Source organism: Hyalangium gracile (genome assembly GCF_020103725.1).
Classification (GTDB): Bacteria; Myxococcota; Myxococcia; order Myxococcales; family Myxococcaceae; genus Hyalangium; species Hyalangium gracile.
In genome coordinates, this window is sequence record NZ_JAHXBG010000036.1 from 57,027 (window position 1) to 108,137 (window position 51,111).

General features: G+C 69.2%; 42 protein-coding genes (1 of these 42 cut by a window edge). 33 read left to right on the forward strand and 9 right to left on the reverse strand.

The genetic code is table 11. The annotated features are described in order from the left end of the window. The 3 genes in view from leuS to lptE are tightly spaced (at most 31 nt apart) and all read left to right on the forward strand, a layout consistent with a single transcriptional unit that may run on beyond the window. On the forward strand, nt 1–11 hold the 3' portion of the coding sequence (gene leuS, locus KY572_RS42570; protein WP_224249500.1) for a leucine--tRNA ligase. Its footprint begins 2,488 nt before the window's first position; the window shows 11 of its 2,499 coding nt (coding positions 2,489–2,499); its start codon lies off the left edge, out of view; the stop codon is at nt 9–11. Between the two features lie 12 nt (nt 12–23). Next, on the forward strand, nt 24–590 hold the full coding sequence (locus KY572_RS42575) for a hypothetical protein (protein ID WP_224249501.1): 567 nt from the start codon (nt 24–26) through the stop codon (nt 588–590). 31 nt (nt 591–621) lie between these two features. After that, a complete protein-coding gene (gene lptE, locus KY572_RS42580) occupies nt 622–1,155 on the forward strand; it encodes an LPS assembly lipoprotein LptE (protein ID WP_224249502.1) in 534 nt (177 codons plus the stop codon). Between the two features lie 30 nt (nt 1,156–1,185). Here lptE and rpsT read toward each other — a convergent pair whose 3' ends face one another. Next, nucleotides 1,186–1,461: a 30S ribosomal protein S20 gene (rpsT, locus tag KY572_RS42585; RefSeq protein WP_224249503.1), complete on the reverse strand. Its 276-nt coding sequence runs from the start codon at nt 1,459–1,461 to the stop codon at nt 1,186–1,188. Between the two features lie 78 nt (nt 1,462–1,539). Further along, the gene (mazG, locus tag KY572_RS42590; protein ID WP_224249504.1) at nt 1,540–2,706 is read right to left on the reverse strand and encodes a nucleoside triphosphate pyrophosphohydrolase; all 1,167 of its coding nucleotides are present in this window, start codon (nt 2,704–2,706) and stop codon (nt 1,540–1,542) included. Nucleotides 2,707–2,856: 150 nt separating this feature from the next. Between mazG and KY572_RS42595 the strand changes: the two genes are divergently transcribed. The 7 genes from KY572_RS42595 (at nt 2,857) to prfB (ending at nt 13,495) form a co-directional block, all read left to right on the forward strand. Beyond that, a complete protein-coding gene (locus tag KY572_RS42595; RefSeq protein ID WP_224249505.1) occupies nt 2,857–5,088 on the forward strand; it encodes a hypothetical protein in 2,232 nt (743 codons plus the stop codon). A gap of 11 nt (nt 5,089–5,099) precedes the next feature. Further along, nucleotides 5,100–6,272: a DUF4388 domain-containing protein gene (locus tag KY572_RS42600; RefSeq protein ID WP_224249506.1), complete on the forward strand. Its 1,173-nt coding sequence runs from the start codon at nt 5,100–5,102 to the stop codon at nt 6,270–6,272. Nucleotides 6,273–6,354: 82 nt separating this feature from the next. Then, complete coding sequence (locus tag KY572_RS42605) at nt 6,355–7,437, forward strand: PhoH family protein (protein ID WP_224249507.1); 1,083 nt, start codon at nt 6,355–6,357, stop codon at nt 7,435–7,437. Nucleotides 7,438–7,544: 107 nt separating this feature from the next. Beyond that, nucleotides 7,545–10,073: an HD family phosphohydrolase gene (locus KY572_RS42610; RefSeq protein ID WP_224249508.1), complete on the forward strand. Its 2,529-nt coding sequence runs from the start codon at nt 7,545–7,547 to the stop codon at nt 10,071–10,073. Between the two features lie 24 nt (nt 10,074–10,097). Further along, nucleotides 10,098–10,949 (forward strand): rRNA maturation RNase YbeY, encoded by an 852-nt coding sequence (ybeY, locus tag KY572_RS42615; protein WP_224249509.1) that lies wholly within the window; start codon nt 10,098–10,100, stop codon nt 10,947–10,949. 76 nt (nt 10,950–11,025) lie between these two features. After that, complete coding sequence (locus tag KY572_RS42620) at nt 11,026–12,339, forward strand: Lnb N-terminal periplasmic domain-containing protein (protein ID WP_224249510.1); 1,314 nt, start codon at nt 11,026–11,028, stop codon at nt 12,337–12,339. Between the two features lie 33 nt (nt 12,340–12,372). Beyond that, nucleotides 12,373–13,495 (forward strand): peptide chain release factor 2 gene (gene prfB / locus KY572_RS42625; protein WP_224249511.1). Its coding sequence is split into 2 segments (ribosomal slippage): nt 12,373–12,441 and nt 12,443–13,495, totalling 1,122 coding nucleotides; the frame shifts between segments, so codons are not numbered across the junction. Nucleotides 13,496–13,598: 103 nt separating this feature from the next. On the opposite strand, the gene KY572_RS42630 is transcribed toward prfB, so the two are convergent. Then, a complete protein-coding gene (locus KY572_RS42630; RefSeq protein ID WP_224249512.1) occupies nt 13,599–19,703 on the reverse strand; it encodes an Ig-like domain-containing protein in 6,105 nt (2,034 codons plus the stop codon). Between the two features lie 187 nt (nt 19,704–19,890). Between KY572_RS42630 and KY572_RS42635 the strand changes: the two genes are divergently transcribed. Together KY572_RS42635 and KY572_RS42640 are read left to right on the forward strand one after the other, a co-directional pair. Continuing rightward, nucleotides 19,891–20,520 (forward strand): RNA polymerase sigma factor, encoded by a 630-nt coding sequence (locus tag KY572_RS42635; protein WP_224249513.1) that lies wholly within the window; start codon nt 19,891–19,893, stop codon nt 20,518–20,520. Then, entirely contained in the window at nt 20,517–20,900 is a 384-nt protein-coding gene (locus tag KY572_RS42640) for an anti-sigma factor family protein (RefSeq protein WP_224249514.1), read from the forward strand. Before KY572_RS42635 ends, KY572_RS42640 begins: the two co-directional genes overlap by 4 nt. A gap of 87 nt (nt 20,901–20,987) precedes the next feature. Here KY572_RS42640 and KY572_RS42645 read toward each other — a convergent pair whose 3' ends face one another. Further along, nucleotides 20,988–21,671 carry a hypothetical protein gene (locus tag KY572_RS42645; RefSeq protein ID WP_224249515.1) on the reverse strand — a complete coding sequence of 228 codons (684 nt, stop codon included), beginning with the start codon at nt 21,669–21,671 and terminating at the stop codon, nt 20,988–20,990. A gap of 257 nt (nt 21,672–21,928) precedes the next feature. Here KY572_RS42645 and lysS point away from each other — a divergent pair, with 257 nt between their 5' ends. The 11 genes from lysS (at nt 21,929) to KY572_RS42700 (ending at nt 34,654) form a co-directional block, all read left to right on the forward strand. Beyond that, on the forward strand, nt 21,929–23,482 hold the full coding sequence (gene lysS, locus KY572_RS42650; protein WP_224249516.1) for a lysine--tRNA ligase: 1,554 nt from the start codon (nt 21,929–21,931) through the stop codon (nt 23,480–23,482). Between the two features lie 12 nt (nt 23,483–23,494). After that, a complete protein-coding gene (locus KY572_RS42655; RefSeq protein ID WP_224249517.1) occupies nt 23,495–25,918 on the forward strand; it encodes an FtsX-like permease family protein in 2,424 nt (807 codons plus the stop codon). Between the two features lie 3 nt (nt 25,919–25,921). Beyond that, nucleotides 25,922–26,596 carry an ABC transporter ATP-binding protein gene (locus KY572_RS42660; protein ID WP_224249518.1) on the forward strand — a complete coding sequence of 225 codons (675 nt, stop codon included), beginning with the start codon at nt 25,922–25,924 and terminating at the stop codon, nt 26,594–26,596. A gap of 79 nt (nt 26,597–26,675) precedes the next feature. Next, entirely contained in the window at nt 26,676–29,114 is a 2,439-nt protein-coding gene (bamA, locus tag KY572_RS42665; RefSeq protein ID WP_224249519.1) for an outer membrane protein assembly factor BamA, read from the forward strand. 114 nt (nt 29,115–29,228) lie between these two features. Continuing rightward, nucleotides 29,229–29,822 (forward strand): OmpH family outer membrane protein, encoded by a 594-nt coding sequence (locus tag KY572_RS42670; RefSeq protein ID WP_224249520.1) that lies wholly within the window; start codon nt 29,229–29,231, stop codon nt 29,820–29,822. Between the two features lie 14 nt (nt 29,823–29,836). Then, a complete protein-coding gene (gene lpxD, locus KY572_RS42675) occupies nt 29,837–30,901 on the forward strand; it encodes a UDP-3-O-(3-hydroxymyristoyl)glucosamine N-acyltransferase (RefSeq protein ID WP_224249521.1) in 1,065 nt (354 codons plus the stop codon). After that, entirely contained in the window at nt 30,901–31,362 is a 462-nt protein-coding gene (gene fabZ, locus KY572_RS42680) for a 3-hydroxyacyl-ACP dehydratase FabZ (RefSeq protein WP_224249545.1), read from the forward strand. The genes lpxD and fabZ overlap by 1 nt, the downstream gene beginning before the upstream one ends. Nucleotides 31,363–31,388: 26 nt before the next feature. After that, a complete protein-coding gene (gene lpxA, locus KY572_RS42685) occupies nt 31,389–32,165 on the forward strand; it encodes an acyl-ACP--UDP-N-acetylglucosamine O-acyltransferase (protein ID WP_224249522.1) in 777 nt (258 codons plus the stop codon). Between the two features lie 9 nt (nt 32,166–32,174). Further along, nucleotides 32,175–32,978, forward strand: coding sequence for an LpxI family protein (locus KY572_RS42690; RefSeq protein ID WP_224249523.1), 804 nt, complete (start codon nt 32,175–32,177; stop codon nt 32,976–32,978). A 174-nt stretch (nt 32,979–33,152) separates the two neighbouring features. Then, the gene (locus KY572_RS42695) at nt 33,153–34,181 is read left to right on the forward strand and encodes an OmpA family protein (protein WP_224249524.1); all 1,029 of its coding nucleotides are present in this window, start codon (nt 33,153–33,155) and stop codon (nt 34,179–34,181) included. Between the two features lie 23 nt (nt 34,182–34,204). Continuing rightward, nucleotides 34,205–34,654: a hypothetical protein gene (locus KY572_RS42700; protein WP_224249525.1), complete on the forward strand. Its 450-nt coding sequence runs from the start codon at nt 34,205–34,207 to the stop codon at nt 34,652–34,654. Between the two features lie 3 nt (nt 34,655–34,657). Here KY572_RS42700 and KY572_RS42705 read toward each other — a convergent pair whose 3' ends face one another. From KY572_RS42705 to lpxB, 4 genes are all read right to left on the reverse strand, one after another. Beyond that, a complete protein-coding gene (locus KY572_RS42705) occupies nt 34,658–36,319 on the reverse strand; it encodes a hypothetical protein (RefSeq protein ID WP_224249526.1) in 1,662 nt (553 codons plus the stop codon). 100 nt (nt 36,320–36,419) lie between these two features. After that, complete coding sequence (locus tag KY572_RS42710) at nt 36,420–37,049, reverse strand: MarC family protein (RefSeq protein ID WP_224249527.1); 630 nt, start codon at nt 37,047–37,049, stop codon at nt 36,420–36,422. A gap of 5 nt (nt 37,050–37,054) precedes the next feature. After that, complete coding sequence (locus KY572_RS42715) at nt 37,055–37,759, reverse strand: polyprenol monophosphomannose synthase (RefSeq protein ID WP_224249528.1); 705 nt, start codon at nt 37,757–37,759, stop codon at nt 37,055–37,057. Nucleotides 37,760–37,798: 39 nt separating this feature from the next. Beyond that, the gene (gene lpxB, locus KY572_RS42720; protein ID WP_224249529.1) at nt 37,799–38,953 is read right to left on the reverse strand and encodes a lipid-A-disaccharide synthase; all 1,155 of its coding nucleotides are present in this window, start codon (nt 38,951–38,953) and stop codon (nt 37,799–37,801) included. A 36-nt stretch (nt 38,954–38,989) separates the two neighbouring features. On the opposite strand from lpxB, the gene KY572_RS42725 reads away from it, so the two are divergent. From KY572_RS42725 to KY572_RS47975, 8 genes are all read left to right on the forward strand, one after another. Then, nucleotides 38,990–40,894: a DUF4388 domain-containing protein gene (locus tag KY572_RS42725; RefSeq protein ID WP_224249530.1), complete on the forward strand. Its 1,905-nt coding sequence runs from the start codon at nt 38,990–38,992 to the stop codon at nt 40,892–40,894. Nucleotides 40,895–40,899: 5 nt separating this feature from the next. Then, on the forward strand, nt 40,900–42,681 hold the full coding sequence (locus KY572_RS42730) for an ABC transporter ATP-binding protein (RefSeq protein ID WP_224249546.1): 1,782 nt from the start codon (nt 40,900–40,902) through the stop codon (nt 42,679–42,681). Continuing rightward, nucleotides 42,678–43,832 (forward strand): PHP domain-containing protein, encoded by a 1,155-nt coding sequence (locus KY572_RS42735; RefSeq protein WP_224249531.1) that lies wholly within the window; start codon nt 42,678–42,680, stop codon nt 43,830–43,832. The genes KY572_RS42730 and KY572_RS42735 overlap by 4 nt, the downstream gene beginning before the upstream one ends. A gap of 19 nt (nt 43,833–43,851) precedes the next feature. After that, nucleotides 43,852–45,135 carry a 3-deoxy-D-manno-octulosonic acid transferase gene (locus KY572_RS42740; protein WP_224249532.1) on the forward strand — a complete coding sequence of 428 codons (1,284 nt, stop codon included), beginning with the start codon at nt 43,852–43,854 and terminating at the stop codon, nt 45,133–45,135. Continuing rightward, a complete protein-coding gene (gene lpxK / locus KY572_RS42745; protein WP_224249533.1) occupies nt 45,132–46,211 on the forward strand; it encodes a tetraacyldisaccharide 4'-kinase in 1,080 nt (359 codons plus the stop codon). Before KY572_RS42740 ends, lpxK begins: the two co-directional genes overlap by 4 nt. Nucleotides 46,212–46,272: 61 nt before the next feature. Further along, complete coding sequence (locus tag KY572_RS42750; RefSeq protein WP_224249534.1) at nt 46,273–47,286, forward strand: bifunctional heptose 7-phosphate kinase/heptose 1-phosphate adenyltransferase; 1,014 nt, start codon at nt 46,273–46,275, stop codon at nt 47,284–47,286. Further along, nucleotides 47,283–47,774: an adenylyltransferase/cytidyltransferase family protein gene (locus tag KY572_RS42755; protein ID WP_224249535.1), complete on the forward strand. Its 492-nt coding sequence runs from the start codon at nt 47,283–47,285 to the stop codon at nt 47,772–47,774. Before KY572_RS42750 ends, KY572_RS42755 begins: the two co-directional genes overlap by 4 nt. 34 nt (nt 47,775–47,808) lie before the next feature. Next, a complete protein-coding gene (locus tag KY572_RS47975) occupies nt 47,809–47,955 on the forward strand; it encodes a Trm112 family protein (RefSeq protein ID WP_317987975.1) in 147 nt (48 codons plus the stop codon). On the opposite strand, the gene KY572_RS42765 is transcribed toward KY572_RS47975, so the two are convergent. Continuing rightward, the gene (locus KY572_RS42765; RefSeq protein ID WP_224249536.1) at nt 47,935–49,047 is read right to left on the reverse strand and encodes a glycosyltransferase family 9 protein; all 1,113 of its coding nucleotides are present in this window, start codon (nt 49,045–49,047) and stop codon (nt 47,935–47,937) included. The two genes, KY572_RS47975 and KY572_RS42765, sit on opposite strands and share 21 nt — an antisense overlap. 76 nt (nt 49,048–49,123) lie before the next feature. On the opposite strand from KY572_RS42765, the gene KY572_RS42770 reads away from it, so the two are divergent. Beyond that, nucleotides 49,124–50,002, forward strand: coding sequence for a YicC/YloC family endoribonuclease (locus tag KY572_RS42770; protein WP_224249537.1), 879 nt, complete (start codon nt 49,124–49,126; stop codon nt 50,000–50,002). Beyond that, complete coding sequence (gene gmk / locus KY572_RS42775) at nt 49,999–50,640, forward strand: guanylate kinase (RefSeq protein WP_224249538.1); 642 nt, start codon at nt 49,999–50,001, stop codon at nt 50,638–50,640. Before KY572_RS42770 ends, gmk begins: the two co-directional genes overlap by 4 nt. The last annotated feature ends 471 nt before the right edge of the window (nt 50,641–51,111 follow it).

Consider the following 51,111-nt stretch of genomic DNA (forward strand, 5'->3'; position numbering starts at 1 on the left):
TCGTCGGCTGATCGGAGGCCCGGGTGCCGACCGAAGTCCTCGTCATGTGTACGAGGTGCGGACGGCCGCAGCCGGCCCGCCCCGGCAACTGCATGGCGTGCGGCGAGGTGCTGCCGGACGCCCCGCGGCCCTCGGCGTCCCAGGCGCCGTTCCTCCAGCTCGAGGGCACGCGCGGCCGGAGCATCACGGGCGTGGATGGAAAGCTGACGTACCGCGCGGGCGCCTCCGCGCCTCCGTACGGGGTCGAGCTGGGACGGATCCGAGGCGCGGTGCTCGTGCGCCATCCTCCCCTGGAGGGCGTGTTGATCGTGCTGGTGGCCGTGTTCCTCGGGGTCTCCGTGTCTTCGCTCCTGATGGTGGCGGCGGGGCTCGCGGCCGTCGGAGTGCTCGTGGCCCTGCTGTGGCGGCGCTACTCCCTGGGAGTGGTGACGCTCGATGGCGCTCGCTCCCTATGGCCGCTGGGCTGGCTCTGGCTCGGCTCCCGGCGGGTCCATGCGCTCGAGCAGGCCTGGTCCGCGGGCGCCCAGGCCCTGGCCTCGCGCGGCGTCTCCGTCCAGGACTCCTCGGGGGCCTCGGGGCCCGGCGCTTGACCCGGGGGCGGCCCCCGATACTGTGAGCGCCATGGCTCGGCTCTGTGCGGTGGTGGTGGCGGTGCTCGTGGCGGGAGCGGGGTGCGGCTACCGCTTCGTGGCGCGCGACGGGACGCTGCCGGAAGGGGTCCGCGCCGTCTGCGCTCCCATCTTCTTCAACGAGACGTCCGAGCCGGGGCTGGAGACCCTCTTCACCCGCGCCATGCGCCAGGAGATGGTGCGCTCGGGGACGCTGGGAGACGGCGCGGCGTGCGAGGCGCGGCTCGAGGGCGTCGTCACCAACGTGAGCAGCTACCCGACGATCGTCACCGAGCCCATCACCGATGAGAACGGGGTGGTGGTCGTCGGGCCGCAGCTGGCCAGCTACCGTGCCTTCGCGGAGGCACGGCTGCGGCTGCTGAAGGACGAGCGGGTCCTGGCGGAGACGAGCGTCTCCGGCACGGAGGACTACCTGCCCGGCAGCGGTGATGTCCTGGAAGCGGAGGCCAACCGTCAAGCCGCGCTCCACCGTCTCTCGGAGACGCTGATGCGCGAGGGCTACGAGCGGCTGGCCCGCAACTGGTGAGGCGCCGCGAGGGCGCTCCCGCCAGGTGGACTACTTCGCGGCCGTGGTGGCCTTGCGCGCGGCCTTGGTCAGGCGGGCGATGCGGCGCGAGGCGGTGCGCTTGTGGAGCACGCCCTTGGAGGCGGCCTTGGCCAGCGTGCGGACGGCGTCCTTCAGGGCGTCCCCGGTCTTCGTCGCGTCCTTGGTCGCGATGGTCTCGCGCGCCTTCTTCACCGCGGTCTTCACGGTGGTGCGGACATTGGTGTTGCGCGCGCGGCGCTTCTGGGCCTGACGGTTACGCTTCTCTGCGGACTTGGTGTTCGCCAAGGTAATCTCCAACTGACGGCTATGGAAAAAGAGGGGCCGTACCTACAGCGGCCTCTCCCGAGCGTCAAGGCGCTCGTGTCACGCGGTGTATTCCCAGAGCAGTCCGGCCGGATCCCGGAAGCGGATCCGCTGGGGCTCTGTCGCCTGTACGGCCCCGGGGTGCGCGCCTTCCAGCGCGGCTCGGAGTCGCTCCACCGCTCGGGAGGACGGAGCCCCCAGGGAGATCACCGCGCCCGAGGCCCCCGAGGAGCTTCCCTCGGTGAACACCAGGCGCAGGGCTCCATCTCCATAGGAGGCCTCGTCCGGGGCTCCCCGCTCGGCCTGCCAGCCGATCAGCGGCACCAGGGTGTTCCAGAACGCGCGCTGTGCTGGGAGATCCGCCACCGTGAAGCGCAGCGAGGTGAGCGGCGCCCGGGGCAGGGAAGCGGGAGGGGGCAGGGCCTTCTCCGCTGCCTTGGCCGTCTGCCAGTGTCGCTCCATGTGCTCCAATGTAGCCTCTCCGAAGGGGATGCCCTCGGCGCGGAGCGCGGACTCGATGTGCTGGAAGCGGGTGATGAAGCGGCGGATGGCCATGCGCAGCGCATCCTCGGGCGGGGTGTGCAGGAAGCGCCCGAGGTTGGCCAGGGAGAAGAGGACGTCGCCGAACTCGTGCTCGATGGCGTCCCGGTCCTTGGAGGCGATGGCCTCGTCCAGCTCCGCCAGCTCCTCGTAGAGCTTGCCGCGCACGCCGGCCACGTCCGGCCAGTCGAACCCGATGCGGCTGGCCTTCTCGGTGAGGCGCTCGGCGCGCAGCAGGGCGGGGGCGGCGGTGGGCACTCCATCGAGCACCGAGCCCTCTCGGCCCGTCTTGCGCTTCTTCTCCTCGGCCTTGAGCTTCGCCCAGTTGAAGAGCACCTCCTCGGAGCCCTTCACCTGGCGCTCGCCGAAGACGTGGGGGTGGCGGCTGGTGATCTTGTCGCTGATGGCCCGGCACACATCGGCCATGGTGAACTCGCCCTTCTCGGCGGCCAGCTGGGCGTGGAAGACGATCTGGAAGAGCAGATCCCCCAGCTCCTCGCACAGGGCGCGCCAGGGGCCGCCGTAGGCCACCCGGTCCATCTCGTCGAGCACCTCGAAGGTCTCCTCGACGAGGTAGGGGCGCAGCGAGCGCAGGTCCTGCTCCCGGTCCCAGGGGCAGCCATTCTCCGCGCGCAGACGCTCCATGATTCCCACCAGCCGCTCCAGCTGCTCCCCGGTTGCGCTCATGTGTGACCAACCTCCTGTTCGTCGGGTCCGCGCCACGGAGGACCCGCCCGCCGGACCCCTGGAAATGGCCGCCTACCCTGTAAGCCAGGGAGCGGAAGGGGGGCGATTGCTTTCACCGTGAGGGTCCCTCGCCTATCATCGAAGGTCCGGATGCCTCACTCCTTTTGTTCGCGACTGCTCCCGGTGATCTTCTGCCTCGCGCTGTTCCCGGCGATGAAGGCGAACGCCCAGATCGATGCGCCCACTCCCATCCAGGAGGTGGACCCCGACTCTGAGCCGGCGGACGACTCGTCCGACGACTCCGCCTATGAGGACGAGGAGCCCACGCCGAAGCGTGGGGCCAAGAACAAGAAGGGCAAGGGCCGCGTCCAGGAGGACGAGGAGGAGCCCGAGGAGGAGGTGCCGGCGGCGAAGAACCCGAAGACGCCCGAGCCGCCCGCTCCGCCCACCGGTACGCCCGCCACTCCGCCCACCGGCACGCCGGGGACGACACCGACCGCGGCTCCCAAGGCCGAGGCTCCCAAGGCGGATGCCGCCAGCCGTCCACCGCCGCCGCTGCTGGCCCCGCGCGTCTCCGACGCGGACCTGCTCGCCGTGTGGGAGCGCTGGACGGAGGCCCGGAAGAAGGGGGACATGGAGGCGGCGTCGCAGGGACAGAAGGATCTGCTGAAGCTGCGCGACGAGGTGTCCGCGACGGACTTCGATGCCTTCAGCGTGAGCCTGCTGCGCGAGTCCCGGGCGAAGCTCGAGAAGAAGGACCTGTCCGGCGCGGTGCAGGTGGCCGAGGCCGCGGTGGCGCTCTCGCCCAACCTGCCGTATGCGCACTTCGCGCTGGCGGATGCCTACGCGCGCAAGGACCTGGGCTCGGTGGGCAGGTACGCCGGGGAGATCCAGGCCGGCATCGGGGCGCTGGCGAAGGATCCGCGCTTCTGGCGGCCGGCGCTCGCGAACCTGGGGGCCATGGCGCTGCTGGCCCTGCTGGCCACGGCCGTGGCGGTGGTGGGCGTGCTCTTCGCGCGGCGGCTGCGCTACATCCTGCATGACTTCCACCACGTCTTCCCGCGAGGCATGGGCCGCTGGCAGTCCATCGCGGTGGCCGCGGCGATCCTGCTGATGCCCATCCTGCTGAGGATGGGCGTGGTGCCGGTGCTGCTCGTCATGTTCGGCGCGATGGCGCTCTACCTCTCGCTGGCGGAGCGGGCCGTGGCGGGAGTGCTGCTGGCGCTGGCGGGGGTGATTCCGCTGGCCGGCGGGCTGATCGCCCAGTCCACGGTCTTCGCCGGGACGGTGGCGGAGGATGTGTATGTCCTGGAGCGCGGTGGGTTCACCGGAGACGATGCCGCGGCCCGGGTGCTCGCGCGCCAGGCGGCGAAGGAGGCCACCTTCGCGGAGCTCTTCGCCCTGGGGCGCTACCAGTCCCGTCGCGGGCAGCTCGAGGATGCCGCCAACGCCTACAAGGCGGCCGCGGCCCTGAAGCAGCGCAACGCCCTGCTGCTCACCAACTACGGCAACGTGCTGCTGGCCTCCGGGGACACCGACGCCGCCACGCGGCTCTACCAGGAGGCGCAGCAGGCGGATGGCTCGCTCGCGGCCGCGCCCTACAACCTGGCCCAGGTCTACCGGCGCCAGGCCAAGGCGATGGATGACGCCCAGCTGAGCGCCCAGCTCCAGCGCGCCGCCGAGACCATGAACGTGGCGCAAGGCCTGGACGGCAGCCTCGTGGGGCGGGACGTGCCACCGGACGATCGGCTCCTGGTGAACCTGCTGCTGCTGTCGCCGCAGCTGCCCTGGAACGAGATCATCGCCCTGGCCGACGGGAAGGCCGCGGGCACGCGCGTGGAGAACCAGCTCGACCGCCTGCTGATGGGCACCGCGGGCATGGCGGCGCGCATCTACCCGGCGGTGCTGGCGCTGCTCTTCTTCCTGCTGGGCTACGGGCGCGATCAGCTCCGCGCCTCCAAGTCCTGCGACAAGTGCGGCCGCCCGGTGTGCCGCCGGTGCGATCCGGACCTGGGCATGGGCGCCTTCATGTGCAGCCAGTGCACCAACGTCTTCGCCCGCAAGGGCGTGGTGCCCGAGCCGCTGCGCGCGCGCAAGCAGGCCGAGGTGCAGCGCCACCAGACGTGGATGGGGCGGCTGGCGCTGGCGCTCGGGGCGCTGGTGTCCGGGGCGGGCCACATCTTCTGGGGCCGGCCCGTGCGCGGCGCCATCTATAGCTTCCTGTTCCTCCTGTCCCTGACCGCCATCCTGCTGCGCGATGGCGTGCTCCGGGCTCCCTACGGCGAGGCGCCGCTGTATCTGAAGATGATACCGGTCGGCTTGCTACTCCTTCCCCTCTACCTCCTGTCGCTGCGCGGTCTGCGCAAGCAGCAGACCGAGTAGGCCCGAAGACCATGGCTCTCCAGGGAACCCTCAAGGACTTCGGCATCGCCGACATCCTTCAGCTCATTGGCCAGCAGCAGAAGACCGGTCAGCTCTGCCTGGCCAACAAGGAGCAGGAGGTCAACGTCTTCTTCCGGGACGGCAACATCGCCCGGGTGGAGAGCGTCACGCGCAAGAAGAAGGACCTCATCGGCAACATGCTGGTGCGCGCGGAGATCATCACCGACGCCCAGCTCGACGAGGCGCTGGAGACGCAGCGGCGCACGCTCAAGCGGCTGGGGGACGTGCTCGTCTCCACCGGCGCCATCACCGCCGACCGCTTCAAGAAGATGATGCAGCTGCAGGCCACGGAGACCATCTACCGGCTCTTCAGCTGGGACGCGGGCACCTACGAGTTCAAGGCCGAGCCCGTCGAGTCCGACACCGAGGCCATCACTCCGCTCCGAGCCGAGTCGGTGCTGATGGAAGGCTTCCGGATGGTCGACGAGTGGCCCGTCATCCGGAAGAAGATCAACCGGCTGGACATGGTCTTCGAGCAGCTCAAGCCGCTGCCGCCGCCCGTCAACAAGGAGGAGGATCTCGACGCCGCGTTCGACGACGCCTTCTCCGAGAAGAAGAAGGACGAGAACAAGGGCGACTTCAAGTCGGTGGGCGACTCGGAGCGCATCGTCTACGACAAGATCGGCCCCGGCCGGGACGTGCGCAAGCTCATCGACGTGTCCTGTCTGGGCGAGTTCGAGACCTGCAAGGCGCTGCTGAACCTGGTCAACCTGGAGTACATCCGCCCCGTCTACAAGGACGGCAAGTCTCCTTCTGGCGACCGCGACGGCATCCTCCAGAAGGTGGGGCGCGGCATCGGGGCGCTGGGCGCCAGCATGGCCGCCCTGGCCGCCATCTTGTTCCTGGTGGCCCAGTTCACCGGCAAGCTCTCGCTGGCCAGCTCGCCTGCCTCCCGGTTCTCGGACCCTGCCGCCCAGCGCTTCATCTCTCGGACGCAGGTCAAGCGGATAGAGGCGGCGCTGGAGATCTTCCGCTTGGAGAAGGGCGAGCTGCCCGACAAGTTGGATGCGCTGGTGGAGGCCGGGCTGTTAAAGCCAGAAGAGCTGCGCTACCCGTGGCGGGAGCAGTACTATTACAGGCGCCTGGCTGCTCGTGAGTTCGTCCTGCTACCGCCCTTGCAATAGCCAGCGACGCCTGGTTCCCTTTCCCGGTCAGGGACTCGACGTTACGTTCATCCGGGAAGGTTGAATGGAGGAACGGACCTCATTGAGAAACCCTGCCACGTTGGAAGCTCCTGCTGTCCGCCCCACCTCTGCCAAGGTCGATGTCCGGGACAACGAGACCGCCCTGGCCCTGTGCGGTAACCAGAACGAAAACCTGAAGCTCATCGAGCGGCGCCTGGGCGTGCGCGTGGGTCAGCGCGGCACGGAGCTGCTCCTGTCCGGCCCCGCCGACGCGGTGGCCTTCGCGGTGCGGCTCGTGGAGAACCTCGAGGAGATGATTCGGGCCGGCCGGCCCGTCTACCGGGAAGACGTGGAGCAGGGCATCAAGGTCCTGGGCCGCGGCGGCGCGGAGTCTCTCGGCGAGGTGATGTTGGGGCCCGTCCTCAAGAGCTCGGGCAACCGCCAGATTGCTCCCAAGAGCATTGCCCAGAAGCGCTACGTGGAGGCCATCCGCGCCCACGACATCGTCTTCGGCATCGGCCCTGCGGGTACGGGGAAGACGTACCTGGCCATGGCCATGGCGGTGGCCTTCCTGCAGGAGCGCAAGGTCAAGCGCATCATCCTGGCGCGGCCCGCCGTGGAGGCGGGTGAGAAGCTCGGCTTCCTGCCGGGCGACCTGGCGGAGAAGGTGAACCCGTACCTGCGGCCGCTCTATGACGCGCTGCACGACATGATGGCGGGCGAGCGCGCCGCGCAGCTGGTGGAGCAGGGCGTCATCGAGGTGGCTCCGCTGGCCTTCATGCGTGGCCGCACGCTCAATGACGCATTCGTCATCCTCGACGAGGCGCAGAACACCACCGTCGAGCAGATGAAGATGTTCCTCACGCGCCTGGGCTACAACAGCAAGGCCGTGGTGACGGGCGACGTGACGCAGGTGGACCTGCCCATCGGGAAGATGTCCGGTCTGCACCACGCTCGGTCCATCCTCAAGAACATCGAAGGCATCAACTTCTCCGAGTTCACGGAGGTGGATGTGGTACGCCACCCCCTGGTTCAGGAGGTCATCCGGGCGTACGACAAGTTCGAGACCGCCAAGGCCGAGGCCGCCAAGGAGCAGGAGGCGCGCGAGGCGCAGGATCCGGTGGAGCCCGAGACGGCGGAGGTCGAGGAGCCCATCGCCACGTGATTCCAGGGGGTTGGCCGTCTGGCCAGCCCCTGAGCGTGCGAACGGGTAAGGCATGACGGCCTGCATCCTTGATAGGGCGGTCCTGCCTTGCATAGGGTCGGGGTTCCATGGCTGAACCGGAACCCTCTCCCCCAAGGCCGAGTCCGCTGGACGCGCTTACGCGCCGTCTCGGCCTGGGCGACAAGTCCTGGGGTCGCCGCCTGACGCTCCTGGCCCTGCTGCTGGCGGTATCGGTGGCGGCCGGCTTCGTCATCTCCCCCGGCCTCTACAGCCAGCAGATTCCGGCCCTTACGGAGGAGCACCTCGGCAAGCCGTTCCGGGCCAACTCGCCCGCGGGCTTCAAGGCCGGGCGGGACTACGAGATTGTCTACAGCGCGATGACGGAGCAGCGGCGCCAGGAGGCCCGCAACGCCGTCCGCCCCGTCTACGACTTGAACCCGGACGTCGTGGAGCAGGTGCGCGGCGCGGTGAAGCTGGCCTTCGGGCAGATGCGAGCGCGCCTGGCCGAGAAGGCCGCCCAGGAGAGCGCCGCGAGTGGGGAAGGGGAGGGAGAGGTACGCAAGGACGGGGAGGCGCGCAAGGCCGCGGAGGCGCGCAAGCCGAAGAAGCCCGCCCCGGCGCCGACGCCGGAGGAACTCGAGAGCCAGCGCAAGGAGCGCGAGGCGCTGCAGGGGGATTTTCAGGAGGCGCTGTTTGGCCAGCGGGACACGGCGCTCGAGGCGGATGACTTCCAGGCGCTGCTGACCAACGGCTTCTCGGAGGAGGCCGAGGCGGCCACGCTGGTGCTGCTGGAGCGAGCGTACGGCTCGGAGCGGGGGCCGCTCTTCATCGCGGGCTCGCGCGAGGAGCTGACGCGAGAGGGGCCCCAGGGCATTACGGTCCGGGACGTGCGCCACAGCGGCGAGCAGACGCTGCCGGGCAACGCGCCGAACGTGATGGACACGCGCGAGGCCTACGCGGAGATGGACCGGTTCGCCTCCATTCCGGGCAACCTGTTGCCGGACGCGCCGGGCGTGCAGCGCCGGGCGGTGCTGCGGCTGGCCAAGCGGATGGTGCGGCCGGATCTGACGATCAACATCGCGGAGACGAACGCGCGGCGGGTGAAGGCGGCGGACGCGGTGAAGGACGCCGTCATCGCCCTGAAGAAGGGGCAGCGCGTCATCGGCGACGGCGAGCTGGTGAACGAGACGCACCTGGTCATCCTCCAGGGCATGCGGGCGCAGACGGACCGGCTGGATCTGATCCAGCTGCAGGTGGGCGGCACGGGGCTGGTGGCGCTGCTGGTGGCCGCGTCCTTCGTCTTCTGCCGCACGGCGTTCCGGCGCTTCCGGCCCACGCGCAAGGACGGGGTGCTGCTGGGGCTGCTGCTGGTGCTGATGCTGGGGCTGATGCAGCTGTGGGTGTCCATCGCTGACGCGGTGCAGGACCGGTACACGGCGCTGCCCATCGAGGCGCTGTACTACGCCTTCCCGGTGGCGGCCGGCGCGATGCTGGTGCGCTTCATCCTCTCCGAGGAGCTGGCGCTCTTCTTCGCCGTGGTGCTGGCGTCCCTGGCGGGGGTGATGCTGGGCAACTCGCTGTCGTTCGGCATCTACGCGCTGCTGGGCTCGCTGGTGGCGGCCGACCGCATCACCCGGGCGCGCGATCGCGTGGGCATCTTCAAGGCGGGCCTGATCGCCGGCGCGGTGAACCTGGTGGCCGTGCTCTTCCTCTTCATGGTGGAGGGCAAGGGGCTGACGGGGGACACGGCGCTCACGGCGGTGTTCGCCTGCGTGGGCACGGCGCTGGCGGTGCCGGTGATGGTGATGGCGCTCACCCCGCTCATCGAGGCGCTGTTCGGCTACGCCTCGGACATCAAGCTCCTGGAGCTGGCCAACCTGAACCACCCGGCGCTCAAGGAGCTCATCGTCCAGGCGCCGGGCACCTACCACCACTCCATCATCATCGGGACGCTGGTGGAGAACGCGGCGGAGGCCATCGGCGCCAACCCGCTGCTGGCGCGCTCGTGCGCCTACTACCACGACATCGGAAAGGGCCGGAACCCGCTCTACTTCGGTGAGAACCAGAAGGGGGAGAACCGGCACGACTCGCTGGCCCCGGCGATGAGCGCCGTCATCATCAAGCGCCACGTCACCGAGGGGCTGGAGATGGCGCGGCAGTACCGCCTGCCCAAGCTGGTGGCGGACGCGATCCCCCAGCACCACGGCACGCGGGCGGTGGGCTACTTCCTGCACAAGGCCATCAAGGAGCAGGAGGGCAAGGAGAACCCGCAGCCCATCGACGAGAGCATCTACCGCTATCCGGGGCCCAAGCCCCAGTTCCGCGAGGCGGCGCTGGTGATGATCGCCGACGCGGTGGAGGCCTCCACGCGCGCCATGCCCGAGCCGACCAAGGCCAAGCTGCAGGCGCAGGTGCAGAAGATGATCAACATCATCTTCTCCGAGGGGCAGCTCGACGAGTGTGACCTGACGCTGAAGGACCTGAACCTGATCGCCAGCTCCTTCCTGCACACGCTCGAGGGCATCTACCACGCGCGGCCGGAGTACCCGGCGGGAGCGGTGGGCGGGGGCACGAAGGGGCCCCCGCTCATGGTGGCGTCCGGAGCCAAGCAGGACGGCAAGGCCAAGACGGCCTGAGCCGCCCTCCAGAGGAGTTCACGAGTGAGACTGCGCAAGGGAAAGCTCATCCCTCGAGAGGATGGCAAGCGCATCGAGGAGTTCATCGGCGCGGCCAGCACGGGGAGCGCCTCGGTGTCCGTGGCGCGGATGCTGGCGCCGCCGGGCTGGTCCGAGCCTCCGCAGAAGCCCGAGTTCGACGAGGCGGTGCTGGTGCTGCGCGGCGAGCTGACGCTGGTCATCGACGGCAAGCGCGAGCGCATCGGCCCGGGCGAGGTGGGGTGGGTGCCCAAGGGCCGGCACGTCACCTACCGCAACGACGGGCAGGGGGCGTGTGACTACTGGTCCATCTGCGCGCCGGCGTTCCGGCCGGAGCTGGCCCACGTCGAGCTCCCCAAGAAGGAGGAGACGCCCGCCAACCACGTCACCGTGCAGGTGGCGCACGCGCAGGGAGAGGCGTTCGCCCGGCCGCTCGCCTCGCTGGGGCGCACCTTCCTGGAGCGGCTGGATCTGCACGGGTGCGAGCTGTCGCTCTCGCTGGTGGGAGACCGGGCCATCCGTCGGCTGAACCGGACGTGGCGCAAGAAGGACAAGGCCACGGACGTGCTGAGCTTCCCGGCGGGCGACCTGCCGCGCGGCACGCCGGGGCCGAGGCAGCTCGGGGACGTGGTCATCTCGCTGGACACGGCGAAGCGGCAGGCCAAGGAGTACGGCCGGACGCTGGAGGCGGAGATGTCCCGCTACCTGGCGCATGGCCTGCTGCACCTGCTGGGGCATGACCACGAGCGCTCCACCCACGAGGCCCGGAAGATGGCGGCCCTGGAGGAGAAGCTGCTCGGGGAGTCCGGGATGGTGGCGGACGCGGTGAAGGCGGGGCGTGCTCGGCGGCTCGTCTGACACTCGGCCGAAGCTCTTCGTTGTGTCGCGCGGCGTGCGTGATAGGTAGTCAGGCCTCTAGCGTGTTGGACGGAACATGCCCCGCTCTGCGCCATTGATTGCCTGCCTTCTCGGCCTGCTGCTCGTCGCGGCTCCGGCCCATGCGGCCTCCCCTCCGCCCTGGGGCACGGGGGAGAGCCAGGGGCAGGATCTGGCCATCTCCCTGGTGACGTTCAGCCCGGGGGATGACGTGGCCTCCTGGTGGGGGCACGGCTCGCTGGTGGTGGAGGACCGGCGGCTGGGCGCGGCGCGCCTCTACAACTACGGGATGTTCTCCTTCGACTCGACCATGCTCGGCCGCTACGCGATGGGCCGGCTCGAGTTCTGGGTGGCCGAGGCGAGCCCGTCGGCGACCTATCGCTTCTACCGTTCGCAGAACCGCGACGTGCGCATCCAGGAGCTCAACCTCACGCCGGAGCAGCGCGTGGAGGTGGGCCGCCTGCTCGCGACCAACGTCCTTCCGGAGAACCGGGACTACCTCTACCACCACTACAACGACAACTGCGTCACCCGGCTCCGGGACATGATCGACCGGGCGGTGGGAGGTCAGCTCCAGCTGGCGGACAGGGCCGTCGGGCGCATGACGCTGCGCGAGCACACGCGGCGCTACACCGCGGTCAGCCCGCCCATGAGCGTGCTGCTCGACTTCCTGATGAACGACGAGATCGACCGGCCCATCACCCGCTGGCAGGAGGCGTTCCTGCCGGACGAGCTGGAGCGGCAGGTGGCCGCGCAGCAGGTGAAGATGGCGGACGGGCAGATGGCGCCGCTCGTCGCGAAGCAGTGGGACTACTACAAGTCGGACCGGACGCCGCCGCCGGAGCAGCCGCCGCGCTATGCGCCGTGGATGCTGCTGCTGGGGCTGGCGGTGGGCGGCAGCGCGCTGGGGCTCGCGTACTGGGGGCGGCGCGGAGGCCGGCTGCCCCGGGTGCTGCTGGGCCTGGAGCACGTGGTGCTGGGCCTGGGCCTGGGCTTTCCGGGCACGGCGCTGTTCGTCATGTGGCTGTTCACCGACCACACGGTGACCTACCGCAACGAGAACCTCTTCCTTGCCAACCCGCTGACGCTGCTGGCGGTGCCGCTGGGCCTGATGCTCGTCTTCGGCTCGGTCAGGGCGCGGCGGTGGCTGCGCGTCCTCTGGCTGGCGCTGGCGGGGCTCGGGGTGCTCGGCGTGGTGCTGAAGGTCATCCCGATGTTCGATCAGGACAACTGGCGCCTCATCGCGTTCATCCTGCCCATCTCGCTGGGCTTCGCGGGCGCGTTCCACCTGGACCGGGTGCTGGCCCGGGCCCCGGGGGCGGGCCGCGAGCCCGAGCGGCAGCCGCTTCCTTCTTCCCTGAAGACTCCCTAGCGCGCGGGTTTGCGCGCATCCGAGGACCAAGTCATGGCGAACGATACGATGGAGAAGATCGGTGCACTTCGCGAGCGCCTCCTGGCGCTCCGGGGGCATCTTTGACCTCGACCGCAAGCGGTCTCGCATCTCGCTGATCGAGCGTGACTCCACGCAGCCCAACTTCTGGGACGACAACACCAAGGCGCAGGCGCTGCTGAAGGAGAAGTCCACGCTCGAGGCGAGCGTGGGGGCCTTCGACAAGGCGCTGCGCGGCCTGGATGACGCGCAGACGCTGCTGGAGCTGGCCAAGGAGATGAGCGACGAGGCCAGCGCCCAGGAGGCCGAGGCCACGCTGCCGGCGCTGGAGGCGGAGGTGGCCAAGCTGGAACTGGCGCGGATGCTCTCCGGCGAGAACGACCGCAGCAACTGCTTCATGGACATCAACGCGGGCGCGGGCGGCACGGACAGCATGGACTGGGCCGCCATGCTGATGCGCATGTACACCCGCTTCTGCGAGCAGCGCGGCTGGGAGGTGGAAGTCACCGACATGGTCGCGGGCGAGGAGGCGGGCTTCAAGAACGTCTCCCTGCACATCAAGGGCGAGAACGCCTACGGCTACCTGAAGGCCGAGGTGGGGGTGCACCGGCTGGTGCGCATCAGCCCGTTCGACGCGAACGCGCGGCGGCAGACGGCGTTTGCCTCGGTGGACGTGCACCCGGAGGTGGATGACTCGATCAAGATCGACATCCCCGAGAAGGACTACGAGCTGAAGTTCATCCGAGGCGGCGGCGCGGGCGGCCAGAAGGTGAACAAGACGTCGTCCACGGCGCAGCTGCGCCACCTGCCTACCGGCATCTTGATCACCTGCCAGACGGAGCGCTCGCAGTCGGCCAACAAGGACATGGCGTTCAAGATCCTGCGCGGGCGCCTGTACGAGCTGGAGCTCAAGAAGCGCGAGGCGGAGCGCGACGCGGCGGAGGCGCAGAAGAAGGACATCTCCTTCGGCTCGCAGATCCGCAGCTACGTGCTGGCGCCGTACCGCATGGTGAAGGATCTGCGCACGGGCGTGGAGACGGGCAATGTGGACGCGGTGCTGGACGGCGAGCTGGAGCAGTTCGTCACCGCGCAGCTGCTGGGGGTGAAGAACCCCAACCGCAACGCCTCGGTCGACTAACCACCGCCTCCCGGGGAGGTGCCCGTGTCGGGCCGGAGCGCCACCGACTGGTATGCTTGTCATACCAGTTGGCGGCAAGTCCGGCCGACCCCCTCTCCGGGCCTCAGTTCACCGTCACGGAGATGGGCGCGGATGTCGTGACGTTCCCCGCGGCGTCATACGCCTTGACCGTCAGCGTGTGCCCCCCTCGCGTCTCGAGCAGCAGGTTCCAGCTCATGCTGTAGGGGGCCGTGGTGTCGGTGCCGAGGACCGCGCCGTTGTCGTAGAACACCACCTGGGTGATGCCGACGTTGTCCGAGGCGCTGGCCTGGATGGTGGCGCTCCACGACAGCGACGCCCCGTTGGCGGGAGACGTGATGGCCACCGTGGGCGCGGCGTTGTCCACCGTCACCGTGCGGCTCGCGGACTGGGTGTGGTTGCCCGCCATGTCGTAGGCCCGTGCGGTGAGCGTGACGCTGCCATTGGCGCTGGTCGTCGTGTTCCAGCTCACGGAGTAGGGCGAGGTGGTGTCCGTGTCGATCAGCGTCCCGTTCACGTAGAACTCGACCTTGGCGACTCCCGAGGCGTCACTGGCGGTGGCGCTGGCCTGGACGGTTCCCCGAACCAGGGCACTTTGCGCTGGAGCGCTGATGGCCACCGTGGGGTGGGTGTTGTCCACGGTCACCCCCACCTCCGTCGAGGTGCCGACGTTGCCCAGGGTGTCATAGGCCTTCGCCGTGAGCGCATGGGCGCCGTCGGCCACGCTCAGGGTGCTCCAGGTCAGCGAATAGGGCGCGCTGGTGTCGGTGCCGAGCAGCGCCGCGCCGTCGTAGAACTCGACCTTGGTTACCCCGGTGGCGTCGCTGGCGGTGGCCTCGAGCACGGCACTTCCCCGGATGCGCATCCCCTGCGCGGGTGAAGTGAGCACCACGCTGGGAGCCGTGTTGTCGGCGGTCACCGCGACCGCGGCCGAGGTGCTGACATTGCCGGAGTTGTCGTAGGCCTTCGCGGTGAGCGAGTGCGCGCCATCCGTCGCGGTGGAGCTGTCCCAGCTCAGGGCGTAGGGCGCGCTGGAGTCGGTGCCGATCAGCGCCCCGTCCGCGTAGAACTCGACCTGCGTCACCGCCAGGTCGTCGGTGGCTGTCGCGGTCAGGGAGACCAGCCCTCGGACGCGTGCATTGCTGGTGGGCGCGGTGAGCGTCACCGTCGGAGCGACTTCCGCCGCGAAGGCCACGTCGTCCGCTTCGTCATCGGAGTGCCCACTGCACGTCACGTTGAAGGCGCTGTCTGGACCTCGGAACCGGGCGCGCACGGCCTGCAGGGAGCCCACGGGCAGGGTGTACTCCGCCGAGAACACCTGGAGGGGGTTTGTCCCGCTCGGCCGGAGCGTCGCGAAATAGGTCCACGAAGGCTGGGTGGCATTGCCCGTGTAATGCAGTTCGATCTCGCTCCAGGAGCCGGGCTGGATGGTGGCGTAGACCTCGACCCGGGCGCGCTGGCCTTGAGCGAGAGGCGCTCCGCTGATGCTGGACACCTTGATCCGGTCGACCTGCCCGTAAGGGGTGGGGTCGGTTCCATCGGCACAGGTCCCATTGATCGTGTTGGGCGAGGAGCTCTCCGACGAGTGCCGGCCCTTCACCAGACCCGTGGTGTCGCAGAGGTTGCCAGGCGTGGCGCACCTCGGCACCCGAAGCGTGGCGTCGAACACGGCGCTGCCGGGCTGGCTCGAGGTCACCGTGACGGTGGTGCTCGTGGCCACGTTGTTCACCCCGTCATAGGCCTTGGCGGACAGGGCATGGCTTCCGTTCATCCACGAGCCGCTGTCCCAGCTCACGCTGAACGGAGCCGTGGAGTCGCTGGCGAGCAGCACGCCGTCCACGAAGAAGTCGACCCGGGCCACGCCCGTGTCGTCCGTGGTGTTCGCCTGGAGGGAGACCAGCCCCGCCACGGTGGCTCCGGGGGCCGGGGAGGTGATGGCGACGGTCGGGGCCGCGTTGTCGACCGTCACGCTGACCGCCTGCGAGGTGGCGATGTTGCCGTTCCTGTCCGTGGCGCGCGCGGTCAGCGTGTGGCTGCCGTTCGTCGCGGTCTTCGTGTCCCACGACAGGCCATAGGGCGCGGTGGTGTCCGTCGCCGTCGGTGTCCCGTCCACGAGGAGCTCGACCTGCGCCACGCCATAGGAGTCGGAGGCGTTCGCCGAGATCGTCGCGATGCCCCCGAGGACAGTGCCGCCCGCGGGCGAGGTGATCGAGACGGACGGGGGCGTGACGTCGACCGCGATGGTGATCACCACCGGCGCCGAGATCGCCGTGGTGCCGGCCACGTCATAGGCCTTGGCGGTCAGCGTGTGCTGGCCGAGCGGTTGGCCTCCCGTGCTCCACGCGTAGCTGAAGGGCGCGGTGGTGTCGGAGCCGATGAGCTGGGTGCCGGTGTAGAACTCGACGCGACCGACGGCCTGGTTGTCCGTGGCATCCGCCGAGAGCATCACCGTCCCGTTCACCCTCGCGCCCGAGGCGGGAGCGGTGAGGGTGACCGTCGGCGGCGTCAGATCGTTGTCCGCCGTCACCGTCACGGGCGGCGAGATCGCCACGTTTCCGGCCAGGTCGCGGGTTCGGGCCGTCAGCGTGCGAGCGCCGTTCGGACGGTTCCGGGTGACCCAGTTCACGCTGTACGGGGCCGACGCATCCGAGCCGATCAAGATGTCGTCTTCATAGAAGTCCACGGCCACCACGCCGAAGTTGTCGGTGGCCGAAGCCGTCACCGTGACGGTGCCCGACACCGTGGTGCCGCTGGCCGGAGCGGTGAGCGCCACCTGCGGCGGGACGGAGTCCGTCTCCTGGCCGACCGCGAAGGCCAGATCGTCGCGATCGGTGTAGTCCTTCTCGTACTCCATGTTGCAAGGCCCGAGGCCCGCGCCAGGTCGGAAGACGGCGCGCACGGCCTGCAGGCCCCCTGCGGGGAGGAGGTAGTCCACCGAGAGCGTATGGGCCCGCTCGCCAGGGGGCTGGAGGGTGGCGAGGTGTGTCCACGAGGGCTGGGTCGCATCCGCCGTGACGTACAGGTCCAGGAAGTTGAAGGAGTGATAGGGGGCCTTGAAGGCCCACACGTCGACCTCGATCCGGACCTGCTTTCCAGCAGCCAGGGCGGTGCCATCCTGCCGGATCACCCGGATCCGCTCGATGGACTCGTCATACTGATAGCTCCCGAGGGCGCCGTCGGGGCATGCGTCCAGCGTGTTGGGGGCATTGCGCTCGGGGCCGAGCCGCGCCCGTCCCCGGAGCAGGGTGGCGGTGTCGCAGCGAGCTTCCCCGGCATCGCACCGAGGCGCCTTCAACACCGCATCGTAGTGTGCGAGGCCCGGGTTGTACGTCTCCACGGTGATGGTCCCGCTGGCCGTCGAGTTGCCTCCCACGTCGCCGACGCTGGCCCTCAACGTGTGGCTGCCGTTGAACACGCTCGTGGTGTCCCAGGAGAATTCGTACGGAGCCGTCGTGTCGACGAAGACGCGATCGTCGTCCACGTAGAACACCACGCCTGAAACGGCCCTGTCGTCGCTGGCGGCTACCGCGAAGGAGACCGTCCCGCTCAAGCTCTCCCCGTGGGTGGGGGAGGTGAGTGCGATCTGCGGAGGGGAGTAGTCGTTGTCCACGAGCACGGTCACCGTGGCCTCCTCGGAGACGTTACCGGCCGCGTCATGGGCCGTGGCGCTGAAGACGTGCGGGCCGTTGGGCACCGTTCGGGTGTCCCAGGTCGTGATGCGCACCTCGTTGTAGAAGGTGGAGTACAAGGTTCCGTCCAGTCGGAGCTCGATGCGAAACACGCCCTTGTTGTCGCTGGCACTGACCGCAACCGTGATCTCCTGGTTGACGGTCGCGCCGGTACTCGGCGTAGTGAAGGACACCTGGGGCGGCTCGTGATCGTTGTCGACGACGACCTGGAACGGGGCCGAGGTGGTGGCGTGTCCAGCGGCGTCATACGCCCGAGCGGTGAGGGTGCGGGGACCGTTGGAATGAGGGCGGCTGTCCCAGTACATCGTGTAGGGAGGCTGGTAGTCGGTTCCGACCAGGGTGCCGTCGGCGTACAGCTCCACGCGCTGCACCCCGAAGTCGTCGCTCGCGCTCATGGCGAGGTAGACAGTGCCCGTCATGGTCGGAGTGCCCGTGGGATGGACGATGCTCACGCTGGGGGGCGTGGAGTCCGTCTCCGCCGGGCCCACCGTGATGAGCAGGTCGTCATGGTCGGTGAGGGAGCCCGGGTTACACGCTGAGGCATTGCCAGCACCCGATCGGTACACGCCTCGGAGGATGTGCTGCCCGCTCGTCGGCAGCAGGTACGTGGTCGACAGGACTCGGGGGCCCATGTCGCCCGCCGGCAGGGTCTCGATGAGGGTCCAGCTCGGGTTGCTCGGGTTGGTGGCCACGTAGAGGTCCAGGAACTCGTCAGAGGGGTTCGCGCTCCCGGAGACCGTGGCCTCGACCTTCACCTGCTTGCCCGGAATGAACGGCGTGCCGTCAGCGCGCGAGACGACGAGCCGCTCCAGCGAGGGGCTGCTGCGGTATGTGCCCCCCGTCCCATCCAGGCAGGAGCCGCCCACCGTGTTGGGGGAGTTCACCTCGGGACCCACGCTCCCGCGTCCCTCCAGCAGCCCCACCGAGTCACAGCGGCTGCCCACGCTCGAGCAGGCCGGCACACCCCAGGTGGCATCGAACGTCGCGTTCCCGGCGTTCTGGATCGTCACGCTCACCGGAGCGCTCACCGCCTGGTTGCAGTTCATGTCGGACGCCCTGGCCGTGAGCACCGCCGAGCCGTTGCTGCTCGTGGTGCTGTTCCAGGCCAGCGAATAGGGAGGCGAAGTCACCAGGCCAATCGAGCGGCCGCCGAGGAAGAACTCCACCCTCCCCACCGCGGAGTTGTCCGCCGCGGTGGCCGTCAGGGTCACCGTGCCGCTCAGGAGCGCGCCGGAGGAGGGCGCGGTGAGGACGACCTGGGGCGGAGTCGAGTCGCTGCCGGTGCAGGTCTGCGCATACAGCAGGGCACTGGTCGTGTTGGCGCCGGGCCAGGCGACCGCGCCCGGCGTCGCCTGGGCGAGGAGCTCGGCCTTGAGCTGCGCTGGAGTCGCCTGAGGGTGGCGCTCCAGCAGGAGTGCCGCCACGCCGGCCACGTGCGCGCTCGCGATCGAGGTGCCCTGGACACTGCCCCAGTAGAAGTCATCGCTGCTCGAGGCGGAGGTGATGTCCTGGCCCGGCGCGAAGAGGTCCACGCACGGTCCGTAGTTGGAGAAGTCGGCTCGCGCGTCCAGGTACTCGGCGCTCGCCCCGACCACCAGCGGAGAGGAGGCCGTCCGCGCGGGAAACAGGGAGCAGGCGTCCCGGTTCTGGTTGCCCGCGGCGACCACATAGAAGACACCGGCGTTGATGGAGCGGGTGATCGCGTCATTGACCGAAATCAGCAGCTCGCCCCCCAGGCTCAGGTTGGCCACCGCGGGCTTCACGTGGTGGGCGGTGACCCACTCGATGCCGGCGATCAGCCAGGAGGCGCTGCCAGCGCCCTGGCAGTTCAGCACCCGCACCGAGTGCAACGTCACGCCCTTGGCCACGCCATACTTCGTGCCGCCGATCGTTGCCGCCACGGCCGTGCCGTGGAGTCCGCAGCCCTGCGGTGGGACGGTGTCCCCAAAGAAGGTGAAGCCTTCGCTCGCGCGCCCGCCGAAGTCGGAGTGGGTGAGGCGGACGCCCGAGTCGAGGACATAGACGTGAACGCCACTCCCGGTGGCGGTGTAGCGGTACTCATCATTCAGCGGCTGAGCCCGCTGATCGATGCGGTCGAGCCCCCAGGACGGGTTGGACTGCGTGGCCATGGCGGAGATCTCTCCGTCCTCCTCCACGTAGCGCACGCGCGGGTCGTTGCTCAGCGCCCGCGCGGAGGCCTCCGTCATCGTCGCGGAGAAGCCCTGGAGGGCCTGGGAGTAGACGAACTCCACGGTGGCGCCGTGCGGCTCGGAGAGCTCCCTCGCGAGCGTCTCCACCTGGGCTCCGGCGACGGCCTGCTCGTCCAGGACGACGATGTACCGGCCCGGCACGGCCCTCTCCGTCTTCATCAGCCGGGTGCCGGCGACGAAGGACTTCACCGTCCGCTTCGCCGTGTCGGCCTCGGTCCTACGGTCGACGGAAGCTGGCTCGCAGGAGGCGAGTACGAGTCCAGCCACGAGCAGCGTCACCAGGTTCCGCATGGAGCTCCCTCAGGGAGGAGAGGTCTGTTTCCTGGTGAATTGAAGAAATCCCGGGTAGCTGGATCACCCAGGGTGAAGAAGACGCGGGAACCTCCTGGGCGGGCGGGTGTCCAAGGGGCGGCGGGGTGCTGGAGCCGCTGTAGTAGGCTCGGAGGGGCACCCGGGAAGCGGGCTGCGGGAGGTACGGGTGGCTGCGAGCGAAGTGCTCGACATCGCACGGGAGGCAGGGGTGAGCGCCGGGGCTCCGGAAGCTCAGAGCGAGCGCGTGCTCCTGTCGCGGCTGCGCCGGGGCGAGCCCGAGGCCTTCGAGGTGCTCGTGCGCGAGCACCAGGACCGCGTCTTCGACTTCTGCGTCCGCATGGTGGGAGACCGCGAGGAGGCGCACGATCTCGTCCAGGAGATCTTCGTCAGCGTCCACCAGAACCTGGGCAAGTTCCGCGAGGACGCGAAGCTCTCCACGTGGATCTTCCGCATCAGCAAGAACCAGTGCATCAACCGCCTCAAGTACCTGAAACGCCGAGGCCGAGGGCGCTCGGACGAGTACGAGGAGGTGGGTGAAGATGCGCTCTCGGGCGCGCTTGGCGCACCACCCACCCCGGATGCGGCGTTGGAGTCGGCGCGGGAGCGGGCGCGGGTGCAGTGGGCGATCTCCCAGCTGGAGCCGGACGCGCGGATGCTGGTGGCGCTGCGAGACATCGAAGGGCTCAGCTACGAGGAGATCATCGAGATCACGGAGCTGCCGGAGGGCACGGTGAAGAGCCGGCTCCACCGGGCGCGGGAGAAGCTGGCGGATCTGCTGGGACGGCTTGAGGAATGAGTGGGATTCAGCGGAGACTGATGGACGTGGAACCCCAACTGAACCATCTGGAAGCGAGGGCCCTCTTCTTCGCGCTGGCGGACGAGGAGCTGCCGGAGCCGCAGGCGAAGGCGGTCCGCACGCACCTGGACGGCTGCGACGAGTGCCGGGCCGGGTGGGATCGCTACGCGAGGACGGTGCAGCGGGTTCGCAAGGTGGAGCGGGAGAAGGCTCCACCGGTGATGGCCTCGCTGGTGATGACGCGGGTGAAGCGCGAGCGGCGGTTCGGCCTGCGCAAGCTGCACCTGGCGCACACCTACCACCGCTTCCCGGTGGAGATCCTCATCCCGCTGCTGCTGGCGGCGGCGGTGGCGGCCTTCCTGGTGATGTCGGCCCCGTAGCGGCGGTGGCTCCCCCCGGAAACGACTTCGTGGAGGCGCGCCGGGCACGCCCCCACGAAGTGTTGTTCAGCGCTTCAGCGGCCTGGCTCAGCGCAGGCAGAGGAAGTCGTACGCGGTGGGGGTGACGCCGGTGATGATGGCGGGGTTGCAGGCGGCCAGATCGTAGTCGTAGCGGATGGTGCGGACGGCGCGCCGCTCGACGCAGTAGCCGGTGCCGACGCCGCACTTCCAGGCCTCGAGGTACTGGTACCGGTAGCTGCCGCCCGAGCTCGTGTTGGTGCAGGCGCTGGTGCTGGCGGCCTGGACGCGCCAGTTACAGGAGGAGTTCTTCCACACGCGGGTGAGGGGGTCGGTGACGATGCGCGTGGGGCACGTCTGCCAGCTGAACACGATCTGGCCGTTGGAGCAGCGCTTGAGCAGGGAGGGCCATACCGTGATCGGGTAGACCTGGACGGCGAAGCGCGTCACATCTCCGGTCAGCGCGTCCTTCATCTCATACTTGTTCTCGCCGATCTTGACGGCCTGAAGCTGGCGCAGGGAGATGTCCTGCTCGGAGTCGATGGTGTGGAGCACGGCCGCGTCGCGATCGAGGCCCGCGATCAGATCCTCGAACTTGCGAGGCTCCTCGGCGACGGCCTCCTGGGCCACGGAGTCCAGCTCCTGGGCAGGCTCGAGCTGCTCGTCCACGGTTCCGCCGCAGCCAGCGCCGAAGCCCAGCGCGGTGGCGATGACAACGACACTCCGGAAGATCCTGCTCTGCGCGTTCATCATTGGCGTCTCCTGGTAAAGTCCGACAACGAGGCTTTCTCACTGCAAGCAGCGAACCAGGGGCAGTCAGCCCTCCCGGACAGAGGGCGCCGAGAGGGCGGAGGGCACGACGGACGAGGAGCTGTAGCTTCCCGCGCCACTCGCTTACCGGCGATTTGTAGCGTGGCCCGCTACCAACAACGTCAGGACACGAGCGCACAGGATGCGTTGCGTCCCGGGGTGGCCTTGGCTACGGTGCCGCGCCCTTGGAAGGGCGCGTCATGGCTGACACCGAAAACAAGACCGACAAGGCAGCTGAGGCGGACCTCGGGTCCAAAGAGCAGGAGATCTACCAGCAGCGCCTGGACAAGGCGGGCAAGTGGCGCGAGGCGGGTATCAACCCGTACGGCAACGGCTACCGCCCCGAGCACCTGGCCGCGGAGATCCACGCGAAGCACGGCTCCCAGTCCATGGAGGACCTGGAGAAGGCTCCGCCCACCACCTACACCGTGGCCGGCCGCATCGTGTCCCGCAGCGGCTTCGGCAAGGCCGCCTTCATCAAGCTCCGGGACCGCTCCGGCGAGATCCAGGTCCACCTGAAGAAGGACGCGCTCGGCGACGCCTACGAGGCCTTCAAGCTGTGCGACCTGGGCGACTTCCTGGGCGTCACCGGCACCGTCTTCCGCACCAAGACGAACGAGCTGACGCTGGCCGCCACGAAGTTCACCCCGCTCACCAAGTCCCTGCGGCCCATGCCCGAGAAGTGGCACGGCCTGACGGACGTGGAGATCCGCTACCGCCAGCGCTACCTGGACCTGATCTCCAACCCCGAGGTGAAGCAGACCTTCCTCAAGCGCAACAAGCTGGTGCGCTTCATCCGCGAGTTCCTGGACGCCCGGGACTTCATCGAGGTGGAGACCCCGATGATGCACCCGCTCGTCTCGGGCGCGGCGGCGCGGCCCTTCACCACGCACCACAACGCGCTCGACATCGATCTGTACATGCGGATCGCCCCGGAGCTGTACCTCAAGCGCCTGGTGGTGGGCGGCCTCGAGCGCGTCTACGAGATCAACCGCAACTTCCGCAACGAGGGCATCAGCACCCGGCACAACCCCGAGTTCACGATGCTCGAGTTCTATCAGGCGTACGCCACGTACGAGGACCTGATGGACCTCACCGAGCAGATGATCTCCGAGGCGGCCAAGGCCGTCACCGGCGACACCAAGGTGACCTACCAGGGCCACACGCTGGACTTCGGCAAGGGCTGGAAGCGCATCCCCATGACGGAGGCCATCCGCGAGGCGGTGGGTGGCGGCCTCACCGACAAGGACATGGTCGACGCGGACCGGCTGCGCCACGAGCTGCTCAAGACGACCCACGCCGAGGCCGAGCGCCGCGCCATCGAGACGATGAACCACGGCGAGCTGGTGGGTGCGCTCTTCGAGCACCACGTCGAGAGCAAGATCGTCCATCCCACCTTCATCACCCAGTATCCCACCGCGGTGAGCCCGCTGGCGCGGCGCAACGACCAGAACCCGGACGTCACGGATCGGTTCGAGCTCTTCGTCGCCGGCCGGGAGATCTCCAACGGCTTCTCCGAGCTGAACGATCCGCTGGACCAGAAGGAGCGGTTCCTGGGCCAGCTCGAGGCCAAGCAGCGCGGCCAGCAGGAGACGATGGACTACGACGAGGACTACATCCGGGCCCTCGAGCAGGGCATGCCGCCCACGGCGGGTGAGGGCATCGGGATTGATCGGCTCGCGATGTTGTTCACGGATGCGCCGTCGATTCGTGACGTCATCCTCTTCCCGCTCCTCAAGCCGCTCTCCAAGTAGCCAAGGGTCCTCGTGCAAAGCGCTGAACGGCAGACCGTCTATCGCTGGGGTTTCGTCTGGAGCGGCGCCTTTGTCGCCGCTGTGGGCTTCGTGCTGCTTGGCGTAGCCATCTCCCGCTCGGGCGCGTGGGCCGAGGTGGCCAGCTCGCTCGGTCTGTCGGTGATGGGGTGGGGCAGCCTGCTACAGACCCTGAACGCGGCGCTGCTCGTGCCGGCCCAGCTCGGGCTGGAGAAGCCACTGCCCGTGAGCGGGATGCAGTTCCTGGTGGCGGGCGTGCTGGCGTGGCTGGGCGGCTGGGGGCTGCTGGCGTTCGGCATCCAGCGGGCGCCGGCTCCGACGGAGGGCCCGAGCGCCGCGGCGGGAGCCACGCTGTACCCCCGGCTCGCGGGCTACCGGGACTTCTACTGGAGCACCCTGGGCGCCTACGGCGGCGGCGTGCTGCTGGCGGAGCTGGTCCTCATCCTGCTGCAGACGCTGCTGTCCAGCGGAGTGGGGCAGTCGGAGGGTGGGGCAGGCGGCTCGGGCCTGCAGCTGGCGCCTCCCTGGGCCTTCGCCGTCTCGCTCGTGGTGGCCTGCGGCGTGGCCTTCGTCTCGGGAGCCATCGGCGCGGCGCGGGCCCGGCGCCTGTCCATGCCCGAGGCCACCATCGGTGTCTTCTACCTGGGCCTGCCCATCCCCATCATCCTCACGCTGATGGAGCGGGTGGGCCCGCTGCAGCTCTCGCTGGGCCACCGGCTGCGCGAGGTGACGTACGTGGCGGGCCTGCTCGGCCGGCCGGAGCTCGGGTACTGGCTGGTGTTCGGGCTGCTGGTGCTGATGCTGGTGCTGGGCATCAACTCCGGCTTCATCGCCGCGGGCAGCGGCAAGCTGGATCTGCGCGCGGGCTTCGAGCTGTTCGTCGCGCGCCGGCACGTGGCGGTGTTCCGCCCCTCGCTGCTGCTGGGGACGATGGCGGTGCTGCTGCTGGGCATCATCCCGCCGCTCATCATCTACGGCATCATCCGCGCGGTGGAGGCGGCGGTGGAGCGCACCCGCATCCGCGAGCTGGGCATGGCCGATCCGATCGCGGCGGCCCACGCGCTCAACAAGCTCAAGCTGCGCCAGCAGTCGCCCACCATGATGATGACGGCGCTCTCGGTGGGCGGCGTGGGCGTGGGCGTGATGGCGCTCATCGTCGTGCTCTCGGTGATGAGCGGCTTCGAGATCGATCTGCAGCAGAAGATCCTCGGCACCTACGCGCACGCGGTGGTGAGCAAGTACGCGGGCGATCTGCCCGAGTACCCCAAGCTGATGGAGCAGATCGGCAAGGTGCGCGGCGTCATCGGCCAGTCTCCGTTCATCGTGAACCAGGTGATGATCGCCTCCGAGGGCAACGTGGACGGCGTCGTCATCAAGGGCATCGACCCGAAGACGGTGGGCGAGGTGACGGAGCTGCCCTCGTACATGCTGCCGGGCGGCTCGCTGGACTTCCTGAACAAGCCGGAGCTCATCCTGCCCAAGCGTGCTCCGGGCGGACCGGGCTCGCCCATGCTGGACGACAAGCCCGCGGGCGGAGCACCCCCGCCTGCTCCGGGCGAGCCCGCCGAGGAGGAGGAAGTCGATCCCATCATCGGCAGGCCGACGAAGCCGGCGCAGGAGCAGGTGCTGCCGGGCATCATCCTCGGGCGTGAGCTGGCCGCCTCGCTGCGCGTGGTGGTGGGCGACCGGGTGAACGTCGTCTCGCCGCTGGGCACCGAGCTGAGTCCGAGCGGGCCCGTCCCGAAGAACGGCGCCTTCCGCGTGGCGGGCGTCTTCTACTCGGGCATGTACGAGTACGACTCCAAGTTCGTCTACATCTCGCTGGCGGAGGCCGCGAGGTTCTTCGATGTGAAGGGGGCCACCGGCATCGAGCTGAAGGTGGCGGACATCGACGACGCGCGGCGCATCGCCTCGGACGTGGTGCGCAAGCTCGGGGGCTACCCGTACCGCGCGCGCGACTGGAGCGAGATGAACAAGAACCTCTTCTCCGCGCTGCGCCTGGAGAAGCTGGTGATGGGCATCATCCTCTCCATCATCATCATCGTGGCCGCGGGCCTCATCGTCGCCACGGTCATCATGCTGGTGCTGGAGAAGCGCAAGGAGATCTCCGTCCTCAAGGCGCTGGGCGTCTCGGACGCGGGCATCGTGAAGATCTTCCTCGCGGAGGGCCTGCAGATCGGCGTGGCCGGCGGCCTGCTGGGGCTCTTGTCCGGCCTGGCCTGGTGCCTCTTCATCGAGAAGGTGGGCATCAAGCTGGACCCCGAGGTGTATTACATCCCCGCGTTGCCGGTGAAGATCGAGCCGGTGCAGACGCTCCTGGCCGTGGTCATCGCGGTGCTCGTCACGTACCTGGCATCCATCTATCCGGCGCTCAAGGCGAGCAGCGTGGAGCCGGTGGAAGGCCTCAAGGCGGAGTAGGCGATGTCATTCCTCTCCATCCGCAACGTCTTCAAGAGCTACTTCCTGCACGGCAAGCGCATCGACGTGCTGCGCGCCGTGTCGCTGGACATCGAGCGCGGCGAGCTGGTGAGCCTGGTGGGCCCCTCCGGCGCGGGCAAGAGCACCTTCCTGCACGTGATTGGCACGCTGGACGCGCCGGCCGCCGGCGAGGTGCTCTTCGAGGGGCGCTCCGTCTTCGCGATGAACGACGCGCAGATCGCCGAGTTCCGCAACCGCACCATCGGCTTCGTCTTCCAGAGCCACTACCTGCTGCCGGAGTTCACCGCGCTGGAGAACGTGGCCATGCCGGCGCTCGTCCAGCGCATGGACCGGTCCAAGACGTACGCCAAGGCCCGCGAGCTGCTGGAGCGGGTGGGGCTGGGCGCCCGCGTGGACCACAGGCCCGGCGAGCTGTCGGGCGGCGAGGCCCAGCGCGTGGCCCTGGCGCGCGCCCTGGTGCTCCAGCCCGCCATCCTGCTGGCCGACGAGCCGACCGGTAACCTGGACCCGGCCACCGGCGAGGGCATCCACCAGCTCCTCCGGGACGTGAACCGGGACCTGGGCATCACCGCCGTGGTGGTCACCCATAACGAGACGCTCGCTCGCTCCATGCCGCGCCGGCTACGCCTTGCAGGCGGGCAGGTGACGGATGCCTGACTTTCTGTCCGCGCTTTTGGATTGAGGGACGCCGAACCTATCCCGTAGATTGCCCCGCCCTTTACAGGCCGATAGCCCCTTGAGGTCTCCCGTTCTGTCGCACAAGACTCTGCTTCCGCTGCTGGCGCTGACGTTGTGGGCGCTCGTTCCGTGCCGCGCGCTGGCGCAGGCACAGACGGGTGCGCCCGCCACGCCTCCCGCGACGGGAGCCCAGGCCCCTGCGCCCACCACTCCTCCCGAGGATGCCCCCGTGGACGAGCCGGCGGCGGACGAGGGCACGCGCGTCATCGAGGTCCGCATCGAGGGCAACCGCCGCGTCGAGGCCGAGGCCGTCCGCCGGGCCCTCGTGACGAAGCAGGGCGCCCTCTACGATCCGCTCCGCTCGGCCGAGGATCTCCGGGCCGTCTGGGGGCTGGGCTATTTCACGGACGTTCAGCTGCTGGTGCAGCAGCTTCCCAAGGGCGTGGCCTACGTGGTCCGCGTGCAGGAGCGGCCCTCCGTGCGCGCGGTGCGCCTGGTTGGCAACGAGGAGCTGAACAACGACGACCTGAAGGAGCAGATCGACGTCAAGGCCGCCACCATCCTGGACATGGACGCCGTGCGCTCCACGGTGAAGAAGATCCAGGAGAAGTACGTGGAGAAGGGCTTCTTCCTGGCGGAGGTGACGCACAAGCTCGAACTGGTCGACAACGGCGCCAACGTGGACGTCATCTTCGTCATCAACGAGCACGCCAAGGTGATGGTGAAGGAGATCACCTTCATCGGGGCGCAGCAGGTGAAGCCCACCGCGCTCAAGGACGTGATGATCACCAAGGAGGGCGGCTACTTCTCCTTCCTCACCGGCGAGGGCACCTACCGCGAGGAGGCCTTCCAGCGCGACCTGCAGGTCATCCAGGGCACCTACTACGATCACGGCTTCATCAACGTCCGGATCGACAAGCCCGTCATCTCCCTGTCGGCGGACAAGCGCTTCATCTTCATCACCATGAAGGTGACGGAGGGCGAGCCGTACGACATCGGCAAGGTGGACTTCGGCGGCGACCTCATCGTCCCCAGGGAGCGCCTGGCGGAGAAGATGACCACCACGCCGAAGGAGCGCTTCAACCGCACCAAGCTCTCCCAGGACATCCTGGCCCTCACGGACGTCTACTACGACGAGGGCTACGCCTACGCGAACATCAACCCCGTCACCTCGGTGAACGCGGACGACAAGACGGTGGACCTGACCTTCGACATCCAGAAGGGCCCGCAGGTCACCATCGAGCGTATCGACGTCATCGGCAACAGCAAGACGCGTGACCGGGTCATCCGCCGCGAATTGCGCGTGTACGAGGGCGAGCTCTACAGCGGCACGGGCGTGCGCCGCAGCCGCGAGCGCGTCACCGCGCTGGGCTTCTTCGAGACGGTGGACATCACCCAGAAGCCGGGCAGCGCGGACGACAGGATCGTCCTCCAGGTGGAGGTGAAGGAGAAGGCCACGGGCACCTTCCAGGTGGGCCTGGGCTTCTCCAACGTGGAGAACTTCATCTTCACGGCCCAGGTGTCCCAGAACAACTTCCTGGGGTGGGGCCAGAGCGTCTCGGCCTCCGCGCAGATCTCCGGCCTGCGCTCGCTCGTCCAGCTCTCGTTCTACGATCCGTACTTCCTGGATACCCAGTACCTGCTGTCTGCGGACTTCTACCGGGTGGACTCGGACTACGACGGCTTCACCCGTAGATCCACCGGCGGCAGCATCTCGCTGGGCTACCAGTTCGTGGACGACGTGCTGGGCACCATCGGCTACACGCGCGAGTACGTGGACGTGGAGGCCAGCTCCTCGCTGGGCGCGGTGCTGCTGGCCAACCAGTTCCTCAGCGGCGTCACCAGCGCCGCGCGCCTGTCGCTGTCCTTCGATCGCCGCGACAACCGCCTCTTCCCCTCGCGCGGGTTCATCCACTACGGCTCGGTGGAGTTCGCTCCGGCGCTGCTGGGTGGCACCTTCCTGTTCACCCGCTACACGGCGTACTCGCGCCTCTACTTCCCCATGCCGCTGGGCTTCGTCTTCAAGACGAACGCCACGGTGGGCTACATCCAGCAGCTCGACGCGGACAACCCGCTGCCCATCTCGGAGCTCTACTACCTGGGCGGCATCAACACCGTGCGCGGCTACTTCCTGCGCAGCATCAGCCCCTCGCTCACGGTGCCGCGCTCGGACAACCCGGACGCCACCGTCACCGAGTTCCGCACCGGCGGCAACAAGCAGCTCATCCTCAACCTCGAGCTGGAGTTCCCCGTCTTCGAGAAGGCCGGCATCCGCGGCGTGCTCTTCTACGACGCCGGAAATGCTTTCGGTGCCAACGAGCGTTTCTTCCAGGACCGGCAGGACAAGGTGCCGCTCGGTCTCTTCCACTCCGTGGGCTTCGGGTTCCGCTGGTTCTCTCCAGTCGGTCCCCTGCGCTTCGAGTGGGGATTCCCGCTGACCCGGCGGCCGGAAGATGAGGCCTACCAGTTCGAGTTCACCATCGGCAACTTCTTCTGATTTCTGATAAGGCGTCCTGCCCGGTGCTCCGGGCGCCCCCCTACCCAGGGGGGTGTTGAAGAACCGCTGGGGACGGACGTCGGAGCCAGTAACACCCCCTTAGGAGCCGTTGACATGTCGCTTCGAAGCACCCTGGCGGCCGTGGCCGCCACCCTGACGCTCGCCCTCCCGCTCGCTGCCTCCGCGCAGAACATGAAGCTGGGCTACGTGGACTACCAGCGGGTCCTCCTCGAGGTGGAAGACGGCAAGTCCGCCAAGACTCGTCTCCAGAAGTGGCTCGATGACCGCCAGAAGGAGATCGACAAGGAGCAGGAGTCGCTTCGCAAGGAGAAGGAGCTCCTGGACAAGCAGGCCAGCGCGATGAGCGAGGACACGCGCATGCAGAAGGCCTCGGAGCTCCAGAAGAAGGTCATCGACCTGACCCAGAAGTGGGACCGCTACCGCGCCGAGGCCGCCAACCGCGAGCGCCAGGAGATGGAGCCCATCATCGGCAAGATCGATCAGGTCATCGAGTCGATTGCCCGCCGCGACGGCTTCACCTTCATCTTCGAGAAGCGTGACTCGGGCCTGGTGTACGCGCAGACGCAGTACGATCTCACCAACGAGGTCATGCGCAGCTACAACGCCCTGCCGAAGAGCGCTCCGGCGCCCAAGGCCGCCCCGGCGCCGAAGGATGCCCCGGTCGCGAAGGACGCGCCGAAGAAGTAGGGGCGCTGACCGCCGTGAACCGCGCGTCCACGCCGCGCCGGCTCGGAGAGCTCGCCACCCACGTCGGGGGCGAGCTGCTCGGAGACTCCGGCCTGCTGATCCATGGCCTCAACGGGCTCGCCGAGGCGGGCCCTGGGGATGTGTCCTTCTACGGCAACACGAAGTACCGCCGTCAGTATGAGACGACCCGAGCCTCCGCCGTCCTGGTGGGCTCGGACGCGCCGCCCCGCGACGGGGTGGCGCTCATCCGGGTGCCCAACCCGCACCTGGCCTTCGCGCGGCTGCTGACGCTCTTCCATGCGCCGGCGCGGCCCGCGGCCGGAGTCAGCTCCCAGGCGTACATCCACCCGCAGGCGCGGGTCCACCCGGAGGCCACGGTGATGGCGGGCGCCACGGTGGAGCAGGGCGCCAGCGTGGGCGCTCGCTCGGTGCTCTACCCGGGGGCCTACGTGGGAGCGGCCGCCAGCATCGGCGAGGACTGCCTGCTGTACCCCAACGTCACGGTGCGCGAGCGCTGCGTGGTGGGCTCGCGCGTCATCCTCCATGCCTCGTGCGTGGTGGGCGCGGACGGCTTCGGCTTCGCGTTCGACGCCGAGGGCGAGGACGGGCCCCAGCACTACAAGATCCCGCAGGCGGGCATCGTCCGCATCGAGGATGATGTGGAGGTGGGCGCCTGCACCTGCATCGATCGGGCGACGCTGGGCGAGACGGTCATCGGCCGTGGGACGAAGATCGACAACCTGGTGCAGATCGCGCACAACGTGAAGGTGGGCCCGCTGTCGCTCATCTGCGCGCAGGCGGGCGTGTCGGGCTCGGCGGAGCTGGGCACGGGGGTGGTGCTGGCGGGGCAGGTGGGGGTGGTGGGCCACATCCGGGTGGGGGATCTCGCGAAGGTGGGAGCCCAGTCCGGAGTGGCGCATGACGTGGAGGACGGGCAGATCGTCTCCGGCAGTCCGGCGATCCCTCACCGCGAGTGGCTGAAGGCCTCGGCGGCGATGGGGCAGCTGGGAGATCTGCTCAAGGAAGTGAGAGCCCTGCGCCGCAGGGTGGAGAGCCTCGAGAAGGAGAAGGGCAAGTGATGGACATTCGAGAGATCCAGCAACTGCTGCCCCACCGCTACCCGTTCCTGCTGGTGGACAAGGTGGTGGAGATCGTCCCCGGCCAGAAGCTGACGGCCTACAAGAACGTCACCATCAACGAGCCCTTCTTCAACGGCCACTTCCCGGGGCACCCGGTGATGCCGGGGGTGCTCATCCTGGAGGCGCTGGCGCAGGCCTCGGCCATCCTCGCCTACAAGAGCGAGAACATGAACCCGGAGAGCAAGGTCACCTACCTGATGGGGGTGGACAACGCGAAGTTCCGCAAGCCGGTGCTCCCGGGGGACAGGCTGCAACTGGGCATCGAGGTGCTGCGCCACAAGGGCGTCATCTGGAAGACCAAGGGCACGGCCACGGTGGACGGAGTGAAGGTGGCCGAGGGCGAGTTCCTGGCCACGGTGGTGGACAAGGACACTCAGGCCGCCGGAGAGCAGGCGCCCTGAGCGGGCGGGACGGAAGGAGAGAAGGCATGGCTCAGGTTCACCCCACGGCGGTGGTTCACCCGGACGCCCAGCTCCACGAGACGGTGGAGGTAGGACCGCTCTCGGTCATCGGGCCCAAGGTGCGGATTGGTGCAGGAACGCGCGTGGGCCCCCACGTCGTCATCGAGGGGCGTACGACGCTGGGCGAGCGCAACCGCGTGTTCCAGTTCTCCTCCCTGGGCGCCGCGCCGCAGGATCTCAAGTACGCGGGCGAGGACACGGAGCTGGTCATCGGCGACGAGAACCAGATCCGCGAGTTCACCACGCTGCACATCGGCACGGCGGGAGGCGGGGGCGTCACCCGGATTGGCAACCGGAACCTGCTGATGGCCAACAGCCACGTGGCCCATGACTGCGTGGTGGGCAACGGCTGCATCCTGGCCAACAGCGCCGCGCTGGGCGGACACGTGGTGGTGGAAGACCACGTCATCTTCTCGGGGCTGACGGCGGTCCACCAGTTCACGCGCATCGGCAAGCACGCCTTCGTGGCGGGCGGGGCCATGGTGGTGATGGACGTGCCCCCGTACTGCATGGCCCAGGGTGACCGGGCGGAGCTGGTGGGGCTGAACATCGTGGGCCTGGAGCGCCACGGCTTCAGCGAGGCGCAGATCGGCCGCATCAAGGAGGCGTACAAGATCCTCTTCCGCTCCAAGCTGCAGATGGCGGAGGCGGTGGCGCGCCTGAAGGCGGAGTTCGGCGGCCAGCCGGAGATCGAGCACCTCCTCGAGTTCATCAGCCAGAGCAAGCGCGGGCTGACGCGGTAGGCCCTCGCGGTGGAGCGGATCGGCCTCATCGCCGGCAACGGCCAGCTGCCCTTCCTCTTCGCCCGCGAGGCGCGCGCCCGGGGGCTGGAGGTCATCGCCGTGGCGCACCGGGGCGAGACGGATCCGGCGCTGGAGGCGGAGGTGGCGGGCTTCACCTGGGTGCGGCTCGGGCAGGTGGACCGCATCGTCCGCACCTTCCAGAAGGCCCACGTGGCGCGCGCGGCCATGGCGGGTGGCATCGGCCGGGTGAAGGCGCTGACGGAGGCTCGGCCGGACCTGGGCGCGGTGCGCATCATCTCGCGGCTGCGCAGCTTCCGGGACGACACGCTGCTGCGCGCCATCGCGGACTACTTCGAGTCCCACGGCGTGACGATCGTCGCGCCCACGGACTATCTCTCCCAGGTGCTCTGCCCGGTGGGGCTGCTGGCGGGGCCGGCGCTGCACCCGGCGCAGGAGAAGGACGTGGCGCTGGGGGTGGAGGTGGCGGCGCTGCTCGGCAAGGCGGACGTGGGGCAGACGGTGGTGGTGCGCAACGGACACGTGCTGGCGCTGGAGGCGGTGGAGGGCACGGACGAGACCATCCGCCGTGGCGGCAAGCTGGGCGGCAAGGGCGCGGTGGTGGTGAAGCGCTGCAAGCCCGGGCAGGACCTGCGCTTCGATCTGCCCGCGGCGGGGCCTCGCACGCTGGAGGTCATGCGCGAGGTGGGCGCGAGCGTGCTGGCGCTGGAGGCTGGCCGCACGGTGCTTCTGGACGCGCCCCAGCTCTTCAAGGCCGCCGAGTCCGAGAACATCACCGTGGTCGGCGTCTCCTGAACCTCCACCCTTGAAAATGGTGGCGGGAGTGAAGGTGTCGGCTGCCCGTCACATGCGGCGGCTGGGGACCCCATTCCCTGAATTCGAGCGACGTCCTACCGTCGCACCCCTGGGAATTCTCCCGGGCGGAGACGCTGTTGCCCCTCGCCCGGCATGTCCGAGGTCGCCGATCCGATGACTGCTCGCCTCCTCCTGATCTGCCTTGCCCTCGCCTCCCTGCCTGCCCTGGCGGGGGATGCCATCCAGGTCTCCGCCTCGAACCGCATGGCGCTGGGACAAGGGATGCCGTCGCTGGAGATCCAGATCCTGGAGCCCATCGCCGGCTACGAGGTGAAGCTGAAGCGCTCGGATGGGAAGACGTTCGAGTTCAAGGGCACCGGGCAGCCAGGCACCACGCGCACCATCCCCCTGGAGCAGCCGGAGGGGAAGTTCCACTACGAGGGCGAGCTGACGCTGCGCTTCAAGGGCCGGGGCGTGGAGCCGGGGACGATGCCGCTGGCCTTCGACACGGAGCTGCTGGGGCCGCTCAAGCTGGACGTGAAGAAGGAGGACCTGGACCTGGAGGCGCGCAAGCTGCGCTTCCGGCTGTCGCGGCCCGCGGGCTACGCGAAGGTGACGGTGCTGATGGACACCGGGCGCCACGCCTTCGACGGGACCGTGAAGTTCAACGGCGAGCCCGCCGGCACGCCGCTGGAGCTCACCTGGCAGAAGCTGGACGGCAAGGTGATGAAGATCTCGCTCCAGGCCTATGACACCTCGGACTTCTACACCAGCGTGGAGCTCTTCCCGTGGCGGCTGGACATCCCCCACGAGGAGGTGAACTTCCCCACGGGCAGCGCGGAGATCCCGGCGGCGGAGCGGGCCAAGCTGGACAAGAGCCTCAAGCTCCTGGAGGACGCGGTGACGCGCTACGAGCGGATCACCGCGCTGCGCCTCTACATCCTGGGCCACACGGACACCGTGGGGGACACGGCCGCCAACCGCGACCTGTCCCTGCAGCGGGCGCGCAGCATCGCGTCGTACTTCCGCAAGCAAGGCGCCCGGCTGCCCATCTACTTCGAGGGCTTTGGCGAGCAGGCGCTCCGCGTGGTGACGCCCGACGAGACCGCCGAGGGTGGCAACCGCCGCGCCGAGTACATCATCTCGGTGGAGGACCCGGTGCTGACGAACGCTCCCTTCGAGCCGCAGTGGAGAAAGTTGTAATGCCTTCCTGGAGGAACCGACGGATGAACCGACTCGTTCTCGCCACCACGCTCGGCCTCGCGGTCGTGGGCTGTGCGCACACGACGCCCTCCGCGCAGCTTGCGCAGGAGGAGGACGCCAAGTGCGCCCTGGTCCGCACGCTGCTGAGCGAGCCGGTGCCCTCGCGGCACATGGGCGAGCTCGAGGCCGAGGGGCGGGAGGCGCCCGTCCCGGTGGCCGTCTTCGTGCGCGATGCGGAGCAGGGGATGCTCGAGCGCTTCTTCGTGGGGGACTCGCCCTCGTGTGGAGACGAGCAGTTCCACGTGGTGCGGCAGCTCGGGCGCCAGGGGCTGGTGCTGTACCTGGAGGAGACGAAGGAGGGCTACGCGTACGACGCGCGTCGAGCCGGCCCGGAAGAGCTGTCGATGGGCGGCGCTCCGCAGGGCGTGGTGCGGCGCAAGGCCGAGGGCGGCTGGGTGGCCGCGAGCGACTGACGCTCAGTCCTTGCGGAGCATCATCACGTAGGGCGGTACCACGCGGACCACGTGGAAGTGCTCGCGCAGGTACTGGTCGAGGTAGTTCGAGCCCTGATTGACCGACTCGTTGGGCTCGAAGGAGCGGCCGGTGATGCCCGAGAGGATGACCACGCGTGTGCCCGAGGACTTGATCTCCTCGGCCATGCGCTGCTGGACGTCGAGCCGGTTGATGACGTTCGGATCGAACTGCATGTAGCGCGTGGCACCCACCCGGTCGGCGAAGAAGTACAGGTCCATCTCGTTGACGAAGATGAAGCTGTGGTCCAGCAGGCCCACGTAGATGGGATCCTGGGGCGAGCGGGTGTGCTCCGCGATGAACTTGAGGACCTCCAGGCGACTGCCGGCGGCGGCGACCTCGCGACCGCTGGCGCGCTCGAACCCCGGCGGCTGCGGCGGCGGGTGGTACGGAGGCGTCAGCATGTAGCCGCGGACGGGGCACAGGGCCGCGCCGAAGATGAGCACCGCGAGGGGCCATCGCCATAGGGCGCCCTCGGTCAGGCGCAGTTCCCAGACGCCGATCATGACCAGGGCCGGCGCCACCGTGTAGACGGCGTGGAAGATGTCCGTGCGGCCCACCATCTGCGGGATGACTCCGAGCGAGAGGGCCCCGACCAGCGCCGCTCCGAGCCGTCCCTTGGCCCCAGTTCGGCCGGGAAACACCACGGCGAGCGCGGCGAGCGCTGGCCCGAGCAGGGTGAGGCCCACGGCGCCCTCGAACGGCAGATGCATGACGACGGGGAGCCGGAACGGCAGTCCGCGGCCCTCCGCCAGCGGTAGGAGCGGAGGCATGGGCAGGTCACGCGCGGGCAGCACATAGCGCGCCTGGTCGAACACGAGATCATCCAGGACCAGCTTGGGGCCCGCGAGCACGAACCACGTCCCCCAGAAGGGGATGATCGCCAGGGCCAGACCGGCGGCGAGCCACGGAGCCCAGGCCCACGCGGGCCGCACCTCCGGGCGCCAGGCGCGCTGCTTGAGCGCGACGGCGAGCACTCCCGCCGCGGCGGCGGCAGCGAACAGGCCGAACAGATCGTGCCGCATCCAGCTCACGGCGCCCAGGGCCACGCCCGCGACCACGTACGCGCCCCGGCTTCCCCTGTCCCGGGCGTGCATGACGAGCACGAGCGCCAGGAGCGCCCCATGGACCGCGAGGACATAGGCGTAGGCCTCGGTCTGGATGACCGTGAGCCAGAGGGTGACCAGGCCCGCCGCGACGGACGAGAAGCGCTGCCCCGCCACCTGCCCGGCGAGCCGCCCGGCCCAGAGCCCCGCGGTCGCGCGAGCCACCAGCCCGACCCACCGCTCGACGGCTACCGACGGCCCGAAGACCTTGAACAGGGCCGCCAGCAGCATGAAGGTGCCGGGCGGGTAGTTGGAGTAGAAGTCCCGGTAGGGCACCTTGCCGGCCAGCATGAGCTGGGGATCGGTCAGCAGGATGCCCTCGTCATAGAAGCCCACGGGCAGGTCCATCTTCCGCCACAGCGCGCGCAGCGCGGCGAACCAGACCACCCATCCCGCCGCGTCGAGCACCAGGCGAAGGATCCAGGCGAGCCTCGCGCTCCGGGTCGGGGCGGAAGGCTCGGAGCCGCCGCGAGGAGAGGACGGAGGAGGGGAGACGCTCATGGAACCGGGACCCGAGGCGGACGAGGCGGTGCTGCCGTGCCCTCGTACCATCAGTGTGGCCGGAGGTGCCTCGATTTTGTGGCGGACGCCCGCGGCGGAATCAGAGCCCCAGCAGGTCCTTCGCGCCGTCGGCCATGAACTGCACGGCGATGGCGGCGAGGATGAGCCCCATCACGCGCTCGAGGATGGCGACACCGGAGTTGCGGAGCACCCGCTGCACCAGGTGCGAGGCGCGCAGGATGAAGTAGCTGGCCACGAACGTGAGCACGATGGCCGCGAGCACCGGCAAGGCCATCAGCAGCGTCTCGCCCTTGGACATGAGCACCATGGCGCTGGCGATGGCGCCGGGGCCGGCCAGCAGGGGCATGGCCAGCGGCACGAGCGCCACGTCCTCCTTGGCCACGCCCTCCTGCTCCTCGGTGCGGCTGGTGCGCGTCTCCGAGGGCCGTGCGCGGAGCATGTCCAGGGAGGTGATGAGCAGCAGGATGCCGCCCGCCACTCGGAACGCGGCCAGCGAGATGCCGAACACCTGGAAGATGAGCCCCCCGAAGATGGCGAAGAAGAGCAGCAGGCCGCCGGCCACGATGCAGGCGCGCAGCGCCGTGCGGCGCATCTTCGTCTCCGAGTCCCCCGCCGTGATGGCCAGGAAGATCGGCACCACTCCAATGGGGTCCACCACGAAGAAGACGGCGGAGAGCGAGACGAGGAAATGGGTCAGGTAGACGCCCATACCCGTCACACGGTCAGGCGCAGCTTCCAGACCATGGTGAGCGCCTCGAGGAAGATCTTCCGGCTCATCTTCGACTGGCCCACGCGGCGATCCTCGAAGACGATGGGAATCTCCCGGACGGTGAAGCCCTTCTTGAGCGTGCGGTAGGTGAGCTCGATCTGGAAGGCGTAGCCGGTGCTCTGCACCTGGTCCAGGCCGATGGTCTCCAGCACGCGGCGGTGGAAGCACTTGAAGCCGCCGGTCAGGTCATGGACGCCCACGCCCAGGATGGTGCGCGCGTAGAGCGAGCCGCCCTTGCTGATGATCTGCCGTCCGACGCCCCAGTTCACCGTGCCGCCGCCGGTGACGTAGCGCGAGCCGAGCACCAGGTCCGCGCCGGCCTCGGCGGCATCCAGCAGGGCTGGCAGGTAGCGCGGGTCGTGGCTGAAGTCCGCGTCCATCTCGATGATGTACGTGTAGCCCTCGGCGAGCGCCCAGCGGAAGGCGGCGAGGTAGGCGCGGCCCAGGCCCTCCTTCTTCTCGCGGTGCAGCACCCGGATGCGCGGCTCCTTCGCCGCGAGCGTGTCGGCGATCTTCCCGGTGCCGTCGGGCGAGTTGTCATCCACGACGAGGATGTCCACGCGGGGCTCGGCTTTGAGCACCGCCTGGGTGATGGGCTCCAGGTTGTCCGCTTCGTTGTAGGTGGGGATGCAGACCAGCGCTCGGTTCATGGCGCGGCGGGACATAGCAGAGCCACGGGCGGGATGACTTCAAACTTTGGAGGCGGGGGGCAGCAACTCCAGCACGGCCTCCGCGGCTCGCTCGGCGGCGCCCGGGCCTCCCAGGCGGCCACGTACCTCCTCCAGCCCTCGGAGCATCTCCTCCCGGGGTGGGCCTGGATCCCACACGCGGCGGACCTCCGAGGCGATGCGCTCCGGCGTCATCTCTCCCTGGAGGAGCTCTGGCACGAGCCGGCGGCCCGCGAGCAGGTTCACCAGGGCCACATGGGCGACCTTCAGCATGAGCCTGCCCACGAGGTAGGTGACGAGCGACACGCGATAGATGACCACCAGCGGGCGCTGCATGAGCCCCGCCTCCAGCACCGCCGTCCCGGAGGCGACGATGGCCGCGTCGCTGGCGCCCACCACCTCGGGAGCGCGGCCCTCGATGAGGCGGGGGGACAGGCCGCTCCCTTCGAAGCGCGACACGATCTCCTCGCGCGGGATGGTGGGCGCGACGGGGACGACGATCTGCAGGCCTGGGCGCTCGGACGACAGCTGCTTCGCGGCGCTCACCATGGTGGGCAGCAGGCGGCGGATCTCGCTCATCCGGCTACCCGGCAGCAGGGCGAGCGTGGGGGCGTCGGTGGCGAGCCCCAGGCGCTGGCGGAAGTCGGTGGCGCTGGCGGGGGCGGGGACCTGCTCCACGACGGGGCTGCCCACGTAGCGCGCGTCGACGCCGGAGTTCCGATAGAAGTCCACCTCGAAGGGGAGGATGCAGAGCATCCGGTCCACGAGCTGGCGGATGACCTTCACCCGGCCCTGGCGCCAGGCCCAGATCATCGGGGACACGTAGTAGGCGACCGGGATTCCGAGGGCTTTGAGCTTGCGGGCCAGCCGCAGGTTGAAGTCGGGGATGTCCACGAGGATGGCGCACACGGGGCGGCGCTCGGCGGCGGCGGCGGCGATGCCTCGGAGGACCTGGAGGATGCGGGGAATCTTGGGGACCACCTCGGTGATGCCCATGACGGACACCTCGTGGGCCCCATAGAGGAGCTCCACGCCGCGTGCGGCCAGCTTCGAGCCCCCCATACCGAAGAACCGGAGGTCCGGGCGCCGGGCCTGGAGGGCGGCGACGAGCTCGGAGGCGTGGGAGTCGCCGGAGGCCTCACCGGTGACGACGAGGATCTGCGGGGGGGAGTTCATCGGAGGCGCGCATCGTAACTGAAGCGGGGCGGGCAAATGTGTACACTCCGGGCGCCCTTGAAGACGCTCCTGCTCGCCGAGAGCCACCCCCCCACGCTCGAGCACCTCACCGGGCTGCTCGCCCAGGCCGGTTACACCGTGAGTCCGGTGTCCGACGCGGTGTCGGCCATGGAGCACTTCGTGGCGGGCAATCCGGACGTGGTGGTGCTGGGGGTGGACCTGCCTCGGCTGGAGGGCGCCCATGTAGGGCAGCTCATCCGCAACCACAGCCAGGGTGGGCGTGTTCCCATCATCGCCATCGACAAGGGGCACCTGGGCAAGGCGCGAGGCGTGGCGGCGGTGCTGGGCCTGAAGGTGAACGCCTACGTGCAGGACCCGCTCAAGCCGGGCGAGCTGGTGTCCAGGATCGACGAGCTGGTGAAGGCGGCGGAGTCGGTGGCGCCCACGCAGGGCATCCAGGCGATGCTCGCCCGCCCGGCGGTGACGACGGGGGAGCTCCGGGGCTACCCGCTGCCGGAGCTGGTGCACCTGCTCTACCGGCAGCGGCGGGACGGGGTGCTGGTGGTGGCGTACCGGGACCTCACGCGTCGGGTCTTCTTCGCCCGAGGCGGGGCGGTGAGCTGCGACTCCTCGGCGCGGCAGGACGCGCTGCCTGGCTTCCTGCTGGACCGCGGGATCGTGACGGAGGCCCAGGCGGAGATCGTCGTGCAGGCGCTCGGCTCGGGGCTGCGCATCGGCGCGGCGCTGGCGGATGCGGGGGTGGAGGCGGCGGGCGAGGAGCTGCTGGAGATCCTCCGGGACTACACGCGCTCGCGTCTGGCCCAGGTGGTGGGGATGCGCGAGGGGCGCTTTGCCTTCTACGCGGGGGACGAGTTCCAGCGCGAGGTGGCCACGGTGGACATCCCCGCGCTGGCGCCGGTGCTGGACGGAGCGCGCAGGATGATGCCGCTCAAGGTGCTGGCGGCGCCGCTGCGCAGGTACATGGGAGAGTTCCCCGTGCGCTCGCAGGAGTTCGCCAAGGATCTGCAGGTGCTGGGGCTGGACACGGACGATCTGAAGATCGCCATGCAGATCAACGGGCGGCTGTTGCTGCGGGATCTGCTGGCGCACGGGCGAGGCGACCTGCGGCGCGGGTACTCGCTGCTGTGGTTCCTGCGGCTCACGGGGGCGGTGACGTTCTCGGCGACGCCGGTGGCCACGGAGGGGGCGGCGCTCTCGGCGGGGCCGGAGGTGATCGCCCCGCGCAAGCGCAAGTCACTGCCGCCGGAGCTGGCGGCGTCGCTGCGGGAGGGCGCGGTGAAGATCATCACCAGCAGCTACTTCCACAGCCTGGGGCTGGACATCGCCGCGGACATGGAGGCGGTGGAGCGCGCCTACCACGAGACGGCGATGAAGTTTCACCCGGACAACTACGCCGAGTACGACCTGTCGGACCTGAAGGATCTGCTCGACTCGGTGCAGGAGAAGCTGTCCGCGTCGTACCGGGTGCTCTCGGCGGAGGACAAGCGCAAGGCGTACCTGCAGTACGTGCTGGGGAAGATGGAGGTGAAGGGGCGGGTCAACGCCATCAACGTGGAGGCGGAGGTGCTCATCCGCCGCGGGGAGTCGTACCTGCGGCGCAAGAACTACCGGATGGCGCTCCAGCTCTTCGAGGAGGCGGTGGCGCTCAACCCGCGCGAGCCCGAGTACTACTCGTACCTGGCGTGGGCGACGTACCACGCGGCGCTGGGGCCGCTGAAGGATCGAGCCAAGGAGGCGCAGAAGGTGCTCAAGCGGGCGCTGTCGCTCAACGCGTCGCTGGAGCGGGCGCAGATCATCTCGGCCATCATCGAGAATGACCTGGGAGATGCGACGGCGGCGCGCAAGCGGCTGTTGAGGGTGCTGGAGCTCAACGCGAACTCGAAGCTCGCCAAGGCCGCGCTGCGCAAGGTGGGCCGCTGATGAGCATGTCGGCGGTGCTGCTCCGCCTGCTGCGCTACGCACGGCCGCACGTGAGCGTGCTCGTGGCGGCGTTCGCCTGCATGGCGGTGCTGGGGCTGGGCACGGGCACGTACGCGTACCTGATGGGGCCCGCGCTCCAGTTCCTGCTGTCCGGAGGCACGGAGGGCTTCGGTGGGGCGCACGCGGTGCCCTGGCTGTCGAGCCTGCCGCGCGAGGCCGCGCTGTGGGGCTTCCCGCTGGTGGTGGTGCTCGTCGGGGTGGTGAAGGGCGTGGGGTACCTGGGGCAGTTCTACTTCATGGGGCTGTTCGCGCAGCGGGTGGTGAAGGACTTGCGGCGAGAGCTGTTCCAGCGGCTCACCGCGCTGTCGCCCTCGCAGCTCTCGAAGGAGCGGGTGGGGGATCTGCTCAGCCGCTTCTCCACGGACATGACGGCGGTGGAGTGGGCGGCGATGTACACGGTGGGCTCGTACCTGCGGGACACGCTGCAGGTGCTGGTGCTGGCGGGAGTGGCGCTGGCGATGAGCCCGCTGTTCGGAGGGCTGATGCTGGCGGTCATCCCGCTGGCGGCGCTGCCGGCCTCTCGGCTCACCCGGAAGGCGCTGCGGAGGACGAGGGAGGGGCAGACGCAGCTGGGGCAGCTCGCGGGGCAGCTGCACGAGGGGCTGGGAGGCCTGCGGACGATCCAGGCCTTCAACGGACAGGCGGCGGAGCTGGCGCGGTTCGCGGCGCACACGAAGGCGCATGAGAAGGCGGTGGTGAGCGCGGCGTGGGCTCGAGGGGCGGTGCCGGGAGTGATGGAGGTGCTGGCGGCGGCGGCGCTCGCGGGGACCCTGGCCTACGCGGCGGCCACGCAGGCCATGGAGCCGGGGGCGCTGCTCTCGCTGATCACGGCGGTGATCCTCGTCTATCAGCCCGTGAAGGACCTGGGCCGGGTCACCCAGTTCGCGATGCAGGCGGGCGTCTCGGGCGAGCGGCTCTTCGCGCTGCTGGACCTGCGCCATCCGGTGGAGGATCCGCCGGGAGTCCAGCCGGCGCCGCCGCTGAGGCAGGGCCTCCAGCTGAAGGCCGTGAGCTTCTCCTATGGCCAGCGCCGGGCGCTGGAGGGACTGACGCTGGAGCTGCCGGTGGGCAAGGTGACGGCGCTGGTGGGCCCGAGCGGGAGCGGCAAGAGCACGGTGACGACCCTGCTGCTGCGCTTCGAGAAGCCCCAGGCAGGCCACCTGCTGCTGGACGGAGTGGAGGCGGACGGCTACCAGGCGGCGAGCGTGAGGGCGCAGTTCGCGCTGGTGACGCAGGAGCCGCTGCTCTTCTCGGGAAGCGTGCTGGACAACCTGCGCTTTGGCCGGCCGGAGGCGACGCTCGAGGAGGTGGAGGCGGCGGCGAGGGTGGCCCACGCGGACGGCTTCATCCGGAACCTGCCCGAGGGGTACGAGACGCGCATCGGGGAGCGAGGCGTGACCCTGAGCGGCGGGCAGCGTCAGCGCCTGTGCATCGCGCGGGCGGTGCTCTCCCGTGCACCGGTGCTGGTGCTGGACGAGGCGACGAGCAGCCTCGATCCGGAGAGCGAGCGGGAGGTGCAGGCCGCGCTGGCGGCGGTGCTGCCGGGGAGGACGGCGCTGGTCATCGCGCATCGGCTCTCCACGGTGACGGGAGCGGACGTCATCCATGTGATGGAGGCGGGGCGCGTCGTGGAGAGCGGCACCCACGCGGAGCTGCTCCAGGCGGGAGGCGCCTATGCGGCGCTGTGGGCCCTGCAGACCTCGGGAGCCGAGCGGGGGGCGGCGTGAGGCCGGCGGTGGTGGTGGGCAAGCTGCTCCGGGCGCTGCTGGGGCTCGTGCTGCTGCTGCTGGGGTTCGCGGGCTTCTTCACGTGCGCGGCCGCGGGAGTCGACTACCCGGTGGTGCCTCCGAGGGAGGGAGTGCAGGAGTGGCCGCGAGGCGCCTTCCACGTGCACACCACGCGATCGGACGGACGCGGAACCGTGGAGGAGGTGGCTCAGGCGGCCCGAGCGGCGGGACTCCAGTTCGTGCTGCTCACGGACCACAACGACTTTGGCCCGCGTGAGCCGGTCTTCATCGGGGGCGTGCTGATGGTGCCGGCGGTGGAGATCTCCGCGGGCGCCGGACACCTGGTGGCGTTCGGCATGCAGACGCCGCTGGATGGTCCGAGGGCGCGGCAGGAGGGCGTGAGCGCGGTGGAGGCCGCGGGCGGGGTCAGCGTGCTGGCGCACCCGGTCCAGAAGAAGAACCCGTGGAGGGACGCCGAGGGAGCACGGCGAGCCAGGGGCTTCGAGCTGTACTCGGCGGACACGTTCTTCCGGGAGGCACTCCGCAGCCCGTTCTCGAGGCTGATCCCTGCGGTGGGGGCGTACTTCGGCAACCCCGTGCACGGGGTGATGCTGCTGGTGACGCCGCAGCCCGAGAGCACGGAGCGGCTGCTCGAACTCACCCGCGAACGGTCTCGGCTGGCGCTGTGCTCGCATGACGCGCACGGGTGGCCGCGCTACGAGGACGTCTTCCGCTCCCTGGCCATGTACCTGCCACCGGCGGCGCTCTCCGAACCGCTGTCGACGGACCCTCGGACGGCGCAGACCCAGGTCATGCGAGCGCTGGCGGGTGGGCAGGCCCTCTGCGCCTTCCGAGCGCTGGGAGACCCCACGGGCTTCGCGCTCGAGGGACCACTGACGGAGCAGCGGGAGGCGAGGGTCGGAGATGTGCTGACAGTGCGCCTGCCGCCGCACCCACCTGGGAGCGTCCGAGTGGAAGTCTGGGGAGCGGGCCGGCTGCGACCGGATGGGACGTCCATCGAGCTGGTGGAGGAGGGAGCGGTGCAACTCGAGGTGTGGGTGCTGGCGCCTGGGAGGCTCTTCGGCTCGGAGTGGAGGCCCTGGATCGTCCCGAGTCCGGTACGTGTGCTGCCGCGAGGCTCGGGCATCTGATAGAGGACGCGGCGCGCCCATGCGCCTCCTGTACATCCTCGCCAGCTATGTGCTCTTCGCGGTCCTGTTCCCGGTGCTCTCGGTGTACCGGAAGACACGGCATGGGCTGATGCAGCGGCTGGGCTTCTACGCGCCGGAAACGTTGCCGCAGGGCTCGGGCCCGATGCTCTGGCTCCACGGAGCGAGCGCGGGGGACCTGCTGGCGCTCTCGCCGATGTTCGGGCCGCTGCGGGAGCGCTTTCCGGGCTGTCGGATCCTGCTCTCCACGACGACGAACACCGGCTATCTGATGGCGAGGGACCGGCTGGCGAAGCAGATCGATGGAGTGGTGTACGCGCCGTACGATCTCTGGGGAGCCACGAGGAGGGCGGCGCGGGCCATCCGTCCGGACCTGCTGGTGCTGGAGTACACGGAGATCTGGCCCAACCTGATCCGGGCGGCGAAGCGGAGCGGAGCCCGGGTGGTGATGACCAACGGGCGCTTCTCGCCGAAGAACGAGGGGAAGTACCGGCTGTTCTTCTCGCTGATCGGCAACCCGCTGAGAGACCTGGACCTGTTCCTGATGCGTCAGGAGGAGGAGGCCGAGCGGGCTCGGAACCTGGGAGCGCCGAGCGAGCGGGTGTGGGTGACGGGCAACACGAAGTTCGACGCGCTCGCGGTGGCGCCCGCGAAGGAGGACGAGGCGCTGCGGCGCGCGCTGGGGCTGGCGGAAGGCGCGCGGGTGCTGATGGCGGGCAGCACGCACGAAGGGGAGGAGGAGCACCTCCTGGCGGTGTACCGGCGGCTGCTGCCGACCTACCCGGATCTGCGGTTGGTGATCGCGCCGAGGTACATCGACCGAGCGGGGCGCATCGCGGCGCTGGCGAGGGAAGCAGGGCTGACGGTGGGGCTGCGCTCGCAGGAGAGCCGGGAGGGCGGGCAGGTGGTGGTGCTCGATACGATCGGTGAGCTGGCGCGAGCGTACCGGCTGGCGACGCTGGTGTTCGTGGGCGGGTCGTTCACGAAGCGGGGAGGGCAGAACATCCTGGAGCCTGCGGGGCAGGGGAAGCCGGTGCTCTTCGGGCCGCACATGGACAACTTCCGGGACAGCGTGCAGGTGCTGGAGGGGCGAGGAGGCATCCAGGTGAAGGATGCGGAGGAACTCTTCCAGAAGGTCTCGGAGCTGCTGGCACAGCCGGATCGGCTCGGGGCGCTGGGGGAGCAGGCACGGGAAGTGGTGAGCCAGATCTCGGGAGCAAGTCGGCGCAACGCGGAGCACATGGCAAAGCTCTTCGAGCACGCGCGGGAGCGGAGCGCGAAGTGAGCTCTGGCCTGGTGAGAGCAGAGCCGCCAGACGCGCCCACGGCAGTGGAGCGGCTCTTCTATCCATCCGAGCCTGAGTCCTGGAATCGGCGCCTGTTGCTGGCACCTGTGACGGCACTGTCCTGGGGTTACGGGCTGGGAGTCCGGCTCCGGGGAGCGCTCTACGACGCGCAGGTGCTGAGCGGAGAGCTGGTGGAGGGGCTCCGTGTCATCTCGGTAGGCAACCTGAACGTGGGAGGCACGGGGAAGACACCGGCGGTGCTGCACCTGGCGGGGATGCTGGTGCGCGCGGGCCGCAAGGTGGGAATCCTGACGAGAGGCTACGGACGCCAGTCGACAGAACCTCTCACCTTCACGGGCACGGAGCCACTCCCCTCCGTCGAGCAAGCGGGTGATGAACCCCTCCTGCTGGCACGTCGCTGCCCGGAGGCCCGGGTGCTGGTGGGGGCGGATCGACGCGAGCTGGCAAGGCGAGCCCGAGACGAGTTCGGACTCGAAGTGGTGCTGCTGGACGATGGTTTCCAGCACCGGCGTCTGGCGCGGGACGAGGACGTGGTGGTGGTGGACGAGGCGGCGGGTTTCGGGAACGGCAGGATGCTGCCGAGAGGCCCCTTGCGAGAGCCGCTCTCCGCGCTGCGAAGGGCCACGCTCTTCTGGGTGCGGAGCGCGAGTGCCCCTGGCCCGCGGCTTCCTCCTCTCCCGGGCCCTCAGGTCCGGACGCGCTACGAGCCCACGGCCTGGGTGGATCCCTCGGGAGCGCAGCATCCACCGGAGGCGCTGACAGGGGTGCCCGTGGTGGCCATGGCGGGGCTGGCCCGTCCGGGGAACTTCCTGCGGACGCTGAGACAGCTCGGAGCGGTCATCCAGGACGCGGCCCTCTACCCGGATCACCATCGGTTCACGGCGAGCGAGCTCCGGGACGTCGAGGCACGGGCCGCGAGGCACGGAGCGAGGGTGGTGACGACGGAGAAGGACGCGGTGCGTCTGCCCCGGGAGTTCGAGGCCTGGACGGTTCGGCTGGGCGTGGAAGTGCTGGAGGGGGAGGACCTGCTGCGCAAGGCGTTGGGCCTGCTCTGAGCGCGAACAGTGCCCCGGCCGACTTGAGGGGCGCGGGAGGCTATGGGACAAAGCGCCCGCCATGTCCGCCGCCTCGACCGCCCGTGCGTTTCGCGCACTGCCCCAGCTCCCACAGACCTTCGCGCGCCGGAGGGTGCTGCTGGTCGGGGATCTCGTTGCCGACCACTACATCTACGGGCAGACGGATCGGGTGAGCCGCGAGGCGCCGGTGCTCATCGTCCGGTACGAGTCCTCGGAGGTGAAGCTGGGCGGAGGTGCGAACGTCGCGGCGAACATCCGAGCACTCTCGGGACAGGTGACCGCGGTAGGAGTGCTGGGAGCCGACGAGATGGGGCGAGCGCTGCGCCAGCAATTCGACGCTGCGGGCATCCGCCTGAGCGCGGCCAGCGCGAAGGGAATCGAAACAGAAACGAAGACGCGCATCCTGGCCGGTGGAATCAACACCACGCGGCAGCAGATGCTCCGGGTGGATCGAGGGCAGAGAGGACCGCTCCCGCCGCGCGTGCGCAAGATGCTCGCCCGGCATGTCGAGGAGGCTGCGAAGGATGCTGACGCGGTGGTGGTCTCCGACTACGGCGCGGGAGTGGTGGGGGACGAGGTGCGCGAGGTGCTGCGGAAGCTGGCGGGGGATGGGCTGCCGGTCTGCGTGGACAGCCGCTACGCGCTGGCCTCCTTCTCGGGAGTGACGGTGTGCAAGCCCAACGAGCCCGAGCTGGAGGTCCTCTCGGGACGGCCGGTGCGCAGCGAGGCGGATCTGATGGAGGCGGGGCACGCGGCGGTGAAGCGGCTCGGTTGCCGCGCGCTGCTGGTGACGAGGGGGCGGCACGGGATGGTGCTCTTCGACGCGGAAGGCGGGGTGGACAGTATCCCGGTGCACGGAGCGAAGGAGGCGGTGGACGTCACGGGGGCGGGAGACACGGTGATCGCGACCTTCTCGCTGGCGCTGGCGGCGGGGGGCACGTTTGGAGAGGCCGCGCGGCTGGCGAACGTGGCGGGAGCGCTGGTGGTGCAGAAGCAGGGGACGGCCACGGTGTCCCGGGAAGAGCTTCTCGGCGAGCTGCGGAGCGCACGATGAACACGCTGGACAAGATTCGGACGTTGGCCCAGGTCGCGGAGGAGCGCGAGCGGTGGCGCGCGGAGGGGCGCACGGTGGCCCTGGCCAACGGCATCTTCGATCTGCTGCACGTGGGGCACGTGCGGTACCTGCAGGGGGCGAGAGCGCTCGCGGACGTGCTGGTGGTGGCGGTGAACTCGGATGCCTCCACGCGGGCATACAAGGGGCCTGGGCGGCCCTACATCCCGGAGGCGGAGCGGGCGGAGCTGGTCGCGGCGCTCGAGTGCACGGACCGGGTGCTCCTCTTCGACGAATCGAACGTGAGGAGCGTCATCCGGGCGCTCAAGCCGGATCTGCACGTGAAGGGCACGGACTACACGCCGGACTCCATTCCCGAGGCGGACGAGGTGAGGGCCTACGGCGGGCGCACCGCGGTCGCGGGGGATCCGAAGAACCACAGCACCACGGAGATTGCCCGGCGCACGGGTCGCGAGGGCGGGAAAGGCTAGGACGCCCGTGACGCTGAGCGAGCAGGTGAAGGCGGTGCTGGCGTGCCCGGTGTGCAAGGGCCCGCTGGAGCTTCACGAAGACCGGAGCGAAGTCTGGTGCCTCCGGTGTCGGCTTGCCTGGCCCATCCGGGAAGACGTGCCGGACCTGGTCCCGGGAAGCTCACGTCCGCTGAGACACTGACGGAGCTTCGGCGAGGTGGGTGGCGAAGGAGCGGACTTCCTCGAAGACACGCTCCTCCAGGCCGGTGCCGGCCGCGACCACGGGAGTGAGGTCCACCATGCGGTGCGGCGGCTGGGGGTGTCCCCATCGCTCCATGTCGATACGGAGGAAGAGCCCCAGGGTGGGAGCGCCCACGGCCACCGAGAGGTGCATCGGGCCGGTGTTGTTGGTGACGGTGAGCCGAGCGGCACGCATGAGGGCCGCGAGCTCATCCAGGTTGGTGCGAGGGGCCATGCGTGCCCCTGGAGCGCCTTGCACGACGGTCTGAGCCAGGGCCTCCTCGCCGGGACCCCAGGTGACGATGGGCACCCTCCCGACGGAGAGCAGCGCCCGTGCGGCCGCGGCAAAGGCCTCCGGAGGGATGCGGCGCCAGCCCAGGCGTCCACCCGGATTGATGACGGCACAAGGCCCGCTGGCCTCGCGCCGCAGATACTCGCGGAAGCCGTCAGTGATGTTCGGCTCGCGGAACGACAGGGTCTCGATGATGCCGCCCCGCGTCAGGGGAGTGAGCAGGTGGGCGCGCTGGGACGCCTCACGGCGGGTATCGGGACGAGCGGGAACCGACAGGGAGTGAAGGAGGTGGACAGGCCACACCCGAGGGCCAATGACCACCGCGTTGGGCCCGACGAGCCGGGAGATCAGGGCGGAGGTGACGGAAGGAGTATCCCAGTTGGCGCAATCCACCACCGTGTCATAGCCCTCGCGACGCAGGGCCCGGATGCCAGGCGCGAGCGGCCCCATCCACAGCCGCCGGCGGTCGAAGGCAAGGACGGCGTCCGCGTCGGGATGCCCGGCGAGAGCGCGAGCGACCTTGGAGTGCACGAGGACATGCACCTGGGGGACGGGACTGGGCAGGGCCTTCAAGGTCCGGAGCAGAGGGGTGGTGAGGAGCGCCTCGCCCACGCGGTTGTCGGGCCGGACGAGGAGGATCTTCCTGGGGGTGGGGAGCACCGCATCGGCGGGACGTCTGCGTCCGGGCCGCCAGAGGAGGAGGGAGGCCACGAGTGCCAGCAGGAGCTTGGCCCACAACTCGAGCCGCTTGTACCAGGGCATGGGGGGGCGCACCTTACCAGAGGGGAAGCGAGCAGGCGGCTTGACCTGATGACGAAAAGCCCCTACCAACCGGGCAATGCTCAAGAGCATGACGGGATTCGGAGCCGGACGTGCGCGCGTCGGAGACGAGGAGTTCTCCGTCGAACTGCGCTCGCTCAACCACAAGTTCTGCGAGGTGAAGGCTCGACTCCCCAGGGAGCTGTCCACGCTGGAGCCCGTTCTGACGAAGCAGGTGAAGGACCGGCTCGCCCGCGGCTCGGTGGAACTGCACGTGAGGCGGCAGACGGCCACGGCGTCAGGGACGGTACCCATGGTGGACGTGGCCCTCGCCCGTGAGTACGCGCGAGCCTTTCGCGAGCTGGCGGAGGCGCTGGGCGCTCCCGCCGACATCTCCTGGGCGCAGGTCGCCACGCAGCCGGGGGTGGTGAAGCTCGAGGAGAAGGGAATCGATCTGGAGTCGGCCACCCAGGCCGTCCATGGGGCGCTGGAGCAGGCGCTCACCGCCCTGGAGCAGATGCGCCAGGTGGAAGGCGAGGCCATCTGGGCGGATCTGGACGCTCGCCTGAAGCTCATCGAGGGGTGGAGCCGGGAGGTGGCGGCGCTCGCGCCCAAGGCCGTGGAGGACTACCGGCAGCGCCTCTCGGAGCGTGTGGCCGAGCTCGCCCGAGGCGTCGCGGTGGATCCGCAGCGGCTGGCGCAGGAGGTGGCCATGTTCGCGGAGCGCACGGACATCGCCGAGGAGGTGACGCGGCTGGCGAGCCACCTCGAGCAGTTCCGAGCCCTCATGGCGAGCAGCGAGCCTGCTGGCCGCCGAATGGATTTTCTCGTCCAGGAGATGCACCGCGAGGTGAACACGACGGGCTCCAAGAGCCAGCACGCGGAGAGCTCCGCGCGCGTGGTCTCGATGAAGGCCGAGGTCGAGCGCATCCGCGAACAGGTGCAGAACGTCGAATGACCGAGCCCACCCTCCATCCAGGTCTGCTGCTCGTCCTCTCCGCGCCATCGGGCGCGGGGAAGACGTCGTTGGCCCACCGGCTGCTCAAGGAGCTGCCGGGCACCATCTTCTCGGTGAGCATCACCACGCGAAGGCCGCGTGGGAAGGAGCAGGACGGCGTCGACTACCACTTCGTGGACGTCGCCACCTTCCAGCAGAAGATCGAGCGCGGCGAGTTCGTCGAGTGGGCCGAGGTCCACGGCCACTTCTATGGAAGTCCGCAGTCGGTGGTGGAAGAGGCCCGGGCCCGCCGAGGCGTGGCCGTCTTCGACATCGACGTTCAGGGCGGGCAGGCAATCAAGCGCAAGCACCCTGACGCGGTGCTCGTGTTCGTGCTGCCTCCGTCCATGGAGGAGCTCGAGCGGCGCCTGCGTGATCGAAAGACGGACTCGGACGAGACGATCCGCCGGCGCATGCTGGCCGCCCGCTCGGAGATCGAGCGAGGGATCGCGTCCTACGACTACATCGTGGTGAACGATGATTTCGAGCGCGCCTTCCACGAGCTCCGCTCGGTGGTGGTGGCGGAGCGCTGCCGGAGGGGGAGGGTGGACCTCTCCATGATGAAGCTGGAGAAGCTCCCGGCGGATCCGGCCCGTTGAGAAGAGCGGGAAATAGGAGACTTGGGGTCCAGAGTTTCCCTACACACCAGGGGCTGGCAGCAACGGACTCCTGAGAACACGATGGCCTACTAGGTACTTGCGTTGATCGGGCAGTTGGTGGATAAGCCGAATACTTCGCGGGTTTGAGCGGTTCCTCCGATCAGACCTCGAAGAGCAGGACCCCGAGTTCGGGGGGAGGAAGTCGGCGGGCGGTGGCGTGGTGGATGGGTGATTCTGCTTCACGGGAAGCAGGGCCGGTGTCGGATCCTGAGCGGTAGAATGAAGCCGCGAAACAGGGTGTTGACACAGAACGCGGCAACGAAGTAGAAGCCGCGCCCCCTCGACAGGACAGCGAAGCGGAAGTGACGCTGTCCGGAAGAAATCGAGGCCCCAAAAAATTGAATAAGTCACCGGTTGACGGCGGCAGCGGCAAAGAGGTAGAAGCCGCGCCCCTCCGGACGAAAGAAGGGA

Coding starts and splice junctions, on each gene's coding strand:
- KY572_RS42765 (WP_224249536.1), bottom strand. CDS start 49,047: ATGCCCTGGTACAAGCGGCTCGAGTTGTGGGCCAAGCTCCTGCTGGCA.
- KY572_RS42710 (WP_224249527.1), bottom strand. CDS start 37,049: ATGGGCGTCTACCTGACCCATTTCCTCGTCTCGCTCTCCGCCGTCTTC.
- KY572_RS42740 (WP_224249532.1), top strand. CDS start 43,852: ATGCGCCTCCTGTACATCCTCGCCAGCTATGTGCTCTTCGCGGTCCTG.
- KY572_RS42750 (WP_224249534.1), top strand. CDS start 46,273: ATGTCCGCCGCCTCGACCGCCCGTGCGTTTCGCGCACTGCCCCAGCTC.
- KY572_RS42700 (WP_224249525.1), top strand. CDS start 34,205: ATGAACCGACTCGTTCTCGCCACCACGCTCGGCCTCGCGGTCGTGGGC.
- KY572_RS42755 (WP_224249535.1), top strand. CDS start 47,283: ATGAACACGCTGGACAAGATTCGGACGTTGGCCCAGGTCGCGGAGGAG.
- KY572_RS42610 (WP_224249508.1), top strand. CDS start 7,545: ATGGCTGAACCGGAACCCTCTCCCCCAAGGCCGAGTCCGCTGGACGCG.
- KY572_RS42730 (WP_224249546.1), top strand. CDS start 40,900: ATGTCGGCGGTGCTGCTCCGCCTGCTGCGCTACGCACGGCCGCACGTG.
- KY572_RS42715 (WP_224249528.1), bottom strand. CDS start 37,759: ATGAACCGAGCGCTGGTCTGCATCCCCACCTACAACGAAGCGGACAAC.
- gmk (WP_224249538.1), top strand. CDS start 49,999: ATGACCGAGCCCACCCTCCATCCAGGTCTGCTGCTCGTCCTCTCCGCG.
- mazG (WP_224249504.1), bottom strand. CDS start 2,706: ATGAGCGCAACCGGGGAGCAGCTGGAGCGGCTGGTGGGAATCATGGAG.
- KY572_RS42620 (WP_224249510.1), top strand. CDS start 11,026: ATGCCCCGCTCTGCGCCATTGATTGCCTGCCTTCTCGGCCTGCTGCTC.
- fabZ (WP_224249545.1), top strand. CDS start 30,901: ATGGACATTCGAGAGATCCAGCAACTGCTGCCCCACCGCTACCCGTTC.
- lptE (WP_224249502.1), top strand. CDS start 622: ATGGCTCGGCTCTGTGCGGTGGTGGTGGCGGTGCTCGTGGCGGGAGCG.
- KY572_RS42630 (WP_224249512.1), bottom strand. CDS start 19,703: ATGCGGAACCTGGTGACGCTGCTCGTGGCTGGACTCGTACTCGCCTCC.
- KY572_RS42600 (WP_224249506.1), top strand. CDS start 5,100: ATGGCTCTCCAGGGAACCCTCAAGGACTTCGGCATCGCCGACATCCTT.
- KY572_RS42645 (WP_224249515.1), bottom strand. CDS start 21,671: ATGATGAACGCGCAGAGCAGGATCTTCCGGAGTGTCGTTGTCATCGCC.
- lpxA (WP_224249522.1), top strand. CDS start 31,389: ATGGCTCAGGTTCACCCCACGGCGGTGGTTCACCCGGACGCCCAGCTC.
- KY572_RS42725 (WP_224249530.1), top strand. CDS start 38,990: ATGTGTACACTCCGGGCGCCCTTGAAGACGCTCCTGCTCGCCGAGAGC.
- KY572_RS42660 (WP_224249518.1), top strand. CDS start 25,922: ATGTCATTCCTCTCCATCCGCAACGTCTTCAAGAGCTACTTCCTGCAC.
- KY572_RS42595 (WP_224249505.1), top strand. CDS start 2,857: ATGCCTCACTCCTTTTGTTCGCGACTGCTCCCGGTGATCTTCTGCCTC.
- KY572_RS42640 (WP_224249514.1), top strand. CDS start 20,517: ATGAGTGGGATTCAGCGGAGACTGATGGACGTGGAACCCCAACTGAAC.
- KY572_RS42670 (WP_224249520.1), top strand. CDS start 29,229: ATGTCGCTTCGAAGCACCCTGGCGGCCGTGGCCGCCACCCTGACGCTC.
- lpxB (WP_224249529.1), bottom strand. CDS start 38,953: ATGAACTCCCCCCCGCAGATCCTCGTCGTCACCGGTGAGGCCTCCGGC.
- KY572_RS42770 (WP_224249537.1), top strand. CDS start 49,124: ATGCTCAAGAGCATGACGGGATTCGGAGCCGGACGTGCGCGCGTCGGA.
- KY572_RS42695 (WP_224249524.1), top strand. CDS start 33,153: ATGACTGCTCGCCTCCTCCTGATCTGCCTTGCCCTCGCCTCCCTGCCT.
- lysS (WP_224249516.1), top strand. CDS start 21,929: ATGGCTGACACCGAAAACAAGACCGACAAGGCAGCTGAGGCGGACCTC.
- KY572_RS42705 (WP_224249526.1), bottom strand. CDS start 36,319: ATGAGCGTCTCCCCTCCTCCGTCCTCTCCTCGCGGCGGCTCCGAGCCT.